The following is a 57,671-nucleotide window of genomic DNA, read 5'->3' as shown; positions in this document are numbered from 1 at the left end:
AAGCTTGTTAACGAAGTTACTTCCTCCGTTAGCTTCTGTTTTATCTACACCTCCTGCAGTAATTGTTTTAAACGAATCCGTTGCTGATCCGCTAACCATAAAGTTACCGTGATTTTCAACAACTCCATTTCCTTTCATTTGTACGCCTCCACCGGAATAAACCAGTGTACCTTTACTTACGTACGTAGAAGCAGTGTCATCTACATGTAATAGAACATTCTGCGCCTGAACAGAACTAACTGCTGCTAATAAACCAATAGCAAATAAACTTTTTCTCATTGTATATAATTATTTGTGTGTTAATACAATCTTCACCTGCAAAGGTAAGATTTTTTTTTCAAGGAAAAAAATATATTTTATTTATTAACAAAAATATTATCTTCGGTTAATACTATTTCTTTCTCCTCTCCTATTGAAAACATGTAGTCTTCAAGTACTTTCTCAGTGGTTCCTCTAAGCCCTCTGGCTCCCAAACCTTTCTCCATAGTTTCTTCTACAATTTTTTCAATTGCACCGTCTGTGAATACTAAATTCGTGCCATCCATTTTAAAAAGCTCCACAAATTGATTCACGATTGAATTTTTGGGCTCTTTCATGATACGAACCATTACTTCTTTCGTGAGTTTGTCGAGATAAGTAATGATTGGAAATCTGCCCAAAAGTTCGGGAATTAATCCGAAAGTACGAAGATCGATTGCATTAATATTTGTTAATACATAATCATCTTCATCCACTTTATTGATCTTTTCTGAGCTGAAACCTATTGCCTGCTTATTCATTCTTCTTTCGATGATCTCCTTGATCCCGTCAAAAGCTCCGCCGGCAATAAATAAAATATTTTGAGTATTTACCTGAATATATTTTTGATCCGGATGTTTTCTTCCTCCCTGGGGTGGAACGTTCACAATACTTCCTTCCAATAATTTCAATAAACCTTGCTGAACACCTTCTCCGGAAACGTCTCTTGTCAAACTCGGGTTATCAGATTTTCTGGCAATTTTATCAATTTCATCAATAAATACGATTCCTTTTTCTGCTTTTTCAACATCATAATCAGCAACCATCAGAAGTCTCGACAAAATACTTTCAACATCTTCTCCTACATATCCGGCCTCTGTTAAAATCGTCGCATCTACGATACAAAACGGAACATTCAACTCTCTGGCAATAGTTTTAGCCAATAACGTTTTTCCTGTACCCGTCTCACCAATCATGATGATATTTGATTTCTCCAACTCCACTTCTCTGTTTTCGTTCTGAGCGTGAAGCAGTCTTTTATAATGATTGTAAACAGCAATAGACAGTTGCTTTTTCGCCTGATCCTGTCCTATCACATACTGATTAAGAAATTCTTTGATTTCTTTAGGCTTTTTCAGCTCGTCAATATTTTCTGCCGGAGACTGTTCTGTTTTAGAACCGCCATCCTTTACAATTAAATGAGCCTGTTCTATACAATTTTCGCAAATAAAACCGTTCTGACCAGAAATAAGCATTTGAACTTCGCTTCTTTTTCTGCCACAGAAAGAACATTGGTTTGAATTCATCTTATACTATTATATATGTTAAAGAAAATCGTAAAAAATTTCTTCTTTACGATCTCCTTATTTTTTTAAGAATTAATAATTGAGTTTTGAATCTCGGTATATTCTTCGTTTGTTAATTTTAATCGCTCATTTTTAAAATTCATTTCCTCCACATTATTTAATGGGATCAAATGAATATGTGCATGAGGAACTTCTAATCCCACAACTGCCACTCCTACTCTTACGCAGGGAATAGCATTTTTGACTTTCTTGGCAACTTCCTGAGCAAAACCCCAAAGATTTTTATACTCTTCGCTGTCAAGATCAAAAATAAGGTCAACTTCTTTTTTAGGAACAACCAAAGTATGTCCCTTCACCAAAGGCATTGCATCTAAGAATGCAATAAAATCTTCATTTTCTGCAATTTTATATGATGGAATCTCGCCATTAATGATTTTTGTGAATATTGTACTCATTCTTATTAGAAATTAGATGTTAGAATTTAGATGTTAGTTTATAAAGTAATTTCCAATACTTCGAAAGACAATTTGTTTCCGTTTGGTAAAACAATTTCGGCAGTATCGCCAATAACTTTACCCAGCAAACCTTTAGCAATCGGAGTATTTACTGAGATCTTTCCGGTTTTTAAGTCACTTTCGTTATCTGGTACCAATTTAAAAGTCTGCTCTAAGTTTGTCGCATTATTTTTAAGTCTCACTGTTGTTAAAATTGAAACTTTTGAAGTATCTAATAGGCTTTCATCTATAATTTTTGAAGAAGAAACAACGTCTTTAAGCTTAGAAATTCTCATTTCCAACATACCTTGTGCTTCTTTAGCAGCATCATATTCTGCATTTTCCGACAAATCTCCTTTGTCTCTGGCTTCTGCAATCTGCTGAGTAATTTTTGGTCTCTCTACAGTTTCTAACTGTTCCAGCTCAGCTTTCATTTTCTCTAAACCCTCCTTTGTTACATAGCTTGCCATAATTTTCAAAATTTAGTTTTAGTATAAAAAAATAATCCGACATTTGCCGGACAATGTTTTGTTGTAATAATCGTTTAAGTTTTACAAATATATAAAAATTTAAATTGAAATGAAAAAAAGTTTCTCAATCTTATCTATTTTCACCTTACTGATATTCAGTAATTTAACTATAAATTCATGCGGTAGCAGGGAAGATACAGTCAGTTGTTTTCCGAACGCTCCCATCAACGTAATATTAAACCTTAACCTTCCTGCTTACTATTCTCTGAACCAAGTTGGAGGCTGGAAATACATTGACGAACAAAGTTCGGGCACCAGAGGGCTGATCGTTGTAAGAGCTTCAAGCACGACATTTAAAATCTATGACAGAAATGCACCTCATATTTGTCCGGATACCAACACTACTCTTGAGGTAAAGGATGACATCAGTGTGGTCTGCCCGAAAGACAATGCAAAATGGATCTTACTGACCGGCCAGCCAACAGCCGTTGCCAATGTTCCACCAAAGACTTATCTGTCTAATTATGACGCAAATAGTAATGTTTTAAATATATATTATTAAAAATGAAAGTCGTAATACAGAGAGTTTCAGAAGCGAACGTAAAAGTCGATGGCAAAATTGTAGGAGAAATCGGAAAAGGGCTGATGCTTTTGGTTGGTATTGATGAGAATGACGAAAAAAATGATGCAGATTGGATGGTTCAGAAAATTTTAAATCTTAGAATTTTCGGGGATGAAGATGATAAACTCAACCTTTCTGTAAAAGATATTTCGGGAGAAATTCTTTGCATCAGTCAGTTTACGTTAATTGCTGATTACAAAAAAGGAAATCGTCCGTCTTTCATCAAAGCGGCAAAACCTGATAAAGCTATTCCTCTTTTTGATTATTTTAAAGATGAAATTGCAAAATCAGGACTGAAAACAGAGAGCGGAATCTTTGGAGCCGATATGAAAGTATCTCTAATCAACGATGGACCTGTGACAATTGTCATGGATTCCATTACAAAAGCTTAAATTTACAACAGATAATAATTTATACAAAAAATGAAAAAAACCTTAGTTACTTTAGTTCTTCTTGCAGGAATTAATTTTTCTTACGCTCAAAAATCTTATACTGACGATCAAAAAGCGTCTTATTACATCGGTCTTGATATTGCTCAAAACCTTAAAAAACAAGGATTTGCTATAGATCCTGACCTTTTGGCTCAGGCAATAAAAGATGAGCTTTCGGATAAGCCAAGATTATTGCCAAAAGAAGAAATGGGCACTTTCTTACAAGGTTTCATGCAGAAGCAAAATGAGAAAAAACAAGCTCAGGACAAATTAAAAGCTGACGAAAATAAAAAGAAAGGAGCAGAATTTCTTGCAAAAAACAAGCTAAACAAAAAGATAACAACTACCGCAAGCGGTTTACAGTATGAAGTTTTGACACCGGGTGACGGAAAAGCAAAACCTACCGCTTCAAGCACTGCCAATGTATTATATACCGGAAAACTAATGGACGGAACCGTTTTCGATTCTACAGATAATCATGGCGGAAAACCTATTGAATTAAATATTTCAGGGGTTATAAAAGGCTGGACAGAAGGTATTCAGCTGATGAGCAAAGGCGCTAAATACAGATTTTATATTCCTTCCGATTTAGCGTATGGAGATAACGGAGCTGGCGGAGTAATTCCTCCAGGAGCAACACTAATCTTCGATGTAGAATTAGTAGATTTTAAATAAGAAATTGATTTTATCTAAAAACGTCTTTCAAAAACTTGAGAGACGTTTTTTTATGCAATAAACTTAAAATCACTATATTTATTCCCTAATTACAGAATTAAACAAAACCTAAAAACCTGAAAAACGCCTATGAAAAACAGAATCTTTATTATATTGATTTTCTGCTTCTTTCTATCTTTCGGACAGAACAGAAAGGGAGAATTTCAATTACAGAAAAACTCAAATTCACACAGTCTTTATATTGCTTTCTCTAAAAATGCAAATGCTGTTGATATTATTAATTATACACAAAGCAAAAATCCTGCATTCAAAGAATTTGTGAAAGCAAACGGAATTTCATTTGTGAACGACCTCGGTTTCAGCGACAGAAAGCTGAACGAAATGATCGAAAGCAGTAAACAGAATAAAAATTCGGGAGAATCAATTGAGAAGCTAAAAAGAATTTTCAAAGTTGAAACCTCATTGAAAAATAATGAAGATATTTTAAAATTAGCAGAAAGTTTTGAAAAATTTTCTGAGATAGAATATGCTTCAATATTAAGTAATGAACCTATTGAACCGCCTGCAACAGCTACTTTTGTTATTACCCCTAATTTAGAGGCTTCTCAAACCTATTTATTTGAAAATCCCGGAATTAATGTAAATTATGCCTGGTCAAGAGGAATCACAGGACAAAATGTAAGAGTTCGTGATGTAGAATATGGTTTTCATAAGACTCATGAGATGTTGGTTGACAGAAATACTGTTCAGTTAGAATCCGGAGTTTCTCCAAATTCATCATTAACAACACCAACAAGTACTTATTATAGCTGGCTTGATCATGGAACTGCCGTAATGAGTATCTTAGGTTCAGCAAAAGATAATATCGGGCTTTCAGGAAGTGCTTACAATGCTACTGAAATGAAAGGTTTTCTGGAATGGACAACCGCTTCATACAACAGGGTTGCGGCTGTAACAAGAGCTATTAATGCTTCTCAGTCCGGCGATATTCTTTTATACGAAATGCAGACCGGAGGTCAAAACTCCAATTATGTTCCGGCAGAATATGACAATCTTATCTGGGACTTAACAAAAGCAGCAACAGAATCCGGAATCATCATTATTGCAGCAGCAGGAAATGGTAATGAAAATCTTGATTCTTCTTTTTATGCAGCTTATAACGCAAGAGGAAACAGCGGTGCTATCATTGTTGGAGCAGGAACCAATACAACTGCTCACTCAAAATTAAGCTTCAGTACATATGGTAACAGAGTGGATGTTCAAGGTTGGGGACAAAATGTTTTGGCCGCTGGTTATGGCGGTTGGGCAACTTATGATGGAGATACCAACAGAACATATACCCTTTTCAGTGGAACAAGCTCTGCAACACCAATTGTATCTTCAGCAGCGATTTTGATCCAGTCTTATTATCGTCAGGCTACCGGGCAGTTTTTAACTCCGGCAGCGATGAAAAGTCTTTTGGTGACAACAGGAATTCCTCAAGGTGGAGTTTTAACCACAAAAATTGGCCCTCTTCCGAACATCAAAGCCGCCATCGAGCAATTGGAAAGCAGTCTTGCCCTTTCTGCAAGAAGCACCAATGTAACTCCATTAAAAATTGAAGTTTATCCTAACCCGGCAACTAATTATGTTTCAGTTAGAAGCCCTGAAAAAAACATTGATTTTGAGATCATTAATATGGCTGGGCAATCTATCTTAAAAGGTTCAACTTCATCTGATGAAAAACTGAATATTTCTCATTTACCAAAAGGCACTTATATTATTAATGCTACAGACGGTCAAAGAAGAGTTGTTGAGAAATTTATTAAGCAATAAATTTAATTTTAATAATAATTTTTAACGCAAAGTTCACGAAGATCTTTTCAATTAGATTAAATTGATAATCATAAACAATAAAATTAAAAACGTCTCTCAAAATTTGAGAGACGTTTTTTAAAATAACCTTTTATAAAAACTATTTCGCAGGTACACTACTGAAATTAAGTGCGATTTTTAAGTTCATATCTGAACTTGTCTGATTTTTCAGTTCGTACACCGTTCTTACGGTAACGCCTGAACTTTTTACTACTTCATCCAAAAATCCTGTGTCATTAAGATCAAGATTCAAACTTGCTCCATCAGTAGAAATACTTGAACGAGATGCTACTAATCTTTCTTTTGTTCCGCTTGAAGAAATGTAAACTTTAACAGATTTGAGAGCGCTCAGATTTCCTCCTGATGGAGAAACTACAGAAATTTTAGCATCTGAGATTCTTACATCTTTAATCTGTGCATTGTTATTCCCTCCAAACCAAGTCTGAACATTGGTAGCTGTTGCCGTTGAAGAAACTTCTTTATCAGCAGGAACTCCCGTAGAAACTAAAACATTGGTTGTATAAGGAAATGTATTCTGGACAAGCGACTGTACCGTTCCGCAACTCACTAAAGCCGCAGAGGCTACCATTGCTGTTAATATCATATTTTTCATAATAGTACTTCTTTTATAGAATGACTTACAGAAATTGTACCAAAATTATTCTACGCTTACTTTAAAATTCCCTTTTGTATTTCCGGAAGCCATATTGCTCTTTCCTATAATTAACCAAACCTCGCCTTTACCGACAACCTCGTGAGCAATCTCTCTCCCAAAAGGTCCGTCATATTCTCCGTTGGGCATTTTTATTTGATTGAATCTGATATTAAAATCTTTTTCCTTTGTTGTAATGGTAGCCTTAATATCAGGTTTTTCGTAGTTTGTAATTTTCAAAACCAATTCCTGATTATCTTTGGTAAACTCTTCCCCAAGCGTAAACGGAAGTTGAGAAGCATCGGCTGTTCTGATGATCTGCCCTTCTTTCATATTTCTCATTACTCCGGTTTTCAAAACCTCTTTTGTGACAGGAGAATTATTGATGATTGAATCTTTCATTCTTATTGCCGCCGAATCTACTTTAGCCGGAGAGTCGGGCATTTCTGTGACCGCCATTGAATCTTTACTCGGAATTTCCGTAATATTGGCTTCTTTTTTACAAGAAATAATAATCAATGGGATCAACAATAAGGATTTTTTCATAATAGTTATTTTTAAATGAAACATTGGAGTTTTAATTTAAGCTTATTAAAAAATTTAACCACAAAAGGTACAAAAGCCATGACTGAACTATTTAATTTTAGCTATTTTGAAAACAAAAGCTCTCAAAAGAATAAAAATCAAAGATTTTTAAAAACTTATGTGTTCTTGTTTGCCGTTCATTATAAACTTAAATAATGTGTTTAATCTTTTGTTTCTTTTGTGGTTAAAATAACTAAGCTTTAAACAAGTTTAACTAATGAATCTATTTAGAAGCTAAAATTGTTCCATAAAGTATATTAAAACCTTAAAAAATACTTAGTTTTTTATTTTTCAGGAATCAAAGTCTTCTTTCCGACTGCTCTCAACATAAAGTACATAAAATTGAGCATGATTCCCATTAATACAGTAACTCCCCACGTTTTTGTATAGTCTAACGGATAAATAAATCTCACGGCAATATCATTAAATAATCCGAACGGATTGTTGAGAACATCCCAACTGTTCCATCTTAAAAATCTTCCAAGATAGACTCCGAAACTGCTTAGAAAAAGAAACAAAACAGCAATAATGCTAATCGTTGATCTTTTAAAATAAGATGAAAGCATTTTCTCAATATCCAGTAAACTTGTAAAGCCACAAATTAATCCTGCCCAAGCGTATGAAAGAATAACGATAAGATCATACCAAATGGGCACAGAATTTCTGGTTTTCAGATGAAAAAGATCAGTCAGAATATAAGGTGAATTAGGAAAAAATAAAATCCAGACCACAATCGCAAAAGCCAGTGCAATTTTACTTTTAATATTAAATATCAATAAAAAACTGCTTATGATAAAAGGAATCCATGCCAGAAATAAATTCCAGTTCAGAAAGAAAAACACTTTTGTATCACTCAAATAGTATCTGAAAATTGAAAGACTGAAACAAAATAATGTCATCAAAATCAACAAGATCGTTATCTCAAGTCTATGGCTGTTTTTTAATTTTTTCATCATTTTAAAACAGATTATTTAATGGTTTGATAATAAAAAACCTTGGAAAGAAAACTTTCATTCCGATAATATTTTACTCTTGCCAAAATTTCTTTCTTGATAACGTCATCATGCTTTTCTTCAGCATATTTTAACAGATATTCTTCATTAAAATTAACCTCAGTTTTATGATAATAATAGTCAAAATTATTTCTGCTTATATTTTGAGAGGTTATAAAACCGCCCCAATTAAAATAACTGCAGACCAAAATAGTTCCGTACATGTACCCAACCATTGTATTAAATAGAAATGCATTTCTTTTTTTCAGTTGAATTTTAATAAAGGTCATGATCAAACCAATTAATGATAAAATCAAAAATCCGCAAACGCCTAATCTTTTGTACGTAAAGCCATAACTGACAATGTATTCATAGTTCTTCATCATTGCAGAGAAAACGAGAATTACATTTAACAAAATCCATATTTTGGCTAAAATTTTCATCAAACCTGCTTTAGGATCAAAATTAAAACTCGATTTAAAATAGAACATAATCACCAAAATTGCCATTACAATAGAAACAATCACGGCATTTACTCTTTCGTGAGTTTCTTCGGAAAGCTGATTGGGTGTTTTTACCGATTCAAAAAACTGTTCGTAGTTGTATGTTGCGATAAAGAATATCAATAAAATATTTAAAGAAAACAAGGAAATAACTCCGCTCATTCTTTCAGCATCCAAATCAAGAAAAGAATACGTTGATTTCTGAATTTTATTTTCTTCCGAGAAATTATCATCCAAAATATGATTCTCTTTGTAGATAGTTTTTTCAACCGAATAATTCCAATAATTAAATGCAAAGAAAAAACCTAAAGCAGTGATTATTAAAAGCTCCCAGAAGTTAATATCTAATTCGATATTTTTAAAAAGATTCGCAAAATGGTCGCTTCCAGCGGAATAAATTCCAAAGAAAATAGCTATCAGCACAAGCGGAATTAGTACAAAAGCCAATGTTTTTTGCCATAATCCGGAGATATTCCTTTTCGGCAGCCATTTATCAAAACTAAAAAATCTACAGATAAATGTGAAACAGTTGACCACAAAAACAGGAACCAGAAAAAGGGTTTTCAATCTTCTATTCTTTGATCTGTAAGACAACAGCAAAAGTGAACTTGCAGTAGCCAAAAAAGATGGAAAATCCCCATACCATGCAAAAGCAATACTGGAAAGAATGCTCGTTACAAAAAGTATGAGAAATGTTCTGGTTCTGTTTTTTTCAGGCGTTTTATATAATGTAAGTACTGAATAAATGATTCCTAGAATTCCTAGGTTCAATCCTACATTTTCATCGTAAAACAAGATGATGAACGCTAAAGTGGTGAGTAATATATAATGATGTGTTTTCATAATGAAGAATTTAGAGTTGTGTTTTGTTTTTAGTGTGTAGTGTTTAGCTTTTGGTTTTTAGTAGTATACCGGAGGTTGTTTTTGTTGGATAAAATCTTTCAGATGATCAAAATTCTGCCATAGAAGGTTTTCAAAATCCCAATGATAAAAAGGTCGCATGTTTTGTCCTTTTTTGTAGGCATTGATGTACATTTTAAAGTATTCAGGGAGAATAATGGTTCCCAAAAAGATCGCTGCCAAAAGATGAGCATTCATTTTTCCGTTTCCGAGAAGGAGATATTGCATGGCTATTTCGTCTTCGAAATTGGTTCCGCAACCCGTGATCAGATGATGAACATCGTGATTTTCCATTTTGGGAATCATTGTAAAACCATGTCGACTGTAAAATTCACCTAATCTTCTTCCTAAAGAATCTTCCTTGAACTCCAGTAACTGTTTTTCATTAAACTGCCATTCTCTTTTCTTCTTTTTAAAATATTTTCTGTAAAGTTTTTGAGTCTTGTCGTACACAAAAAGTAAGAAGCGAACACGTAATTTTTTCATTAGTTTATATTTTTAAATTAAAATCCCATTATATTAAGTCCTATTATGGTATAAATTATTGCTAAAGGGATATTAATGAGAATGATACCTATTGATTTTAGGTAGATGTCAAGTTTATTTTTGTTAATAAGTCCACCAATTAACAGACAGAAGGCAATTATTAAATTTAAAATTGACCCAAAAATAAGAAGCATATATCCTCCTGTCGCAAAGGCATCATTTTTTGTAAACAGATATCCAAAAAGGCAAATATTTCCTAATATAAAAGAGCCCCAAAACATAGATTTTCCTACTAATAAAATTTCATTGTTTTTCATATTTATTTTTTTTAAGTTTATTCAAGCAAAGAACTTTGAATTACAAAGTTTTAAACCAAAAAAATATAGAGTTTATCTTCCTATTAATTTTTCCAACATATTTAAATGTTCTGTAAAAGCTTCTCTCCCGCTTTGGGTGACTCTGTAAGATGTTTTAGGTTTTTTACCTACAAATTCTTTCTTTACTTCTATATAAGCAGCTTTTTCCAAGGCGTTACTGTGGCTGGCTAAGTTACCGTCTGTAATCTCCAACAGGCTCTTCATTTCTGAAAAATCAACCCAGTCGTTGACCATGAGAACAGACATAATGCCCAATCTTACACGGCTTTCGAATTCTTTATTGAGTTGATTTATATTGATCATAATTTCAGGTGATAGGTTGCAGGCCTTCGGAATTAGTCTCCGAGGCGCAAATTTATATTTTATTTATATTTCTTATGCATTATCAATCCGTACACAATATGCAAAATGCCAAAGCCAAACGCCCAAAACAGCAATCCCCATCCCAAGAAAAATATGGAAAGTAAGCCTAAAGCAATCTGACAGTATCCTAAATATTTTACATCTGTTAAAGTATATCTTTCGGCATTTACTAAAGCCAATCCATAAAAAATCAATGTTGCGGGTGCCACCAAAACGAAAAAATGATGGTATAAAAGGGCTAAACAAACCACTCCACCCGTTATTAAAGGAACACAAAATGTGAATAACAGTCGTTTGGTTGTAGCATCCCAAATTTTCAATCCTTTCTTTTTACTTTTATTAGCGGTAAAAAAATATCCGCTGAGAACAGCGACAAACAGGATCAAAGTTCCAATAATAACCAATTCGCGAACTAAGGCCGGACTAAATATATTTCTGTTACCATCAAAATAGTCAATCCCTTCTCTCTGAAAAACAACATACACATAACCGGCACCAATAAGCGCTGCCAAACCAGCAACAACTCCGGATAATCCGCTCAGTGAAATAAATCTGGAAGAACGCTCCATCATAGAACGAATATGCAACAGATCTTCGTGATAGTTTTTTGAATCCATATAAAGAACTTTGAAATACAAAGTTATAATTTATTTTTAATCTGCAAAATATTTTTTGAAAAAAGATAAAACTGAATTGTGAATAGTCAATTGGTTTCACTTGTCAATTTTCTATTAAATCTTAAATTCATAATTGACTTGCGAAGCAAAACTGACCATTATTCTTAGTTAAAATTCATAAAAAAACCGCTGAATAAATCAGCGGCTATATTATTTAAAAGATCAAAACTTATTTCGCTCTCAACCTCTCTTTAATAGATTCAATATTTTTCTTTGCAGAATCTTCAAGGATCAGGCTTGCACTCATGTGGATTCTTGCAGGCATCAATTCATTGAAATGATCTGTTCCTTCCCAAGATACTTTTTTAATTAAAGCCAAAGCATCACTGCTTCTTGTGGCTAACGTTTGCATAAATTTTTCAAGCTTAACATCCATTTCTTCAATATTCTCTGAAACTGAATGATATACATTGTGCTGTTCAGCCCACTCTGCCGATCTGAAATCTGCATCAATCGCCATCGCTGAGAACTGAGATTTCCCAATTTTTCTTTCAACATATGGTCCGATCACGAATGGTCCGATTCCTAAATTGATCTCGGTTAAAGCTAACGCTGAATCTTTCGTTGCAAAACAATAATCTGCTCCACAAGCAAGACCTACTCCACCGCCTGTTGTTTTTCCCTGAACTCTTACGACAACAATTTTACCGCAATTTCTCATCGCATTCAAAACTTTAGCAAAACCTCCAAAAAATTTTGTAGAAGCGTCCAATTCTTCAATAGACAAAAGCTCATCAAAACTTGCTCCTGCACAGAAGGCTTTTTCGCCTTCACTTTTTACAAGAATAGCTTTAACCTCATCTCTAGCACCTTCATCTAAAATGGTCTGAGCCAGTTTTTCTAAAATCGCTCCCGGAAGAGAATTACTTTTTGGAGTACCGAATGTGATCTCGGCAATGTTGTTTTTCAGTTCTGAAACTACGAATTCGTTCATTTTTTAGTTATAATTAGATTCTTACAAAAATACTAAATACGAACCTTTTACCGAGAACAAAAAGCAAATATTCTTTAATAAAATATCATATACCATACGCAGTCAGTAAAAATACGGAGTCCTCAATTTGGTATTTTCTACTCTATTTCTGCTTTTCTATAAATCGTTCCTTTGAACTGTGTTAAACAATCATCATAAACACTGGCGAGATCCGAAAAGCCTTAGAAAAGAGTAGGAACATTTAAAACTGAAAAAAATAATATCATGGAAGAATTAATGGGAGTCATCAAATCATTCTCCGGAAACTTTGCCCCTGTAAACTTTATGTTCTGCGATGGAAGATTATTAAGTATTGCACAAAATTCCGCTCTTTTTTCTCTTTTAGGGACTACCTATGGAGGCGACGGTATTACAACTTTTGCTTTGCCAAACCTTAACGGTCGTTATCCTTTAGGAGTTGGAAGCAATGGAAATCAAACTTATGTATTGGGAGAACAGTCCGGAACTCCACAAACGACAATCATGTCTATGAACTTACCCAGCATTACAAGTCAATTAAAAGTTGCTAAAGCAAATGCAACATCGGCTTCGCCATCGGCAACTTCATCAATTGCAATTCCGGGAACAACTGTTGGTAGAGATTTTACTGCTGTACCGAGTTTCATCGACAATGCAACTCCAGCATCTGTTACAATTCTTAATCCACAATCTGTAATGTTCATGGGACAGAACCTGCCCATCGATAATATGATTCCTTATATGGGAATGAACTACATTATTTGTGTTCAGGGAATTTATCCTTCAAGACCTTAATTCAAAAAAATAAGTATTAATAATAATCAACAATTAAAACGAAAATATCATGGAAGAATATTTAGGAACCATCAAAATGTTTGCAGGAAACTTTATCCCAAGAGGATATTTAGCATGCAACGGAGCTATATTAAGTATTGCACAAAATCAAGCCCTATATTCACTTTTAGGAACGACTTACGGAGGAAACGGTACAACAAACTTTGCTTTACCCAATCTAAACGGCCGTGCCCCAATCGGTTCAGGAATTGCTAATACAGGAAAATCAGTAAATCTTGGTGAGGTAGGAGGAACTCCAACGACAACGTTGCTTAACTCAAACTTACCCACTTTTGTAAGCCAGTTGAAAGTTTCTAAATCTAATGCAACAACAGCTTCTCCATCATCAGCTTCATCCATAGCTGTTTCAGGAACAACTGTTGGCAGAGACTTCACTGCGGTTCCAAGTTTTGTAGATACTGCACCGGATACAGTGATCAATGCAACCTCAGTTACTTTTACAGGAGCAAACGTGCCTATTGAAAATATGCCTCCATATTTAGGAATGAACTACATTATTTGTGTAGAAGGAATTTATCCTTCAAGATCATAAAAAATATTCTTATAAACATCTAAAAAATTAAAATCATGAAAAGCACTACTTTTTTCTTAATCTGTAGCCTGCTCATTTCTACTTTTACCTTTGCGCAGACTAGCACTGAACAATTTGAAACAGAATCTCACGGAAGCTCAAGCTTCACAGATAACGGAGTCATTTTCAACATTCTTTCCCATGTAGGCGGGTTTGATATTCAGGCCAACTACCCAAACACAGGTTGGAATGGTACCGCAAATGACAATAGATATATTGATAATTCCGGAGCAGGAAATATTGCAGTTGGAGCATCATTCAGCATCAAAACAACATCTAACTTGTATAAAGCTAACAGATTTTGGGTATTCTTATCTGATACAAATTTAAATCAAACAGTAACGGGCACGCTTACTATAACAGGTAAGTTAAACGGAGTTACAAAGTATACACAGACAAAAAGTACAGGTTTTGCAACCGGTATAGGCTCTACGAATGGATATACTTTGATCGATTTAACGAATCTTAATGGTCAGAACTATTCGAATATTATTATCGATCAGCTTCAAATTACCGCTGGCGGTCTTTATACCTATATAGGTCTTGACGCTTTCACTTGGGTAAAAGATACAGGTATTGTCTTAGCAACCAGTGAAGCAGCCAATGTGATCAACAAGCAGGCAAGCATTTATCCTAACCCGACAAACGGCCCTCTTACGATAAAGACTGATGAAAATACCAAAGCTGAGGTTTACAATCAGGAAGGAAAACTGGTAAAAAGCCTAGATATTAAAAAAGGCATCAATGAAGCTAATATTTCTGAACTTCCGACCGGAGTTTACATCATGAAAACAGCTTCTGAGTCTTATAAAATTATTAAAAAGTAACTTATTGAGGGTAAAGAACTAATAACCATGAATTTTTTACTATAAGTTTCAACCACGAAGATTCTAATTACATAAGTGAAGAAATCCCCTGATTATTTCAGGGGATTCTTATTTTTTTAAGGCTAAAATATATTTATCAATATACCACTCCTTTTCTTTCAATTTATATTGTTGAATATATCTCGGATGTTCCAAAACAGTCATTCTATCAAAAAGTCTGGCTTCTTTATTGAGCTTAGAAATAAAATCTGCATTTTTCTTTCCTAAAATAAAAACTTCCGAAGTATCGAGATTTAAACTGATGTGTTTCTTTAAAGAATCAATCATAAAATCTTTTACATCTTCGAATAGTTTTTTATCATCATAATAATTAGCATTCAGCCATCCTGTTTTTGCCTTTCTTACAATCGCTAAAGGAAAGGGAGAATTGATATAAAAATCTTTGTAAAATTCTTCTGCACCACCGTATGCTTCGATCATATCATACATAAAAACGGAAGAAATTTCGTGCGTGTACGCAGATTTCATTGTAATTCCGCAAACGTTTTCCAATCGTTTTGTATCGGTGAACGGAACGCCTGTCACTCCTGCTCCATGACGACTCGGATTGATCCCGATGATGAATTTCCTTTTGTTGGAATCGTTATAATATTTTTGATAAAACTTTTGCATGACCTCCATCGTTTCAGGATTATCCAAATATGGATTCAAGACCTGAAAACCATCGGGAAGATCTCCTGAATATTCCAGATTTTTATTGAACTGAACAACTTGATCAGCAAAAGTTTTATTCATATTTAATCTTTAAGGAAAATAAAGTTCTCAGGTTCATTGTCCTCATCTCCGTCTACATCATCCTCGTCTCCTTCTTCACTTAAAGCCAATTCTATATCAATAAACTGAATATACAACCCACAAATATCTCCGCTGGCATCATAAGCAAAGTAAACAGGATAGCTTCCGTCGCCAAAACCACTTGCAAACATTGGAATCTGATAATTTGTATTAGGAACAGTCCAGTTGATCCAATCTCCTGCTTCTCTCTGATTGTCTGGATGATCTTTATAGCTTTGTTCAAAAATTCCGGCAAAATAATCATCGTACACATTGTCTACATCCGTCTCAGCAACAAACTTATCTACAGACGGAAGCACTTCTGCATCAGTTATACATCCTAAACCTGCATCAACTCCGAAACCGAAAAAATCGTCTTCGGTTACGCCTTCCAATTCTTCAATTCCGATTAAGGCTTCACGGTAAACAACAGGTTTTTCTTTGGTAAATTCAACCTTTACAACAGCATATCTGTCGCCCCAATCTTCAGATTTTACCACCGCAATCGTCACAGGGAAATTTCCTTTCGGAGCCTGAATGAAATAAGGTTTTTCATTAGAACTCAGATAAACAAGCGGATCTCTCACCACCACTTTTCCGGACGGAAGAGAAACATTTCCGATGGCCATCGTTTCCATTTTCTGTCCCAGAATCTCATTCGAAGTAAAATAGGTTTCAAGGTCTGTAGGACAAACCATGATATCCTTTACTTCTTCCCATTTTTGCATCCAGTTTTCGTTCATTTTCTTACTATTTTAAATTTGGTTCAATTAAGCATTAAAAATACAGCTTATTTAGTCTACATCAAACTCTTCTTCGTCTTTTAATCCTTTAATAAATGTTTCATTTTCATTCTTAATAAGGATTAATAACTAAAAAAATCCCTTTCAGTAAAAACCAAAAGGGATTGTAAATTTATATTTTATTTTGAATTAAATCAATCCAAACTGTTCAAAATGATGGGTGAAATGTTTTTTATGCATCAGTTCCCACATTTCTTTGTTTAATTTTCCGAATACAAAATTCATGTGCTCAGCTTGTGGGTTTTCTTTATAATACACTGAGAATTTTTTCAGATTATCTAAGAAAGACTGTTTTGCAAAGTCCAGATTTTTATGTCTTAATTCTAACAACTTTTCATCTTCAGCTAAGAATGGCGCAGAGAAATCTTTTGGCATCTTTCTGTGATTGTAAAGAGAATCCTGCCATTTTTCCAACTGTTCTTCTGGAGTGAAACATTTATCAGCTTCCGGTTCGCCTAAGCTTACCAAAATGCCATGCTCCAAATGCTCGATCATTTGCTGAGGTGACATTTTGCCCCAAATTGGCTGCGTATTTTCAGTTAAGCCATTTACAATTTTCTGAACATTTTTAAGATCGATAAAAGGAGAATGTTTTGCCACCAATGTTAAAATTGTTGCTACACAAACTACTTCCTCCCTTTGATTCACCACTTCAACCAGCCACTTCACCACACCGGAAGGAATATTTCTTCCTTTTACTCCTCTGTTGATCTTTTCTTTCGCCGTTAAATAAACCGTAATCGTATCTCCTGCATAAACAGGCTTGAAGAAGGAACAGTTTTCTAATCCATAATTCGCAATAACCGGTCCTTTTTTCCCTGAAACGAACAATCCAGCCGCTGCGGAAAGGATGAAATATCCGTGAGCAACTGTTTTATCGAAAATAGTTCCCGTTAAGCTCGTTGCATCTGTGTGTGCGTAGAAATGATCCCACGAAACGTTTGAGAAATTAACGATATCTGCATCAGTAACCGTTCTTCCTGCTGTTTCCAAAGAATCTCCGACCTCAACATCTTCAAAATATTTCTGGAAAGGATGTTTGTCTGCATACTTTTTCTCTGCTCCTTGCTGATATACTTTTGTGATCGCCGTCAAAATATCCGGAGAACCTTGAATTGCTGTTTTTTGAAGAAAGAAATGAAGACCGTTCAATCCACCCATTTCCTCGCCGCCGCCTGCTCTACCGGGACCTCCGTGCATTAACGTAGGAAGTGGAGAACCATGACCTGTACTTTCTTTCGCATTATCTCTGTTTAACACAAAAATTCTACCGTGCTGAGAAGCCATTTTCCAAGAAGTTTCTGCAACGAATTTCTCATCGTGAGAAACAATTGAACCTACCAAACTTCCTTTTCCTCTTTTTGCCAAGGCCGCAGCTTCTTCTGCATCTTTGTAAGGCATCAACGTAGAAACCGGACCAAAAGCTTCGACATCGTGAGAGATATTTTTAGTGAAAGGAGAATCATTTAAGAACAATTTCGGACTCATAAATGCTCCATTTTCATAGTCTGCATCTACAAGTTCGTGTTTTCCGTCATATACAAGTTCATTTTCGGTTTTTAAGATATTTACTTTTCTTAAAACCTCATCGTATTGCTGCTTTCCAACCAAAGAACCCATTCTTGTATCTCTGCTTAATGGGTTTCCTATTTTAGTCTGATCTAAAGCTTTAGACAAGGCATTTTGAACATCACCAATTAAGTTTTCAGGAACAATAATTCTTCTGATCGCTGTACATTTCTGTCCGGCTTTCGTTGTCATTTCTGTACGAACTTCTTTGATGAACAAATCAAATTCAGGAGTTCCAGGCTTTGCGTCTAATCCAAGAATTGAACAGTTCAAAGAATCTGCTTCCATATTGAAACGAACAGCATTTCCTGAAACGGAAGGTAAAGATTTTAATTTTCTACCCGTCGTTGCAGAACCTGTGAACAATACAGAGTCTCCATCCTTAACATAATCCAGAATATTTCCCGGCTCACCACAAACCAATTGAAGTGCCCCTTCAGGAAGAACTCCACTTTCGATCATATCCTGAAAAACTGCGTTGGTTAAATAAGAACCAAAAGGAGACGGTTTTACAATCGAAGGAACACCCGCTAACAATGAAGTCGATAATTTCTCCAACATTCCCCAAACAGGAAAGTTATAAGCGTTGATCTGTACAGAAACACCTTCACTTGGCGTTAAAATATGAGTTCCCAAGAAAGTTCCGTTAGCAGAAATTTTCTGAGTTTCCCCGTCTACCCAAAATGGAGTGTTTGGAAGCATTCTCTTTGCCAATCCTGAGTAAGTGAAAAAAGTACCAAAACCTCCTTCAATATCTACCCAAGAATCTGCGTGAGTTGCCCCTGTTTTATATGATAATTCGTAATATTTTTTCTTTCTTTCTAAAAGGTAAAGCGCCACTTTTTTCAACATTTCTCCGCGATCGTAGAACGTCATTGAAGAAAGATTTTTGTAACCCACTGTTCGACCATAATCAAGAGCCTGCTCAAAATTCAGCCCTTCCGTATCAGAAACAGCAACCTGCTCTCCTGTCACGGCATTGTACAAAGGAATTCCGTTTCCGGTACCTTCTACCCATTCTCCGAGGATATAGTTTTTTAATTTTTCCATATAGTTTTTTACTTTTTATTTACATTTAATTTTATGTTCCTAATAATCAAATAAGGAACATAAAGGATTACCGAGATATCTAATAATAAGATAAAAATAAAAGACATCTCATATTTAAATTTGCTCCTTTCAAAATCTCGAATCATTTCATCTGACTCCGCATGTTCTATCAAATCTAAAAAGTCCGGTGAATTTTTAATTAAATAAAACCCTGAAAAATTGATTGCAATTATTATAATCAAAATTAAAAACCAATATTTCTTTAGGAAATTTATCATTTCGACATTGATTTACTTTGGTTCTTGATAAGGAAACAATTTCACCAACCCTTCATACAAACTTCTGTGAAGAATCGTTGCGTGATTATCTCCTTCCATCATTTTATATTCTACCGTCCAGTTTTTTTTATTTGATTTTTTAAGAATATCGTAGAGATCTTCTGCATCTTTTATCATTACCGGATGTTCCCCTTTTCCAACAGAAACATAAACGAATTTTTTAGTATCCGGAATTTTAGTTAACAATTGATTTGCTTGTTTTAAAAGACTTTCATCATCCCACCACAAACTCGGGCTGATGATAAAATAATTATTGAACATTGCAGGTTTTTTCAACAAAATTTCTGTTGCTAAAAGTCCGCCAAGAGACTGACCGAAGATGTAGGTATCTGTTGTTTTAAACTGACTTTCGATATAAGGTTTTAATTCTTTTTCCAGGAAATTAATAAACTTATCAGAATGTCCCGTCGTAGGATAATCTTTTTGTAAATCTTTTAAATCGGTGTGAAATGTGAAATCTCTTTTTCTATCAATATTGGCAATTCCGACCACTATTGTTTCAGGCATTGCATACATTTGATTAAAAAATTGAACCAATCCTGTTACATGAATAAAATCTTCATTCATACTTCCATCCAAAAGATAGATAATCGGATAAGATTTTGCTTTATCAAAGCCTTGGGGAAGATAGATATTTAACGTTCTTTCTTCATTTAAGATCTTAGACTTAAATGTTCTGATTTCTCCAATAGTTAATGGTTTTACATTTCCGTTTTGTGCTAAAATCACATTGTGAAATGCAAACAAAATACTAGAGAAAATGAGAAGTCTTTTAAACATGTTTATTTCTTTTTATCTTTTCCAAACCTCATAGGTTTTGAAAACCTATGAGGTTTAAATAGGTGCAATTATTTTACATCATCCCAAATACTGTAATCAACAACTTTGGTAGGAATCTGCTGAACAAATTCAGTAAATGGTTCGCAAGGCAAAATCGCATCTTTTCCTTCTCTTGCCAACTCCTGATATAATCTTGTTCCCTCTGTTTTCCATTTAATCATTTCATCAGAAACATCACGAATAATTTTTGCAGGACTTCCAACTATTAATTTTCTTGCTTCACATCTGAAATTTGCAGGGACAAAAGCCAATGCTCCGATAATACATTCATCACCGATAACTGCTTTATCCATAACGACAGCATTCATTCCAACCAGACAGTTTTTTCCGATATGTCCGGAATGAATAATCGCACCGTGACCGATGTGCGCAGACTCTTCCAAAATAGTTTCAATACCCGGGAAAACGTGGAGTGTACAGTTTTCCTGGACATTGGCTCCGTCTTTGATGATAATTTTACCCCAGTCACCACGAATTACCGCATTTGGACCGATGTAAACTTCTTCACCAATTTCCACATTTCCTATAATCACCGCTTGTGGATGAATGTAAGCGGATGGCTTTATGATGGGGCGAATGCCGTGATATGAGTAGATATTCATAGTTTTTAAATTTAACAATGTATCAATCTAACAGTTTACCAATGAGATGCTTCGACAAGCTCAGCATGACAGAGTGTAAAATTGTTACATTAATACATTGTTATACTGTTACATTATTAATTTGTTACATTATTGAAAAAGTTACACTTTTTCAATTACCATTGCATAACCTTGTCCGACACCGATACAAAGGGTACACAACGCATACTTTTTATCTTGCTTTTGAAGTTCTATGGCTGCAGAACCGATGATTCTTGCTCCGGAAACTCCAAGTGGATGACCAATTGCAATTGCTCCTCCGTTTGGATTTACTCTTGAATCATCATCTTGTAAACCTAAACTTCTTGTTACCGCTAAAGATTGAGCGGCAAACGCTTCGTTCAATTCAATAATATCCATATCTTCTAATGAAAGATTTAATCTTTTCAATAGTTTTTGAGTTGCTTCTACCGGCCCGATTCCCATAATTCTTGGTTCAACACCTGCAACGGAAGATCCTAAAATTTTAGCTTTTGGCTTTAAACCATATTTTTTTACGGCTTCTTCACTTGCTAAAATAAGAGCAGCAGCTCCGTCGTTCATTCCTGAAGCATTTCCGGCAGTTACCGTTCCTTCTTTTCTGAAAGCCGGACGAAGTTTTCCTAAACCTTCCATTGAAGATGTAGGTTTGATGAATTCATCTTGATCGAAAATTTTTGGATCTCCTTTTTTCTGTGGAATTTCAACTTTTACAATTTCTTCCGCAAGCCTTCCACTTTCCTGAGCTTTAGTCGCTTTTTGTTGTGACCAAAGGGCAAATTTATCCTGATCTTCACGGCTGATATTATGCATATCCGCTAAGTTTTCAGCAGTGTCTCCCATTCCGTCAACTCCGTATAATTCTTTCATTTTTGGATTGATAAACCTCCATCCGAAAGTCGTATCAAACATCTGGCTGTCTCTACCGAAAGCAGCACTTGGTTTTGACATTACATAAGGCGAACGCGTCATGTGCTCAACTCCACCAGCAATATAAATTTCACCTTCCCCAGAAGCGATTGAACGGAAAGCATTTGCCACCGCCGACATTCCTGAAGCACAAAGCCTATTTACCGTTTCTCCTCCGATTTTGTAAGGAAGTCCAGCCAATAAAAGACCCATTCTTGCTACGTTTCTGTTATCTTCTCCTGCCTGATTGGCGCATCCGAAAATAACATCTTCAATTTCCTCAACAGGAACTTGGGGGTTTCTTGCAACAATTTCTTTAAGGACAACTGCCGCCAAATCGTCAGCTCTCACTTCCGATAATCCTCCCTGTAATTTTGAAATAGGAGTTCTGATGTAATCTATGATATATACGTTGTTCATAATTAAATTAATTTAACAATGTAGCAATGTAACAGTATAACAATGTTAAATGCCTTGGTTTTTATTTAGACTTGTACTTAATATTTTATAAATAATTTTTCCTAATTCTACAATTTGATGTTCAAGTTTTTCATCAAATGGATAATTTTTGGAATGCTTACACAGATAAAGCCAATATTTGGTTTCTTCCAATTCTTTAGCTGAAATTTTTATCTTATTGATAAAATCATTTTTGCTGTGAGGATTTTGTGCTTCAAATGCATTTGCACCAATGCTTGTTCCGGAGCGTAACAATTGTTTTGCAACAACAAATTTTCTTTTTTCTTCTAACAATTCACAAAATCCAATAATATCCAACGAAAATTGAACTGTTTTCTGAATCAATGGATTATTTTCAAAATTTATCATTATTAAATTGTTAGATCGGTAAATTATTACATTGCTACATTGAGTTTACAGCTCTGTTACTTTTTTTCCGATTTTATAGACTGTTCCGACGAATTTTGCAATCAAGTCGTTGTTTTGATTGGTAATTTTAATATCGTAAACAGCGGTTTTTCTTGTGTCGTTTACTAATATACTTTCTGCTCTGAAAACATCGCCTTCTTTTCCTGCTTTGGTAAAATTGATAATACAGTTCAGGGCAACAGCTGCATCTCCGGAATTGTTGGACGAAAATGCCAGTGCAGAATCCGCAAAAGCAAACGTAACGCCTCCGTGAACCGTCTTAAGCCCGTTGATCATGTCTTTTTTGATGGGCATTTCCAGTAAACAATAATTTTCTTTGACTTCGATCATTTTGATATTCATCCATTGGGAAAAATAATCCTGATCGAACATATAATCTGCAACTTGTCTTGGATTCATTTTTAATTTACACTTGTTATTTTATCATATAATTCATCAACCAATTTGTCGTAAATACTCATGGTTTTACCAAAAATTATTTGTTCGTATGAAAGATTTTCTGAATTTGACGGATTAGATTCATTTTGATAAGGAGCATTTAAGTCAATACCATTTTCATTAGCTAATCTTTTGATCAGCTCTTTATATTTTTCATTAAATATTCCCAACATTCCAAGTCTTTCCTGATCATCATTCATCGAAGAAAGTTCTTGAATGATGTATTCTTTTTCATTTAAAAGCCTTGTTTCTAATTCGGCTCTGAATTCATATATATTCATGAAAAAAATATTAATTATTTCATCAAATCTTTTCTATCAGGATCTTTTAAATATCTTTTACCATCTTTATCAAAACCCCAAACATTTGATATTTCTCTTATTTGAAATAAATCATAATCCCCTTTATGAATTTTGATTCTGTTCAATCTTCTTAATTTTCGATTTGCTTCTAATTTATTTTTCTTTTCCGTCACTGCAGTCGTAATTCCTGTTATGGGAGTTTTCTTTCTTGACCTACTCATCAATAAATTAGTTACTGTTAATCACAATTTTCTTAATAAAGGACTTTGTCTATATCTTTCTTCCTGATATTCTTCATAAAGATTTTGCAGGGTTTCGGAGATTTTTGCATATCCTATTCCTTTTCCCCAAGCCAATAAACCTTTAGGATAATTTACTCCTTTCTGCATTGCTAATTCTATATCTTCATCGTTGGCAATGCCTAATCTTTTGGCTTCAACTGCCTCATTGATCAACATTGAAATAATTCTTAAAAATATTTGTTGATACAACGCATCATTTTTTTCTGCAACCGGATTTTGAGCATTTTCTGAATAATCGTAGAAACCTTTTCCGGTTTTTCTGCCATGAAGTTTTGCTTCAGACATTCTTTGTTGAAGAAGAGATGGTTTGTATTTTGGGTCGTAGAAATATTCGTTGTAAACCGTTTTGGTTACCGAGAAATTTACATCAACACCAATTAAATCCATTAATTCAAAAGGTCCCATTTTGAAGTTTCCGATTGTTTTCATGGCTTCATCAACCTGTTCTATAGTGGCAATGTTTTCTTCAACAATTCTCAATCCTTCGCCGTAGTAAGGACGTGCGATTCTGTTTACGATAAAACCAGGAATATCTTTAGCAATCACAGGCGTTTTCCCCCAATCTTTCATGAGATTGTAGATTTTTTCCGCTAACGTTTTTTCTGTAAGTAAAGACGGGATAACCTCAACTAAAGGCATCAAAGGAGCCGGATTGAAGAAGTGAATTCCGATGAAACGCTCCGGTTTTTGTAATTCTGCACCGAGAGAGGTAATGGAAATGGATGATGTATTGGAACCAATGATACAGCTTTCTGAAACATAGGTCTCTAATTCTGTGAAAACTTTGGTTTTGATTTCTTTGTTTTCGATAATCGCTTCGATCACTAAATCAGAATCTTTTAAATCCTGTAAAGTTTCACCTTTAACGATATTATTTCTGATTTCTTCCGCTTTTTCCTGAGAAATTTTAGCTTTTTCAACTAATTTATTTAATGTTTTCTCTAAGCCTGAAAGAGCTTTATCAATTTGCGGAGTATTTGCGTCGAATAAAACGACTTTGCAACCCGCTGTTGCAGCTACCTGAGCGATTCCTACGCCCATAGTTCCTGCACCAATAATTCCTATATTTTTCATTAATTTATAGATGTTAGAATCTAGAAGTTAGAAGTTAGATTTTTCACTTGCTAATTTCTAACCTCTAATTTCTAATTTCTATAATATTATTTTCCTTTATAATTAGGTTTTCTTTTTTGTAAAAAGGCACTTACTCCTTCTTTGAAATCTTCTGTCTCAGCTGCTTCTTGCTGTAAATCTCCTTCTAATTCAAGCTGTTCTCTCAATGTATTGTGGTACGATTGAGCAAAAGCTTTCTTAGTCAATTTAATTGCTGCAGTCGGCATATTTGACATTTTTTCAAGGATTTCCATTGATTTTGGAGTGAATTCTTCTTCATTGAAAATTTCAGCAACCAAACCGTAAGATTTTGCTTCATCAGCAGATAATCTTTTTCCTGTGAATGCTAAATAATTTGCCAATTGCCTTCCTAATAATTTTGGCAAGAAATACGTTCCTCCAGTATCAGGAATTAAACCAATATTTGAAAATGCCTGAGCAAAATATGATTTATCAACCGCTAAAACGAAGTCACAGATCAACGCTAACATTGCGCCAGCTCCTACTGCAGGACCGTTTACCAATGCAACAACAGGTTTTTTACATTTTGTAATCTCGGTCACCAAAGGGTTATAATAATCTACGACAATCTTTCTGATGATATCGTGGTCATGATGTTCGTTACCTTGTACGAACGCATCATCCAAATTCTGGCCGGAGCAAAAAGCTTTTCCTCTTCCTGAAATTGCCACACATCTTACTGTATCATCATCGCTGCATTCTTTAATAAAATCTTTTAGATCTGATAAAGAAGGCTTTGTAAGGGCGTTCATTGTGTCTGGTTGATTGAGGTAAGCAATTTTAAGTTTTCCGTCAAAATGCGTTTCAATATCAAGTTGTGTATACATGGTTTTAAATTTAATGATTAAAGAATTAAAAAATTACACTGCTCTAATTTAACAATATTAAATAACGTAGCAATGTATCATTTTAATGACATTTAAAATAATCAAAAGGCTCTAAACAGTCTAAACACTGATACGAAGCCTTGCATAATGTAGACCCGAATCTGCTGATCTGTTTTGAATTCATAGAACCACAACGCGGACATTTTTTCGGTTTTCCGATGTGATGTTCGTCTGCTCCTTTTTCGGGAGGTGAAATTCCGTAGACACGAAGTTTTTCTCTCGCTTCATCTGTCAACCAGTCTGTTGTCCAGATCGGAAACATTTTGGTGACTACTTTCGCATCCCAACCGTTTTCTTTCATGATTTTCATGATGTCTTCCTCAATGGTAAACATAGCGGGACAGGCAGAATATGTCGGTGTAATTATTACTTCACAAGAATTCTCGCTGGTAATTTTCACTTCTCTTACAATACCTAATTCCACGATATTGATTACCGGAATTTCCGGATCGGGGACTAATTCTAATATTTCTAAAGGATTTTTCAATCTTCTTTTATCTGATTTTTTTAACGCAAAGTGCGCAAAGTTTTTTGACTACTAAATGTTTTTAAGTTCGCAAATGCGTTTCACTTAGCAAAGTCAACAAAGAATAAAATTTTCAATGATAGTTTAACATTTCACTTTAAAATTGTTATATTGATAAACTGATACATTGTTACATTCAAAAACCTACCAAGTACACCCCGGATACGCTCTCTGCATATACTGCAATTCACAAAGCATAAATCCGAAATATTCTGTATGATAACCCGTTCTGGATTTTGGTTGCATAAAAGGATTAGCCGGATATTCTAAACCGAAGTCCTGAAAATCTTTTTGTGTAATAGAAAGGAAATCTTCATACAACGCATCAACATTTGGAGCGATATTTAAAGTAATTAAATCATCTTCTCCTTCCACTTTTGCGAATAAACCTTTTGAATATTCCCAGATATTTTCGATTGCTCTTTCCAAACGCATTTTACTTTCTTCTGTTCCCTGTCCGAAAATTTTCATCCAGGAAGAAGCGTGAGTATAGTGATATCTTACTTCTTTCAAAGATTTTTGAGCAAGAGCAGAAAGTTCTTCATCGGCAGAGTTTGACAATGCTTCATACATCAATTTCTGATAAACAGAGAAAACATAGACTTTAAGAATCGTCTGCGCATAATCTTCATTCGGAAGTTCAACCCAATGAGCGTTTACATATTCGTGTTCGTATCTCAAAAATGCTAAATCATCTTCACTTTTACCGTTATCAGCCACTCTTGAAGCATAAACATAAAAATTGTTTGCTTGTCCAAGCTCGTCCAATGCGATGTTTGTCAATGCAATATCTTCCTCCAAATAAGGACCTTCACCACACCACGCTGACAATCTTTGTCCCATGATGAAACTGTCGTCCGCTAGTTTTAATAAATAATTATATAATGGATTCATTTTTTATAGAATTTAGAAATTAGAGGTTAGAAATTAGACTAAATTCTAGAATCTAACTTCTAACTTCTTTATTACATATTTTTTACATCGTTAGGAATATCGTAGAACGTCGGGTGACGGTACAATTTATCATCAGCCGGATCAAAGAAAGCTTCTTTATCAATTCCTTCTGAAGTCACAATATATTTACTTGGAACCACCCAAACAGAAGTTCCTTCTTTTCTTCTTGTATAAACGTCTCTTGCGTTCTGCAAAGCCATTTCTGCTGTTGGTGCCTGTACTATTCCAACGTGTTTGTGAGATAATCCCGGTTTAGTCTGAATAAACACTTCCCACATATCCAAATTTGCCATAAATAAAATTAAATTTAACAATGTATCAATGTACCAGTTTACCAATGAGATGCTTCGACAAGCTCAGCATGACAATGATTGTTACATTTTTACATTGGTATATTGTTATATTGAAATTTTTTCTTGTTTCTCTGCAAAAGCTATCGCCGCTTCTTTTACCCAAAGGTTTTCCTGCTGTGCTTTTACTTTTGTCTGTAATCTTTTCTTATTACAAGGTCCGTTTCCTTTTAAGATTTCCATGAATTCACCCCAAGGAAGTTCTCCGAAATCGTAATGCTGTCTTTCTTCATTCCATTTTAAATCTTTATCCGGAATGGTTAATCCTAAGAATTCAGCCTGAGAAACCGTAACGTCAATAAATCTCTGACGAAGACTGTCGTTACTTTCTCTTTTTACCCTGTAATTCATAGAGATTTTAGAGTTTGGTGAGCTGTCGTCATTTGGACCAAACATCATCAAAGCCGGCCACCAGAAACGGTTTAACGAAGCCTGAGCCATTTCTTTCTGCTGTTTTGTACCACGGCAAAGTGCCATCAAAATCTCGTAACCCTGTCTTTGGTGAAAAGATTCCTCTTTACAGATTTTAACCATTGCTCTTGAATAAGGACCATAAGAGTTCCCCATCAGCATTACCTGATTCATAATCGCTGCACCGTCAACCAACCAGCCGATGGCACCGATATCTGCCCAGCTCAACGTCGGATAGTTGAAAATACTTGAATATTTTGCCTTTCCTTCCAACATATCATCATAAGTTGCATCTCTGTCAGCTCTGATGGTTCCGTTTCCTAATGTTTCGGTTGCTGAATACAGGTATAAACCGTGCCCTGCTTCATCCTGAACTTTAGCCAAAAGAGCCATTTTTCTTCTTAATGAAGGTGCTCTGGAAATCCAGTTCGCTTCCGGCAACATTCCAACAATCTCAGAATGCGCGTGCTGTGAAATCTGACGAACCAATAATTTTCTGTAATCATCGGGCATTACATCTTTTGGTTCTACTTTATTTTCGTCGTGTACATATTGTACAAATTTTTCTAAATCCATAATTAAAATTTTTTAAAAATTTTAAAATATAACAATGAATCAATCTAACAGTCTAGCAATAATTGGTACATTGATATACTGGTAAATTGCTACATTAATTAAACATCATAATTAAGCATCACCACATTCGTTGTCGGGTGACATTGACACGTCAGAACGTAACCTCTGGCTACTTCATCTTCGGTAAGCGCGAAATTTTTCTCCATGAAAACTTCTCCTTCCAAAACCTGCGCTTTACACGTACAACAAACTCCTCCTTTGCATGCAAATGGCACAGGAAGATTGTCTTTCAATGCTTTATCTAAGATACTCTCTTTTTTAGAATTAAGGTGAAACGAATATTCATCATCATCGATAATGACCGTTACCATACTTTCTAAATTGGCAATTGCCTTGAATTCATCGCTCATTTCCTCAGAATTTTCTTCGTCAGGAGCAGTGAAATATTCAAATAAAACCTGGATTGCAGGCACTTTTTTCTCTTTCTTTAAATAATCAGCGATTCCTTTAATCATCTCTGAAGGTCCGCAAATGAAGAATGTAGATTCTTTAACATCAATATCTGTATATCTTTCAAACAGCTGATCTAATTTTTCGGGAGAAATTCTTCCTTCAAAAATAGGATCTTCGTGCTGCTCACGGCTTACTAAATAAACAACTTTCAGTCTTCCGTTAAAAGTTTCAACCAATTTATCGATCTCGGCCTTTTTCATCACATGATTCATGCTTCTGTTGCTGTAGAACAAATAAGCGTTTGAATTCGGCTCCTGGTAAAGACTCTCTTTAATATTTGATAAAACCGGAGAAATTCCGCTTCCTGCCGCCAAACCAACGTAAGTTTTTACGTTTGTCGGGTGATAAGACGTGTTAAAACCGCCCATCGGAGGCATCACTTCAAGAACTTCATCCATGTGAAGATGCTCGTTGAAATAACCGGAAACTTTTCCGTTTTCCAACAACTTCACCAATACTTCCAGCGTGTTGCTTTTTTCACTCGGCGCATTGCAGATAGAGTAAGAACGTCTCTCTTCGTTTCCGTCGATCATCATTCGGAAGTTAAGATACTGCCCCTGCTTGAATCTGAATTTATCTTTCAGTTCCTCAGGAATTTCAACGGCTACATTCACAGCATCGTTGGTATCTTTCTGAACTCTTACCGTTTTTAATTTATAAAATGAATTCATTTTGTTTTAAGTATTCTATTAATTTTTCCACCTTCGCACTTAGGCAAACTGTCCTGAGCATGAATTTTCACTTTCGTGGTGATTCCTACTCGCTTTTTTATTTCGTTTTCTATACTTTTTGCAAAGTTTCCGACAAAAATAGCATAATCATCGGTATTTATTTCAATTTGTTGTCCTTTCACAAATTCATCATCAATTTCCAGATCGATATCCAATGCTACACACATCTGTTCTTTCTCAATCGGCGTTAAATAATAATTCGGAACCACGCCTTCCACATGAGAAAACGCCTCTTCAATCTGACTCGGATATACATTTACGCCTCTTACGATCAGCATATCATCGGCTCTTCCAAGAATTGGTCTCATTTTAACCATTGTTCTTTTTGAGTTTTCTTCGTAATAAAGACTTGTAATATCGTTCGTCCAATAACGTAAAAGCGGCATTGCTTTTTTCGTTAAAGTCGTAATCACCAAAACTCCTTCTTCCCCGAAAGTAACCGGTTGTTTGGTAATCGGATCTAAAATTTCAGGATAAAAATGATCTTCCCAAATGTAAGAACCTCCTTTCTCCTCAAAATCTTCCATCGAAACTCCTGGTCCGATAATTTCGCTTAAACCATAAATATTGGTAGCATGAACTCCCAATTTTTCTTCAATATGATGTCTTATAATCTCCGTCCAAGGTTCTGAACCCAAAACGGCATATTTTAAACTGATTTCTTCTGCCGAGATTCCTCTTTTAGCAAATTCATCAGCGATTGTTAAAGCATAAGATGGCGAACAACAGATAACTTCCGGTTTAAAGTCTATAATTAAATCGACCTGTCTTGTTGTCATTCCTCCCGAAATCGGAAGAACACTCATTCCTAATTTTTCAGCTCCGTAATGAAGACCAAGTCCGCCAGTGAAAATTCCATATCCATAGGCGTTGTGTAACTGCATTCCCGGTTTTGCTCCGGCTGCATTCAACGATCTTGCTACTACTTCACTGAATAAATCAACGTCTTCTTTTGTATATCCTACCACCGTTGGTTTTCCCGTTGTTCCGCTTGAACAGTGAATTCTTTGTAATTCATTTTTCGGAACCGTAAATAATCCGAACGGATAATTGTCTCTTAAATCCTGTTTGTACGTGATCGGGAGCTTTGAAATATCTTCAATTGTCCTTATTTCCTGTGGAGATATTCCTAATTCATCAAATTTTCCTTTATAAAAATCCGACTTCTCCTCAAGATAACCCACCAAATTCACCAGTCTTTCAGACTGGAGCTGTCTCAATTGGTCGAGCTGTAAGTATTCAACTGAAAAATCCACATTCATGACTAACTAACATTTGTTAGGTGTAAATTTAAAAAGAATTTGGGAGGTGACAAAATTTTTATGACTTTCGTCATATTTTGAATGATTCTAAATAATTTTTAAGTTGAGATTTAGTGAAATTTTTACTTCGAATTGTCATTCTTAAAGGAGCGCAGCATAGTGAAGAACCTCTAATACTAAGTTTAGATTCTTCCTTCGTCAGAATGACAAAGACTCCGATAAAAATTTTGGAAAATTTTAGACTTAAAAAAAACTAGTATTTCTGATTTCCCAAAAGTCCAAAAAGAATCTTATCCCTTATTTCATCAGTAATTTCGGTAGTGGATTCAATGTTTCTTTTGAACCAAAAATAGGAATTATTAAGGGTATGAAGAATAAATCTTGTTGTAAAAGTTGGCGATTTGAGTTCCCAGTTTTCAGCTTGATAAATTTCAGAAATCAGTTCTTCAACTTCCTGTTGATACTTTTTTCTTAATTCTACAAATTCAGGAAGTCTTTCCTCCAAATGTTTCCATTCATTAGAATAAATATGCGTGACATCGCGATTTCTGAGAACTATTGATAAATGTTTATCGATGAATAAATTTAATTTATCTTTTGGATTGATGTCTGTATTTTTTACGGTTTGAAGTTCAGTAAAGAAATCATTGGCTATTCCGAAGCAGATCCATTCCAGAATTTCTTCTTTAGAACGGATGTGCGCATATAAAGAAGCAGCCTTAATATTAAGCTTCGTCGCCAAGTCCCTCACAGAGCTGCCCATATACCCTTTCTCTTTGAAAAGTTCTACAGCAACATCTAGTATTTTCCTTTGTTTTTCTTTAAGTTCCATCAATGAAGGCAAAAGTAACTATTTTGATTTTAATATTTGATTTTGAAGGGATAATTTTTAACGCAATGGTCACAAAGTTTTTATTTGAAGTATTGTGTATATTTTCGTTCGCTAAGGCGTTCCACTAAGCTAGGAGAGAGTTATCAATAGGAACGGGCTTTAGCCGAAACTTATAGCTTTCATTTTTAAAACACCCGTCAAAAATTCTTTTAATTTTCGTCACCCCACAAAGGAGAGGAATTTTCTCTGCGCTATTTTTACGATTTATAATATGACGACTTTTCCATCATTTTAAATAAAATTTTTAATTATCGGAAATTTTGTCAAGTTACCATTACGTTAAAAATGCAATATTCGGAAATTTTGTCTCAAATATTTAAAAATTTAATAATAGAATGCTTTTTGCGATAAACTAATCGAATTAAATGATAAATAATTGATAGCGTTAAGAAACTGAGCCTTAAAATTTGGTTTCTTGATGTTTTTAGAAAAATTAATACGAACTTAACCATTACAAAAAATATAAAAATATGAACTTAAATCAATATACAGTAAAATCACAGGAAGCCATCCAGGCGGCACAGCAAGTTGCTATGGAATTCGGCAATCAAAGTATTGAACCTCAACATTTATTGGAGGGAATTTTCCAGATAGATGAAAATATATCGCCTTTCTTATTAAAAAAATCTGAAGCAGATGCCAATTTGGTAAGAGAGCGAAACCGTGAAAATTTAGAAAAGCTTCCAAAAGTACAGGGAGGAAATATTTATCTTTCACAATCTGCAAATAAAGTTTTGCTGGATGCTCCAAACATCGCTAAAAAAATGGGTGATGAATTTGTGACCATCGAACATTTATGGTTATCACTTTTAGAAACCAGTTCAGAAGTTTCGAAGATGCTGAAAGATATGGGCGTAACCAAAAGTCTATTGGAAGGCGGAATTAAAGAATTAAGAAAAGGCAGCACCGCGACATCTGCAAGCTCGGAAGAAACGTATCAGTCCTTAAAAAAATACGCTAAGAACTTCAACGAACTTGCTGCCGAGGGAAAATTAGATCCTGTTATCGGTCGTGATGAAGAAATCAGGAGAGTGTTGCAAATTCTTTCAAGAAGAACAAAGAACAATCCAATATTAATTGGTGAGCCTGGTGTTGGTAAAACCGCAATCGCAGAAGGAATTGCACACAGAATTATCAGCGGAGATATTCCTGAAAATTTAATGGATAAAACTTTGTATTCATTGGATATGGGAGCTTTGATCGCCGGTGCAAAATATAAAGGTGAATTTGAAGAAAGGTTAAAATCAGTTATCAATGAAGTTACAAAATCCGACGGACAAATTATTCTTTTCATCGATGAGATCCACACTTTGGTGGGAGCCGGAGGTGGTGAAGGTGCGATGGATGCAGCAAATATCCTGAAACCTGCTTTGGCAAGAGGAGAATTAAGAGCGATCGGTGCAACGACTTTAAATGAATATCAAAAATATTTTGAAAAAGATAAAGCTTTAGAAAGACGCTTCCAGAAAGTGATGGTGGAAGAACCGGATACTGAATCTGCAATTTCTATTCTTCGTGGAATTAAAGATAAATATGAGGCTCACCACAAAGTAAGAATCAAAGACGAAGCGATTATTGCGGCCGTGGAAATGTCTCAACGATATATTTCAGACCGATTTTTACCGGATAAAGCGATTGACCTGATTGACGAAGCTTCGGCTAAGTTGAGAATGGAAATCAATTCAAAACCTGAAGAACTGGATGTTTTAGACAGAAAACTGATGCAGCTGGAAATTGAATTGGCAGCCATTTCAAGAGAAGGCAATCAGACAAAAATTGACCATTTAAAAGAAGATATTTCTAAAATTTCTGAGGAGAGAAACGAAATTAATGCTAAATGGCTTAAAGAAAAACAAAAATCTGAGGATTTAACCCAGATTAAAAAAGATATTGAATCTCTGAAATTAGAAGCAGAAAGAGCCTCAAGAGCAGGAGATTACGCAAAAGTTGCTGAAATTCAGTACGGAAAAATAAAAGAGAAGGAAGATGCTTTGCAAAAACTAGAATTGGAGATGCAAAACCATCAAAATGAATTGATTAAAGAGGAAGTCACCGCAGACAACATCTCCGAAGTTATCGGAAAATGGACAGGCATTCCTGTTACCAAGTTGCTTCAATCTGAAAGAGAAAAATTATTGCATCTTGAAACTGAGCTTCATCACAGAGTTGTAGGTCAGGAAGAAGCAATTGCAGCGGTTGCAGATGCGATCAGAAGAAACAGAGCCGGATTGAGCGACGAGAAAAAACCAATCGGATCATTCCTTTTCTTAGGAACGACCGGTGTCGGTAAAACTGAGCTTGCAAAAGCATTGGCGGAATTTTTATTCGACGATGAAAACAATATGACAAGAATTGATATGAGTGAATATCAGGAAAGACACAGCGTGTCTAGGCTTGTTGGTGCGCCTCCGGGATATGTGGGATATGATGAAGGCGGTCAGTTGACGGAAGCAGTGAGAAGAAGACCTTATTCAGTTGTGCTTTTAGATGAAATTGAAAAAGCGCATCCTGATGTTTTCAACACGTTGTTACAGGTTTTGGATGACGGTCGTTTGACGGATAATAAAGGTAGAGTGGTGAACTTTAAAAACTCGATTATCATCATGACTTCGAATTTAGGTTCGCACATCATTCAGGAAAATTTTGAGAATATTACCGAAGAGAATCAGGACGAAATTGTTGAGAAAACTAAAATTGAGGTTTTCGACTTATTGAAACAGACTTTACGTCCGGAATTCCTGAACAGAATTGATGAGACGGTATTATTCCAGCCTCTAAGAAAAAAAGAAATCGGAAAAATCGTTCAGTATCAGTTGAGAGGTTATAATGATCTGTTGGCAAAACGAAATATCATTATGACTGCCACTCAGGATGCTGTAGATTATTTAATGAACAAAGGTTATGATCCAGCTTTTGGGGCAAGACCGTTGAAAAGAGTTATTCAACAGGAAGTTTTAAATAAATTATCAAGAGAGATTCTTGCAGGAACGGTGAATGAAGGCGACAGAATCACTTTAGATTATTTCGAAGAAACAGGTTTGGTGTTCAGACCTGCAGAAAAATAAGTAGTTTTTTTCATATATATTATTTTTGTAATAAGTGCCGCAGACCCAATCTGCGGCACTTATTTGTTTATACAAACTCTATTAAACTCTTTATACTTTAAATGAAACAGAACAATCCGTAAAATCACGGAGAATTAATAGGAAAAAAACGTATCATTTAACATAAAAAATTTACGAAATTTGCAATACTAACTAACATTCTACTATAAAAGCTAACATTATGAAAACAAAACCTATCTTTAACGGAGGCACCATCGAGTCAACCGGTACTCCCAACACGATGTCTTCATCATTTGTTCAAAAATTAATTGATAACTACCGTAATAATCAATTAACTGCAATTAATACTAAGTTCGGGATTGAAGACGCTCATTCTATCCGTTTCGATTTAGCAACCTTGAAAAAATTCATTTCAGACATTGAGAATGAAGCGAAAAAAGTAGACTCAGGAATTACTGAAAATGATCTGGGCGTTAGATTTTATTATGCAGCATATCCACAGGCAGACAACTGGGATATCATGGAAAACACTCCGATCGGAACAAACTACGCAGGAAAACATACTTTAGTGATGGTTCCTACACTGAAAATGGGGAATGCTGAAGGAGAAATTTTAAGTTATGACTTCAACCCTTTAGACGCCAATACGTACAATCAAGAAAACAATAATGAAGGGCAGGGAGAAATAATGGCGATGAATAAATCTTTAACAGCTATTTTGTCTCAAAATCACGGAAATCTTATTCCGCCTGATAATACTGTAACAGAATCATTCTAATTTTTTTTATATTTAATCCAATATTAAACTAACACAATGACGGACTTCCAAAAAGTGATATATGAATCTTTGTTCTGGAGTGAGGGTATCGCTGCGCTTATCTCAATTTTATATTATAACCGTATAAAAAATCAGTCTTGGAAGTACTTTGTTTTTTATTTAATATTTATTTTTCTGTGTGAAGCAATTGGAAAATGGGGTTCACTTTTTATTGATTATAATAAACAGGCATTCTACAACTACTTTGTAATTCCCGTTCAATTTATCTTTTTCTTTTGGCTTTATGCCGCGAAATCGTTTGAAAAACAGAAAACATTTTTAATATTATCCGGTATTTATTTACTTTCATTTATACCAAGTGAATTCATTTTGGATACCGATAATGTAATGTTTTCGATCAATTATACATTTGGATGCCTAATTTTGATGATACTCGTTGTAATGGAATATTATAAGCAGATTAATTCATCAAATATTCTTAATTTCAGTAAGAATCCAATGTTTTATATCAATTTAGGAGTAACATTATTTTATATCGGAACTTTACCTTTCTGGACATTTTTCCCTCTTATCAGGACATATAGAGAAATCTACAATATTTATTTTGCTTACTTCCTTATTTCCGGGATCGTTATGTACTTATTATTCTCAATTTCATTTATATGGGGAAAACAGAACTCTTAATAACATTAATCCTATTCAACATATTTTTTGTGTTGTTTGTCGCCGCTATTATGGTTTACATCAGAAAATATAAGCAGCGCAAAAAGGAATATTTAAATGAGATTGAAATAAAAAACGAGATTCATCAGAAAGAACTTCTCGCAACACAGCTGGAAATTCAGCAGGCAACCATGCAGCAGATCGGGCGTGAACTTCATGATAATATCGGGCAAAAATTAACACTTGTAAGCCTTTACACCCAGCAACTTTTATACGAAAATAAAGTTCCCGAGGTCAGCGAAAGAATAGAACAGGTTTCACAGATCATCAACCAATCTTTACAGGATCTGAGGAGTCTTTCAAAAACATTGACAGATGACAACATAAGTCAAAAGGAAATCGTAACTTTAATACAGGAAGAAGTAGACAATACCAACAGCTTTAAAAAGTGTAAAGTAAATTTTCAGCATAATTTCGAAAACCTTGATTTAGACTTTGTTCAGAAAAATATGCTTTTAAGAATTACTCAGGAATTCATTCAGAACAGTATAAAGCATGCAAAATGTAAAAATATTTTCATTAATCTCAACACTTCTGATGAGTCTCTTTGGGAATTAAACATTAAGGATGACGGCTTAGGATTCGACCGCTCGAAGATTACTTCAAACGGAATCGGTTTAACCAACATGAAAAACAGAGCCGAAATCATCGGGGCAGATTTCAGCCTTGAAAGCCAGAAAAACCTTGGAACTACACTCAATATTATTTTAAAAAAACAGCCATGAAAAAAACTATAGTTATTGTTGATGATCACGTACTTATCGCAAAAGCTTTAGAAGGAATTATTGATAATTTTAAAGATTTTGAGGTAATTTATGTTGCTGAAAACGGGAAAGATCTTATACAGAAATTTGAAAATAACAGCAAAATTCCGGATATCATCCTTTTAGATATCAGTATGCCGATTATGGATGGTTTCGAAACCGTATTCTGGCTGAAAGAGAATCATCCGAACATCAAAGTAATGGCGCTGAGCATGCAGGGCGACGATAAAAGTGTCATTAAAATGATCAAAAACGGAGCAAAAGGTTATTTACTGAAAAACACTCACCCAAAGGAACTTGAGAACGCTCTTATTAAATTAAATTCAGACGGTTTTTTCTATCCGGAATGGGCTTCAAAGATCATTTTCTCCAACATGAATAATGATAAAGGTACCGAAAATGGTGTAAGAATTTCTGACCGCGAAAAAGAGTTTCTACGATACACTGTAACCGAGCTCAGTTATAAAGAAATCGCCGATAAAATGTGCTGCAGTCCGAGAACAGTTGAAAGTTACAGAGATCAGCTTTGCGATAAATTAGACTTAAAAACGCGTGTCGGTTTGGCAGTTTTTGCTATTAAAAATGGTTTTGCAGAATCATAATTTAAATATTTTTCAAATACACATTTAAACATAAAAAAAATCCTTTTCGGTCTGAAAAGGATTTTTTCTTTATTTAATTTTTTCTATAAATTCTTAAAATTATCTGCCTGCGTGTAATCCATAAAAAGACCACCGTCTAAATTCACAGATTTCACTTTCTTTTTAATAGGAATCGTTAAAACAGCCTGCTTTTGGTCTTTTTCCCAAAGTGATGGTGAAAAATGAAGTTTTTCCACAGTTCCGTCTTCATAGGTTAATATCGCTTCAAAAGGAATGGCAAAACCGCCTACATTATCAATATTAACGGTTAAAAGATCATTCAGCTGAGAAACGTTGGCAATTTTTAAATCAATATAATTATTGGTGTAAAACCAGTTATTAAAGAACCAATTCAGGTTTTTTCCTGAACCTGCATTCATAGAATAAAAATAATCCCACGGAATTGGGTGTTTTCCATTCCAGTTGTCCATATAGTGATGCAATGCTTTTTTGAAAACTTCATCACCAAGATAATCTTTCAACGCTAAATAAGACAGAGATGCTTTTACATAAGAATTGTTTCCATAACCAGCTCCACTTACCTGCGTACTCATGGAAATAATCGGCTGATCTTGTTCTGCAGAAGGATCGCTGATCCATTTTTTCACCCTGAAATTTTGATAAAATTCTTTGGCTGCAGCTTCCCCATTTTCATCAATTCCGATTAAATATTCCAAAGTCGTTGCCCAGCCTTCATCCATAAAAGCATAACGCGTTTCGTTGATGCCCATGTAGAAAGGGAAATAAGTGTGTGCAATTTCGTGATCTGCCGTTAATCTCGCATCCTGAAAATTATCCGGAACGGTTGAATCATTGATCATCATTGGATATTCCATATCAGCATATCCCTGAATTGCTGTCATAACATTATAAGGATATTCCACACCCGGCCAATTTTTTGAGAACCAATCCAGGTTGTAACGCATCCATTCCACATAATGCTCAAAATCTTTTGCTCCGGCCTTATAACCTGCCTGAACGCTGGCTCTTTTCGTTTTTAACTGAACACTGGCCGCATCCCAAACATAATGATTACTTAATGCAAAGCAGAAATCGGTAATATTATTGGCTTTAAATTTCCAGATATTCCATTTATTTTGCTTGGTTACTTTTCCTGATTTCATTTCCTGTTCGGTAGCAACGTGTAGTACTTTGTCACTTTTTAAGGAAGATTTATATCTTTTTAAATATTCCGGTTGAAGAACAGCATCAGGATTTAAGAAATCTCCAGTTGACCAAACCACATAATTTTTCGGAGCTGTAATTGCAAAATTATAATCATTAAAATCGTTGTAAAACTCCTGTCTGTCGGAGTGCGGAAGCATATCCCAACCGTTGTAATCATCATACACAGAAATTCTTGGAAAAGAATAGGCAACATAGAAAGTTTCGGGATCAATTTGACCTTCTCTTCCACTTTGCACGGATAACGGATATTCCCATTCAATTCTAACCTCAGCTTTCGATTTTGATTTTAAAACTGAATTTAATTTTACTTTTTCAACCGTTCCCCAATCTTCACTATTGACTACGTATTTTTCACCATTTACGATAAAAGATTTGATATGCAGACCTGACGAAAGAAAATCTTTTGAAGTAAATCCCGATCTCGGAGCCTGTGGTTTATGTAAATTATTTACGAATCTTATCGCTAATTCATTCAGATCATTCGGGCTGTTGTTGGTATAAACAATTGTTTCTTTCCCCGAGACGATTTTTGTGTTGGCATCAACCTTTACCTCAACATTATAAATCCCTTTGTTTTGCCAGTAATTTTTCCCGGGAGCCCCGGAAATATCTCTTGTCCCGTTTTCATAAGCCTTCTTAATATTTCTCGGCATATATAATTCCTGCGCAGAAATCTGACAAGAAACTGCAAAAGCAAACGCTAAAATTATCCCTCTCATTTCAATTATTTTACAATAAGTATTCAATTTAACATAAAAGTAACAAAAATGGCAATATCTAGGGATGCTTTGCATTAAAAAGTTTTTCAGTTTCTTTAATTTAACCATTCTTCCAATTTAAAATACAAGCACGACATTAGAATAATATTAACAAATTTCATTATAAAAAGAAACTTTATATTTATTATCTTCAAACAGTAAAAGAGTATTTTACAACTTAGATAATAGTGTTCTAATTGATTGATTGATTAAAAAAATAAAATGATGATCGATTTAAAAAAAGCAATTCATTCAAAACCTATTAGATTGCCAAGGAAGCCCGATAACAATGCATGACCTAGAAATCAGAAAAAAATAAGCTTCATTCAATTGAATAAAGCTTATTATATAGGTTTAATTTAAATTTTCCATTAAAACTGTAAATCAACCAAGACCGGAAAATGATCGGAAGGATACAATAAATTTTCTCTTCTGTCATTGATGTGTCTGTGAGATATTATTTTAAAGCCTTTTACAAAAATATAGTCGATTCTGTCTTTCGGAACTTCATTAACATTGAAAGCTGTAAAAGTGCCCACCGGACCATAATGTTTGGCTTCTGAATGAGAAAAACTGTCTTTCATATTTTGAGAAAGAATTTTAATCGGTTCTGTATCATCAGTTAAATTAAAATCTCCACTCAATGTTACAGGTAAATTTTTAGGATTGATTTCCTTGATTTTCTTTAAAATTAAATCTGCAGATTTCACTCTTGCCACATTTCCGATATGATCAAAGTGAAGGTTCATGGCTAAAAATTCTTTCTTTGATTTTTTATCTTTAAAAACAGCATACGTACAAACTCTGTTGTAAGCGGCATCCCAACCTTTTGATGGTTTTTCAGGCGTTTCGGAAAGCCAAAATGTTCCTGAATTTAAGACTTGAAGACTGTTTGTATCATAGAATATAGCGGAAAATTCTCCTTTTTCTTTTCCATCATCTCTTCCAACGCCAACATAATCGTAGTTTTTCAATCCGCTTTTGATGTCTTTCATCTGTTCGGGAAGCGCTTCCTGAACTCCGAAATAATCTGGATGATAATAATTCAATAAATCTACTGCATCTTGTTTTCTCTCTGTCCATGCATTTTCCTTATCCGATTCTACCTGAAGCCTGATGTTGAAACTCATCACTTTAAGATCCTGCGAAAATCCCAATGCAAAAAGCATCAGAAATATTATTGAAAATCTGAAATTCATATTCATCTGTTTTAAATTAATAAGCCACAAAAATAAAACTTCTCCGCGAGAGAGAAGTTTTAGATGTATAATTATTATGTTAATTCTTGCAATAAGCAAAATTAACTCACCCCTTATCATTCAAAACCTATAACTTTTATCAGTTTGATTTTTTTGCTTTAATCATTGCTTCCAGCGCATCCCACATTTCCTGCGGAATATCTTCCAGCATATTAAATTCTCCTGCACCCTGCAACCACTCACCACCATCGATTGTTACAACTTCACCATTCACAAAAGATGAAAAATCAGAAACCAGATAAGCGGCAAGATTGGCCAATTCCTGATGTTCTCCTACTCTTTTAAGAGGATTTTTCTTCGCTAAATCAAACTGATCTTTCATATCTCCCGGAAGTAATCTGTCCCACGCTCCTTTTGTAGGAAAAGGTCCCGGCGCAATTGCATTGAATCGAATATTATATTTCCCCCACTCCACGGCAAGAGATCTTGTCATTGCCAGCACCCCTGCTTTTGCACAGGCGGATGGAACAACATAGGCAGAACCTGTCCAAGCGTAAGTTGTTACGATATTTAAAACGGTTCCCGGAGTTTTTGAATCGATCCAGTGTTTTCCAACTGAAAGTGTGCAGTTTTTTGTTCCTTTCAGCACAATATCTAAAATAGAATCAAAAGCAGAATGCGTCAATCTTTCTGTTGGAGAGATAAAATTTCCGGCTGCGTTATTTAATAGAATATCAATTCTGCCGAATTCTTTTAGAGTAGCTTCTTTCATCGCTTCTACCTCATCCCAATTTCTTACATCACATGCTACGCAAAGAACTTTTCCACCAGTTTCTTCTTCCAATTCTTTTGCAGTTCCCTGTAATTTCTCCAAATTTCTGGAAGTGATTACCACTTTTGCTCCCAATTGAAGAAAATATTTGGTCATTGCTTTTCCAAGACCGCTTCCACCGCCTGTAACGATGGCTACTTTATCTTTCAGTGCATCTTCACGCAACATCGGTTGTGTATATAGATTCATATCGTTTTAATTTTTTCCTAAAAATAACAAATATTAAAATGCAAAGTTTTAAAATATGTTTATAAATAATGCCATAAATAGTTATTCTCCCTGTTCTACGCGAAAAAGCAGTGTTTCGTAAATAAAAAACAGCCCAATAATTACTTATCAGGCTGTAAAATTTGTTAAAAAAACTAATTATGCAGTAACTGTTCCCTTAAACGAAAGTGTTTTAGGAGTTTTACTTTCGCTTGTTGTAACATTAACCGTTTTCATGAATGGGCCTGCAGCTGCAGCATTAAAACTTGCTTCTACAAATCCTTTTTTACCTGGAAGAATAGGCGTTTTAGTATAATCTGCAGTAGTGCATCCACAAGATGGCGCTACATTTTCTATAACAATAGGCTTTTTAGATGTATTCGTAAATTCGAATCTGATTAACTTCGGTTTTCCCTGAGGAATATTTCCAACGTCAATAGATTCTGATTTCCATGTAATATCGGCTGCAATTGTTCTTACAACAGGAGTTCCTTCAGCAGGAAATACATTTGCGTAAAATGGAGAGCATGCTAACACTGCTAAAAGAGCTGTAATTTTTAAATTTTTCATGTGTATAAATTTTATTAATAGTTAAATATAAAACAATTATTATTTTTTGATATAGCAAATGTAAAGCTGATTGCTAGTTCAACATGTTAACCGCTATCAAACATTTGTTAATAAGTTGTTAATGATAAAAGATTAATAGATATTTTTGGATAATATTGCTTCATTAAATGGAAATAAAGAAACTCAATATTATTATTACCCTCGGCTTTGTTGCTATTATCGGAATTTTGATAGCCCAACTTCTATGGACCAGACAAGCCTATAATATTGAGGATAAAAAGTTTAATCAAACCGTAAATATCGCTTTACTCGAAGTCGTGGAAAAATTATCAGGAGGAAAAACTTCTTTTAGTGAAAGTCCGGTACAGAATATTTCCAACGACTATTATGTGGTTAATATTAATAATGAATTTCATCCCGCCGTGCTGGAACATTATTTGAGAACGGAATTTACACGTTTACAGATAAATACAGATTACGTTTACGCATTATACAATTGTCATAGCGACCAGATGATGTATGGAAAATATATCTCGTCCCATCAGGAAAGTCCTAACACGAAGATGATTAAATTTCCAAAACATAAAAATTTAGTCTATTATTTCTCCATCCGTTTTCCGGATAAAACTACGTATCTTATCAGTTCATTACGTTTTTGGTATATACTCACCTTTGCCCTTATTATTATTCTTTTAGTATATGTTTATTCTATATATACCATTATTCAGCAAAAAAAATTCTCAGAACTGCAGCGTGATTTTATCAATAACATGACCCACGAGTTTAAAACTCCTCTTTCTTCCATACTTTTGGCTTCAGAAGCACTCACAAAGCAGCAGCTTATAAAGGAAAATCCTAAACTACAAACCTACACCTCCATCATTACCGATCAAGGCTATAAGCTTAATAATCATATCGAAAAAATATTGAATATTGCTAAAAATGATGCTTCCGGACTGCTATTAAAACCTCAGAAAATACTTCTATTGCCATTTATTCAGGAAATTGTCGACACGATAAAGCAAAAGAATGAAAATCTTTCTATCCAAATAGAAATTGATGGTAATACGTCAATCATTGCTGATGAATTTCACTTTACAAATATCATTTATAATATTTTAGACAACTCCATTAAATACTGTGAAACGATACCCAATATTATAATTTCTTCCTTTAAAGATTCAAAAGGATTATATTTAAAATTTAAAGATAACGGGATGGGAATTCCGCCTAAAAATATTCCTCATATTTTTGATAAATTTTACAGAGTAAATACAAAAAAGAGTGATGAGGTAAACGGTTTTGGATTAGGTTTATTTTATGTAAAAAAAATCGTTCAGCAACATAACTGGAAAATTTCAGTTGAAAATAATAAGGATGAAGGGATTACGATAACTCTATTTTTACCGTCTTAAAAACATCAGTGCAAACCATGGAAAAATCTAAAATTTTATATGCAGAAGATGATAACACGATAGCCTTCCTGATTCAGGATAGCCTGGAAAGTTATTATGAAATAGACTGTTATCCTGACGGAAAATCAGCACTTGAAGCATTCAATAGCAAAACTTTTGACATTTGCCTTTTAGATATTATGATGCCCGAAATGAACGGGTTTGAACTGGCACAATGCATCCGCGATAAAAACTCTGAGATCCCCATTATTTTTATTTCAGCAAAAGCTTTAAAAGAAGACAGGATTAAAGGTTTGAAAATTGGCGCAGATGATTATCTGGTAAAACCTTTCAGTATTGAAGAACTTATTCTGAAAATTGAAGTTTTCCTGAAACGCTCAAAGAAAACAAACTCTTCTCCATCAAAATACAAAGTCGGGAAATATGACTTTGATCCTAAAAACTATACTTTACAAGATACATTAAGCACAATTACCCTTACCCAAAGAGAATCTGAACTGTTATTATATTTTATCAACCATAAGAACAGCGTTGTAAAAAGACAAGACATCCTTAAAGCTATTTGGGGAGATGATGATTACTTTATGGGACGAAGTCTTGACGTATTTATTTCGAGATTGCGAAAATTATTGGCTGATGAGCAAAATGTAATCATTGAAAATCTACATGGAATAGGTTTCCGGTTTTCTGAAAAATGATAAACAGATCTGTTGGAAAATCGCAAAGACGCAAGTTTTAATTAAAAATACCGTTTATAAGGCGCAAGGATTTTATCTTCGATAAAATTTAGGATCGGAAAATTATTGCAGAGTTAATATAACATAACACTTGCTGAAAATCTTTGATTTTATTGCGTCTTAAAATGCATAAATATCATAAACCTTTGCGCCTTTGCGATTTTCCAACAAAAATATTTTGCCGTGATTTTAGCCTGAATTTAAAACGATAAATAATTATCCTTTGATTTTGATTACTTTTATCATTAGAAAATTTACTTATCCATGAAAAATTCGGGAACTTCTGTTTTTCTACTATTTTTATTATTTAGTTTAAATCTTAAAGCTCAGCAATTCGAAAAGCTCTATCAATATGTAAATCCATTGATCGGAACTGAAAAAATGGGACACACCTATCCTGGAGCAACCGCACCTTTCGGAGCCGTACAATTAAGCCCTGAAACAGATACTATTTCCTATGAACTCAACGGAAGATACAACGGTGAAGTCTATAAATATTGCGCAGGGTATCGTTACGAAGACAAAACGATTGTAGGATTCAGTTCTACCCATTTTAGCGGAACAGGACATTCTGATTTGGGAGATTTTTTGATCATGCCAACAGTTGGAAAATTACAATTGAATCCCGGAACTTCTTCAAATCCCGAAACTGGCTACAGAAGTAAATTCTCTCATCAAAACGAAAAAGCAGAAGCAGGATATTATAAAGTAAAGCTTGACGATCATAATATTTTGGCTGAATTAACCGCCACAACCAGAGTCGGAGTTCATCGATATACTTTCCCGAAATCTGACCAAGCTCATATTATTTTGGATCTGATGGCCGGAATTTACAATTATGATGGTAAAAATGTTTGGACGTATGTTCGCGTAGAAAACGGAAATACCATCACAGGCTACCGACAAACCAATGGTTGGGCAAGAACGAGAACGGTTTATTTTGCCATGAAATTTTCAAAGCCATTTAAATCTTATGGTCAGAAAAATTACGACGGAAAGCAAGTTTACAATGGTTTTTGGCGAAAATTTGACCAAACCAAAAATTTTCCGGAGATCGCTGGAAAGAACGTAAAAATGTATTTCGATTTTGATACCAATGAAAATGAAACCATTGAAGTTAAATTAGCCATTTCACCCGTAAGTCAAGCGAATGCTTTGGAAAATTTAGAAAAAGAAGCCGGAAATTTATCTTTTGATCAAGTCAAAGCACAAACGCAGGAAAATTGGAATCAAGAATTAAATAAAATTGTCATTAAAGGCTCTGAAACTGAAAAGACAAATTTTTATACTGCGATGTATCATACGTTTATCAATCCGACCACATACACAGATGTTAACGGAGAGTACAAAGGTTTAGATCAAAACATTCACAAAGCAGAAGGTTTTACCAATTATACAACCTTCTCGATTTGGGATACTTATCGTGCGCTTCATCCATTTTTTAATATTATTCAACCGAAACGAAATAATGATATGGTAAAATCGATGATGGCTCATTACGATCAATTTTCAATGAAAATGTTGCCGATCTGGTCGCATTATGCGAATGACAATTGGTGCATGAGCGGTTATCACAGTGTGAGCGTAGTTGCCGATGCCATTATTAAAGGAAATTATAAGGGTGACGCAAAAGCTGCGTTAATGGCTTGCGTTGAAACAGCCAGCAAAAGAGATTATGAAGGCATCGGGCAATATATTGATTTGGGATATATTCCTGCAGAAAAAAGTGGAACTTCAGTTTCCAATACCTTAGAATATGCTTATGACGACTGGGCAATTGCTCAATTGGCGAAACATTTGGGAGAAACAGAAATTTACAACAAATTCATCAAACTTTCTGAAAACTGGAAAAACAATTTTGATAAAACGATCGGATTTATGCGTCCTCGTTTAGCAGATGGAAGTTTCAAAAAAGATTTTAATGCTTTGAGTACACACGGACAAAGCTTCATTGAAGGAAATTCTTGGAATTACAGTTTCTTCGTTCCTCAAAATCCGGATGAATTAATAAAAATGATGGGCGGAAAGAAAAAATTCGCTTCAAAATTAGATGAATTGTTTACGATGCATTTACCTGACGAGTTTTTCGCAGATACAGAAGACATTACAAGAGAAGGAATCATCGGCGGATATGTTCACGGAAACGAACCGGCCCATCACGTTGCTTATTTCTACAATTGGGCAGGACAACCGTGGAAAACTCAGGCACAGATCAGACGTATTCTAGAAATGCAATACAAAGCCACTCCCGATGGATTGGGCGGAAATGACGATACCGGACAAATGAGCGCTTGGTATATTTTGAGTTCGCTTGGTTTTTATCCGGTTGCTCCGGGTTCGGAAGATTACGCGATTGGAAGTCCGGCAATTGATCATGCGATTTTGAATTTAGAAAACGGAAAAACTTTTGAAGTTGAAGCGATCAATCAAAGTCCGAAGAATGTATATGTTGAAAAAATTCTTCTCAACGGAAAAGAAATAAAAAACTTTACATTGAAACATTCTGATATTATGGATGGCGGAAAATTGAGTTTCTATATGAGTGCTAAACCTAAAAAATAATTTGTTTAAACACAAATTACACTAATGTTTTGCACTAATTTTCACAAATAATTAAGTGTAAGTTTGTCATTCTGATCGTAGCGATAGCGGAGTGAAGAATCTCTTTTTAACGCAAGGTTCGCAAGTTTTATTTAAAATGATTATGAATATTTTTCGTTCGCAAAGGCGTTTCACTCAGCTATGGTCAATGATTTAAAAATATTTAGTTAAAAAAACACAATCCGTAATTTGAATACGACAATCATCGTTTTGCATACATCAGATTCTTAATTTCTGTTGAATTTTGTATCAATAAAATTTAACAATATGAAATTGAATCAAGTAAAATTAGGAAGTCAGGGTTTAATCATCCCGAATATCGGTTTGGGATGCATGGGAATGACAGGTTTTGGCGATATGGATACTTATGGAAAAGCTGACGAAAACGAAGCTATCGCAACTATTCATCGCTCTTTGGAATTGGGTGGAAATTTTCTGGACACTGCCGATTTGTACGGCCCTTTCAAAAATGAACAATTGATAGCAAAAGCTATTGAAGGAAGCCGTGACCAATATATTATCGCAACAAAATTCGGTTGGGAAATTGATGACAACGAACAAATCACTTGGAAAATCAACGGAAGCAAAGATTATGTAAAAAAATCGATTGAACGTTCTCTTAAAAATCTGAAAACCGATTACATCGACCTTTATTATATGCATCGCCTGGATAAAAACGTTCCTGTTGAAGAGACTGTTGGAGCGATGAGTGATTTGGTTAAAGAAGGAAAAATCGGTTATATCGGTTTGTCCGAAGTTTCTTCTGAGACTGTGAAAAGAGCACACGCAATTCATCCAATCTCGGCAGTTCAGAGTGAATTTTCTCTGTTTGAAAGAACGGCAGAAGAAAAAGGCGTCATCAAAACGTTAAATGAATTGGGAGTTGGTTTTGTAGCATATTCACCTTTGGGAAGAGGATTTTTATCCGGACAGATCCGTTCTATTGATGATTTACCTGAGAATGATTTCCGAAGAGGAATTCCTCGTTTTCAGGAGGAGCATTTTCATAAAAATATTGAACTGGTGACAGCGATTGAAAATCTGGCAAAGGAAAAAGACATCACTTCTTCTCAACTGGCTTTGGCATGGATCATCAGCAAAGGTATTATTCCAATTCCGGGAACGAAACGCAGAAAATATGTTGAACAAAATATTGAAGCAAGTAAAATTATCTTAAGCGAATCTGACATTCAGAAGCTGGAAAGTATCGTACCTTTGGGTACAGACACAGGAGCAACGTATGACGAATTCGGGATGGGACTGTTGGATTATTAATTTGTAACTTTAATTGTTGAAAATAACTCAAACCTCATAGGTTTTTGAAACCTATGAGGTTTATCTTAAAACGCAATACAATCGCGCCCCGGCTTGAACGGAGCTCTTTTTGCGAAGCAAAAAAGTGGGAGTGGAAGACGGAAAAAGGCGCCCAAAAATTATTATTAAAGCTTAAAAATTATGAACACCATAAAATCTATTTCTGCATTTCACAAACTGCTTTCTCTTCCCGAACCGAAGCATCCGATGGTAAGTGTTATCAACCTTCATGAAAGTGTTTTTATTGAAGATGATGTCTGGAAAGGTTTTGTAAGCAGATATTATTGCGTTGCCCTGAAACGGAATGCGAAAGGAAAAATAAAATACGGACAGCAACATTATGATTACGATAAAGGAGTATTGAGCTTTACAGCGCCAAATCAGGTTCAGTATCTGGATTTGCAGACGATGGATTGTGAAAACACCGGCTATTTACTGATTTTTCATGAAGATTTTTTACTGAAACATTCTTTAGCAAAAACAATTTCTTCTTACGGATTTTTCTCTTATGCTGTGAATGAAGCCCTGCATTTATCTGAAGATGAAGAGAATAACTTGCTCGAAATTCTATATAAAATTGATAAAGAATGCCAACATATCGACCATCACACTCAGGAAATTATTTTGTCGCAAATCGAATTATTGTTAAATTATTCCAAACGGTTTTATGAGAGACAGTTTATCACCCGAAAAAGTGGAAGTCATCAGCTTTTAACGAAATTAGAATCTTATTTAAATGATTATTTTAATACAGAATCTTTTGAAAAAGGTCTTTTAACGGTTCATCAAATTGCTGAAGCGATGAATCTTTCGGCAAATTACTTAAGTGATTTTCTGAGAGTTCATACCGGACAAAATACGCAACAGCATATCCACGAAAAATTGATCAGTAAGGCAAAAGAAAAGCTTTCAACAACGGAACTTTCGGTAAGTGAAATTGCTTATGAACTGGGATTTGAGCATTCACAGTCTTTCAGTACACTTTTCAAGAAGAAAACTAATGTTTCGCCTTTGGAATTTAGGCAGTCTTTTAATTAAATCTTCCACAGATTTCTCAGATTTTAACAGATGATTGCGTTTAAGTTTCTGCGCTATCTGCAAAATCTGCGAGTGAGAAAATTATGTTTTGGCTAAAGCCAATTTTGATAATGTAAATGAAAAAGCGGGCTAAAGCCCGCTCCTATCGATATAATTATCATGCTATATTTCAATCCTGAACTTCAAAAAGCAAACGCTCTCCGAATTTTTGTTCATTAATTTTTCCGTTATCGTAAACCAAGTTTCCATTGACAAAAGTGTGGGTCACTTTAGAATGGAAATTCATTCCTTCTAATGGACTCCATCCGCATTTGTACAGGATATTTTCTTTAGCAACCGTCCAGTTTTCATTAAGATCAACCAAAACCAAATCTGCCTTATAACCTTCTCTCACGAAACCTCTTTTTTCTACTCTAAAAAGAATCGCAGGATTATGAGACATTTTTTCAACGATCTTTTCTAAAGAGATTTTTCCGTTGATATAATTTTCCAACATCACAACCAAAGAATGTTGAACCAAAGGCGCTCCGGAAGGACATTTTGTGTAGACATTTTGTTTTTCTTCCCAAGTGTGAGGCGCGTGGTCTGTGGCGATCACATCAATTCGGTCATCCAACAGTGCTTCCCAAAGTGCATCTTTATCTTTTTGCGTTTTTACGGCAGGATTCCATTTGATTAATCCACCTTTTGTATCGTAATCATCATTGGTGAAAGTCAAATGATGAACGCAAACTTCTGCAGTAATTTTTTTATCTTTTAAAGGAATGTCATTTCTGAAAAGTTCCATTTCTTTCGCAGTCGAAAGATGGAAAACATGAAGTCTTGCTCCTGTTTTTTTTGCCAATTCAATTGCTTTTGAAGAAGATTTATAACAAGCTTCTTCACTTCTGATTAAATGGTGAAATTTCACAGGAATATCCTCACCGTATTCATCCAGATATTGTTGAGTATTAGCTTTAATTGTCGCTTCATCTTCACAATGAACTGCGATCAGCATTTTTGTATTGCTGAAAATATTTTCTAACGTTTCAGGATTGTCGACCAACATATTTCCTGTTGAAGAACCTAAAAACAGCTTAATTCCGGGAACATTTCTTGGATTTGTTTTTAAGACTTCTTCCAGATTATCATTGGTTCCGCCCATCATGAAGCCATAATTCGCATAGGCTTTCTGAGAACCTATCTCATATTTATCAGCCAATAATTCCTGTGTCACAGCATTCGGAACCGTATTTGGCTGGTCGATAAAACTTGTAATTCCACCTGCGATCGCAGCACGAGATTCGGTTTCAATATCGCCTTTATGAGTCAGTCCCGGATCACGGAAATGTACCTGATCATCAATCACTCCCGGCAAAAGATATTTTCCTTCACCCTCAATAATTTGATCTGCTTCTTCCGAGATATTGGAACCTATTTTAGAAATTAAATCATTTTCAATTAAAATATCACCTTCAACGATCTTTCCTTCGTTGACGATTTTTACGTTTTTGATTAAGGTCTTCATTTTTACTTAGAAATTAGATGTTAGATAGTAGAAGTTAGAAAATTTTTTGAGCTATAAATTATGAGTAAAATATCAATTACCGATTTCTAATATCTAGCTTCTACATAAAAGCAAAATTAAGGTTTATGAATGAATTTTGAGATCGTTCATAAAAATCTATTTCTAAATATTTACATTTGCAGAAAAGTATCACATTTTGAAAAAACTTCTCAACGAGACAATTATATATGGAATTGGAGCGATAATGCCGAGGATAATTGTCGTACTGCTTAATTATTTGTTTATTAAAAATATCAACAACAGTGATTTTGCGATCTTTACCAATCTTTATGCATTGATTTCATTCATCAATATTGTTCTTTCTTTTGGTTTTGAAACAGCATATTTCAGATTTTCCTCTGATAAAGACAATGAACAGAAAGTTTTCAATACGTCATTTTGGTTTTTAACAGGTTTATCAACTGTTTTTTTAGTATTGGTATTATTATTTAATCAGCCGATTGCAAATGTCTTTGGGTATGAAAAAACTCCGGAATTTATCAGATGGTTTGCTTGGATTGCATTTTTTGACAACCTTCTTGTTATTCCTTTAGCTTGGTTCAGATTTCACAACAAACCGATAAAATATACTGCAATCAGAGTAATACAAGCTGTTTTTCAGAGCATTTTTGCAATTGCTCTATTCCTTTATATTCCACAGGAATTTTCACTTAAATTAGGCTTGAAAGAAAAAGTCGCCTACCCTTTTTACAGTAATTTAGCTGCAAGTTGTTTAGGATTTTTATTGGTCTTACCAATTATTTTAAAGGTAAAATTTCAGTTTTCAAAAGATCTTTTCCTGCAAATGATCAAATATTCATGGCCGATAATGATCGCTGGTTTGGCATTTATGGTTAATGAAAACTTTGATAAATTCATTCAGAAATTTATTATTGATGACAGTGATGCAGGAGCTTATGGAGGTTGCTATAAAATGGCGGTTTTAATGACACTTTTCGTTACAGCCTACAGAATGGGAATTGAACCGTTTTTCTTTAAACAAATGCAAAATGAGAACGCTAAACTCACTTATGCAAAAGTAACGGAATATTTTTCGTTCTTTGCATCAATCGTTGCTCTAGGAATTATTGCGAATGTATCTTGGATAAAACTTTTATTAGTTCCAAACAGTTCTTATTGGGTTGCTATTAATATCATTCCAATCATTGTAATTGCCAATTTATTCTTTGGAATCTATTACAACCTTTCAACTTGGTATAAAGTAACTGACAGAACAAGAGTCGGAACTTATATTTCTTGGACGGGAGCCATTGTTACGATTGCTTTAAACCTTTTACTTTTAAGAGAATATGGCTTTATGGTTTCCGCTTGGGTAACTTTAGCAGCATATTTCATTATGATGGTACTTTCCTATTTTTTAGGTCAAAAATATTATCCAATTCCTTACAGAATGAAAAAAATATCGTTTTTTATTGTTCTTTTAGCTGTATTCAGTTACGTGATTGTAGGATTATTCGATTATAACTTCTGGGTGGGAAATCTTTTATTCTTCATTTACGCAGGAATTTTAATCTATTCCGAAAAAGACATGATTCTCTCCCGAATCAAAAAAAGCTAAAAATTGGTCTCTATTTTGATAGTAACCAATTCTGTTTTTAAAAATTAAACAAACTCACTAAAGCTGATAAATATTACTAATAACAATAGTTTTAATTATTATCTTTAGCCGACAAATAAAAAAGACTTAAATAATAAAACACTTAGAATTATATAAATGAAAATTATAGTACCTATGGCTGGACGCGGTTCAAGATTACGTCCACATACATTGACTGTTCCAAAACCTCTTATTCCGATTGCCGGAAAACCTATTGTTCAAAGATTGGTAGAAGATATTGCTAAAGTTGCCGGAGAAGAAATTGAAGAAGTTGCTTTTATCATCGGAGATTTTGGCCCTGAAATCGAGAAATCATTAATCCAAATTGCTGAAAAATTAGGCGCAAAAGGAAGCATTTATTATCAAAACGATCCTCTGGGAACAGCTCATGCCATCAAATGTGCTGAAGCCTCTATGCAGGGAGATGTTGTGATCGCTTTTGCCGACACTCTTTTCCGTGCAGATTTTGTTTTAGATAAAAATTCTGACGGAGTTATTTGGGTAAAAAGTGTTGAAGATCCTTCTGCTTTTGGTGTTGTGAAATTAGACAATTACGGTTTCATTACCGATTTTGTTGAAAAACCAACTACTTTCGTTTCAGACTTAGCAATTATTGGGATTTATTACTTTAACAGCGCTGAAAAATTGATGAGCGAGATCAATTATATCATGGATAATGATATTAAAAATGGTGGTGAATACCAGTTAACAACAGCTTTAGAAAACTTAAGAGCAAAAGGCGCAAAATTCTCTCTAGGAAAGGTAAACGACTGGATGGATTGCGGAAACAAAAACGCAACCGTAGAAACAAACAGTAAAATTCTTGCCTACGAGATTGAGGAAATGTCTAACTATCCGGCTTCTGCAGTTATCGAAAATTCATTGATTATTCAGCCTTGTTTTATAGGTGAAAATGTGAAAATTTCAAACTCAAAAATAGGTCCTGGAGTTTCTTTGGGAAATAATACAATCATTGTGAATTCAAATATTGAGAACTCGTTGATCCAGGAAAATACAAGAATCAATCACGGAAACCTTTCTAATTCAATGATCGGAAACTCTGCGCAGTATTTTGGAGTTTCAAGAGAAATTTCTTTAGGAGATTATTCTGTTTTAGATTTTTTATCTAGATAAGATCAGAATTTATTATATTTAAATAACATATCTTCAAACCACACAAAATGTTTTGTGTGGTTTGGCGTTAATATTGCAAAGTATTCTTTTAATTGAAAAGATAAAATACATGAAAAACTGGATACCATTAATTTTACTGCTTCTCGTTTTGTCCTCCTGTAAGACAAGAAATGCCGCTAAAAAGAACAATAGCAACATACAAGACAGCACTATCGTAGTAAAAGACGATGGAAATCCTAAAGACGCCAATGAACCTGTAAGAGACAAAATTACTTTCTTTGAGCATGTACTTATTCCGCCAAAATTCGAACAGATAAAGATCAGCAGCAAAGTAAATGTAGAAACCGGAAGTTTTATTCCGACGCTTGATGCTACCATTTATATCGAAAATAATCAGAAGGTTTGGATGAATCTTCAGGCATTTTTGTTCACCGTTGCCCGAGGAGTTGCAACACCAGACGGCGTAAAAGGTCAGGATAAAACCAGCAAAACTTATATTGATTCAGATTTCGATTATCTAAATAACTTACTGAATGTTAATTTCATTGATTACAAATCTTTGGAAAAAATATTAATGGGAAGAACGTTTGTAAAAATCAGTGACTCTCAGTTTACCCTTACCAAAAATGCTCAGGGATTTAAAATGACATCCAATGGAAATCAAAAAATCGTTACTGATGAAAAAACAAGAGAATATAAAATTACCTTGCAGTATGATACGAATTATGATTTATTGAATGTAAATTTAAAAGATGTTTTATCTCCCGACGAATTAGAAATATCTTACAGCAATTGGGATGAATATAGCGGAATCCGTTTACCTAAAAATGTTAAAATAATTATAAAAGGGTCAAAAAGCAGTCAGATTTTACTAGAAAATACGAAATTTGACTTTTCGAGGATGGAAACACCCTACTCTGTTCCATCCAGTTATAAGAAAATTGAAATTAAATGATTAAAAAATTTAGCTTTTTAATAGGTATTTTGCTGTTCTCATTTCAATATGGGCAAAAAAAAGAGCAATTACAGAAACAAAATGCCGATCTTAAAAAACAAATTGCACAAATAAATTCAGATTTAGCTAAGACCAGAAGCGAATCTAAACTCTCTATATCTTACCTTACCAATGTTAATAAAAAATTAGCTTTAAGAGAAAAGGTGTACACCAATACTCAAAAAGAGAAAAGATTTATTGAGGATGACATCTATCTTCGTCAGTTGGAAATCAACCGTCAGAACAAAGAATTAGCAGTTCTAAGAAAGAATTATGCTGAAGTTTTGGTGAACGCTTATAAAAATAAAGGCGTACAAAATAAGGTAACTTTTATTCTTTCTGCCAAAAATATGGGTGAAGCAATAAGAAGAGTTCAATATTTAAAGGAATACTCAGATTATCAGGACAAAAAAGCTGCTGAAATCTCAAATGCTGCAGCCAAAATAAAGAACACCATCACTCAAAGACAAAAATCTATTAAAGATAAAGAGCAACTTTTAGTTAATCAACAAAAAGATTTAACGACAATCAACGCTGAAAGAGCTCAAAAAGAACAGCTTGTTGCAGAATTTAAGAAAAATGAATCTCAGTTAACGGTTGAGCTTAAACAAAAACAAACTCAGTCTAAAGCACTTGAAGGACAAATAAGATCTATCATTGCTGAAGAAATCAGAATCGCAAAAGCTGAAGAAGAAGCAAGAAGAAAAGCAGACGCCGAAAAAATACGTTTAGCTAAAATCGCTGCCGAAAGAGAAAAAGCAAGAATTGAAGCTGAAAACAGAGCCAGAGCTGAAGCATTGGAAAAAGAAAGGTTATTAGCCGAGGCTGAATCTAAAAGAGCTACAGAATTAGCTGCAAAACGAGCTGCTGAGGAAAAGAAACGTACGGAAGAAGCTGCAAGAGCAGAAGCCAGTGCAAAAGATGAAGCAAGAAAAGTCGCTGCAACAAAAGCATCAGAGGAAGCCAATGCAAAAGCAAGAGAAGCATCAAACAAATTGATTGCTGCAAGAGCTGCAGAAGCCGCATTAACAAAGAAAAAAGACGACGAGAAAAAAGCTGCAGAAACCAAAGTAATGACCAACTTTGGGGTAAATTCTACAGTTGCAGGAAATAACTTCGCAGAAAACAAAGGAAGATTAGGATTCCCGGTAGATAAAGGACAAATTACCCACCGATTCGGAAGACAGCCTCACCCGGTTTTCAAGAATATTGTTGAAGAAAATAATGGAATTAAGATCTCCGTACCTTCAGGTACACGTGCGAAGTCTGTATTCCCGGGAACAGTTTCTTCGATCTTAGCGAATAGTGACGGCACAAAAACCGTTATGATCAAACACGGAAGCTACTTTACAATCTATTCTAACCTAGGTGCAGTAAATGTTTCTAAAGGGCAGCAGGTATCAGCAGGCACTCCGGTAGGGGTTGTAGGTCAGGATTTTGACGGATCTTACACCCTTGATTTCCAGGTATGGAGCGGAACTACACCAGTTGATCCATTAGGTTGGGTTTCCTATTAAAAAAATAGATTAACTTTGTAAAAAATTAAGCAATGCAAACACTAACAATACTAGCCTTATCTTGGCAACATATCCTTATCGTAGCTGTACTTCTTGTGTTACTTTTTGGAGGTAAAAAAATTCCGGAATTAATGAGAGGTGTTGGTTCGGGTATCAAAGAATTTAAAGATGCGGTAAAAGAAGAAGACAAACCAGGTCCTGAAAAGAAATCTTCTACTGATAATAACCCTGCCAGCAACTAAAATTCTACAGAATTAATGAACTTTACAGAGATTGCATGGCAAGTCTTTAATACTTCTATTGAAGATTATCACGTGCTTGATGACGTTAATACTCTAATTAATAACCCGTTCGAAAAAGACAGTTTGGAACGAATTTTGTATGCAAAGAACTGGATTGATACCGTTCAATGGCATTTGGAAGATATTATTAGAGATGAGAATATAGATCCCACTGAAGCTCTTCAATTAAAGAGAACAATAGATGCCTCTAATCAGAAAAGAACTGATTTAGTGGAATTTATAGACAGTTGGTTTCTTACAAAGTATGAAAATATAACTCCAAAATCTGATGCAAAGATCAATACTGAAACTCCGGCTTGGGCTGTAGACAGATTATCTATCCTTGCATTAAAGGTTTATCACATGTCATTAGAAGCCAACAGAGAATCCGCTTCTGAAGAGCACCGCCAGAATTGCCAGGCAAAACTAGATGTGCTTCTTGATCAGAAAAAAGATCTGTTTACTTCTATTAATCAGTTGCTTACTGATATTGAGAACGGTAACGTTAAGATGAAAGTGTACAAACAAATGAAAATGTACAATGATGATAGTCTTAACCCAATCCTTTATCAAAAGGGGCAAAAATGAAACGACTATTTTTTTTCGGAGTACTAATAATTCTAACAACTTCCTGCGCAACGGAAAAATTAAATTTTTCTCCGCTGTCTAATAATTTTTATAGCGAAGCCAAAGGTTCAGATTCTGATAGAGGAGTAAAGAAAAGCATTGACATCAACATCAAAGAAAATGTAAATGCATCTGAGATCTCTAACCTAATTTCAACTTTTCCTA

61 protein-coding genes (2 of these 61 running past the window's edge) are annotated in these 57,671 nt (G+C 34.6%); 24 read left to right on the top strand and 37 right to left on the bottom strand.

The features are described from left to right. The 4 genes from BT156_RS04630 to greA all read right to left on the bottom strand — a co-directional run. A protein-coding gene (locus tag BT156_RS04630) for a T9SS type A sorting domain-containing protein (RefSeq protein ID WP_083582283.1) crosses the window boundary here: on the bottom strand, positions 1-279 show its beginning. It extends 1,692 nt beyond the left edge of the window; only the first 279 of its 1,971 coding nucleotides appear in the window; the start codon lies at positions 277-279; the stop codon falls past the left edge of the window. Positions 280-356: 77 nt separating this feature from the next. Next, positions 357-1,544 carry an ATP-dependent Clp protease ATP-binding subunit ClpX gene (gene clpX, locus BT156_RS04625; RefSeq protein ID WP_072407632.1) on the bottom strand — a complete coding sequence of 396 codons (1,188 nt, stop codon included), beginning with the start codon at positions 1,542-1,544 and terminating at the stop codon, positions 357-359. A gap of 65 nt (positions 1,545-1,609) precedes the next feature. Beyond that, entirely contained in the window at positions 1,610-1,999 is a 390-nt protein-coding gene (locus BT156_RS04620) for an HIT family protein (RefSeq protein ID WP_072407630.1), read from the bottom strand. A 38-nt stretch (positions 2,000-2,037) separates the two neighbouring features. Further along, complete coding sequence (gene greA, locus BT156_RS04615; protein WP_072407628.1) at positions 2,038-2,508, bottom strand: transcription elongation factor GreA; 471 nt, start codon at positions 2,506-2,508, stop codon at positions 2,038-2,040. A gap of 109 nt (positions 2,509-2,617) precedes the next feature. Between greA and BT156_RS04610 the strand changes: the two genes are divergently transcribed. The 4 genes from BT156_RS04610 to BT156_RS04595 all read left to right on the top strand — a co-directional run bounded on the left by BT156_RS04610 (position 2,618) and on the right by BT156_RS04595 (position 6,051). Further along, positions 2,618-3,070, top strand: a complete 453-nt coding sequence (locus BT156_RS04610) for a hypothetical protein (protein ID WP_072407626.1) — start codon at positions 2,618-2,620, stop codon at positions 3,068-3,070. A gap of 2 nt (positions 3,071-3,072) precedes the next feature. Then, positions 3,073-3,522 carry a D-aminoacyl-tRNA deacylase gene (gene dtd, locus BT156_RS04605; RefSeq protein WP_072407624.1) on the top strand — a complete coding sequence of 150 codons (450 nt, stop codon included), beginning with the start codon at positions 3,073-3,075 and terminating at the stop codon, positions 3,520-3,522. Positions 3,523-3,552: 30 nt separating this feature from the next. Beyond that, a complete protein-coding gene (locus BT156_RS04600; protein ID WP_072407622.1) occupies positions 3,553-4,236 on the top strand; it encodes an FKBP-type peptidyl-prolyl cis-trans isomerase in 684 nt (227 codons plus the stop codon). A 129-nt stretch (positions 4,237-4,365) separates the two neighbouring features. Then, positions 4,366-6,051 (top strand): S8 family peptidase, encoded by a 1,686-nt coding sequence (locus BT156_RS04595; RefSeq protein WP_072407620.1) that lies wholly within the window; start codon positions 4,366-4,368, stop codon positions 6,049-6,051. Positions 6,052-6,190: 139 nt separating this feature from the next. Here BT156_RS04595 and BT156_RS04590 read toward each other — a convergent pair whose 3' ends face one another. The 9 genes from BT156_RS04590 to BT156_RS04545 form a co-directional block, all read right to left on the bottom strand. Continuing rightward, entirely contained in the window at positions 6,191-6,703 is a 513-nt protein-coding gene (locus BT156_RS04590; protein WP_072407618.1) for a hypothetical protein, read from the bottom strand. A 45-nt stretch (positions 6,704-6,748) separates the two neighbouring features. Then, positions 6,749-7,288 (bottom strand): hypothetical protein, encoded by a 540-nt coding sequence (locus BT156_RS04585; RefSeq protein WP_072407762.1) that lies wholly within the window; start codon positions 7,286-7,288, stop codon positions 6,749-6,751. A 323-nt stretch (positions 7,289-7,611) separates the two neighbouring features. Continuing rightward, positions 7,612-8,283 carry a DUF1361 domain-containing protein gene (locus BT156_RS04575; protein ID WP_072407613.1) on the bottom strand — a complete coding sequence of 224 codons (672 nt, stop codon included), beginning with the start codon at positions 8,281-8,283 and terminating at the stop codon, positions 7,612-7,614. A gap of 11 nt (positions 8,284-8,294) precedes the next feature. Further along, entirely contained in the window at positions 8,295-9,665 is a 1,371-nt protein-coding gene (locus BT156_RS04570; RefSeq protein ID WP_072407611.1) for a DUF4153 domain-containing protein, read from the bottom strand. A 57-nt stretch (positions 9,666-9,722) separates the two neighbouring features. Beyond that, positions 9,723-10,208, bottom strand: a complete 486-nt coding sequence (locus BT156_RS04565) for a Coq4 family protein (protein ID WP_072407609.1) — start codon at positions 10,206-10,208, stop codon at positions 9,723-9,725. Positions 10,209-10,225: 17 nt separating this feature from the next. After that, positions 10,226-10,525, bottom strand: a complete 300-nt coding sequence (locus BT156_RS04560; protein ID WP_072407607.1) for a hypothetical protein — start codon at positions 10,523-10,525, stop codon at positions 10,226-10,228. 72 nt (positions 10,526-10,597) lie between these two features. Beyond that, positions 10,598-10,888, bottom strand: a complete 291-nt coding sequence (locus tag BT156_RS04555; RefSeq protein ID WP_054511899.1) for a winged helix-turn-helix domain-containing protein — start codon at positions 10,886-10,888, stop codon at positions 10,598-10,600. Positions 10,889-10,947: 59 nt separating this feature from the next. Continuing rightward, positions 10,948-11,565 (bottom strand): hypothetical protein, encoded by a 618-nt coding sequence (locus BT156_RS04550; RefSeq protein ID WP_072407605.1) that lies wholly within the window; start codon positions 11,563-11,565, stop codon positions 10,948-10,950. Positions 11,566-11,794: 229 nt separating this feature from the next. Next, positions 11,795-12,559 carry an enoyl-CoA hydratase/isomerase family protein gene (locus BT156_RS04545; protein ID WP_072407603.1) on the bottom strand — a complete coding sequence of 255 codons (765 nt, stop codon included), beginning with the start codon at positions 12,557-12,559 and terminating at the stop codon, positions 11,795-11,797. A gap of 264 nt (positions 12,560-12,823) precedes the next feature. On the opposite strand from BT156_RS04545, the gene BT156_RS04540 reads away from it, so the two are divergent. From BT156_RS04540 to BT156_RS04530, 3 genes are read left to right on the top strand one after another with little or no spacing between them, the layout of a single operon-like run. Next, the gene (locus BT156_RS04540; protein WP_072407601.1) at positions 12,824-13,372 is read left to right on the top strand and encodes a phage tail protein; all 549 of its coding nucleotides are present in this window, start codon (positions 12,824-12,826) and stop codon (positions 13,370-13,372) included. Positions 13,373-13,421: 49 nt separating this feature from the next. Further along, entirely contained in the window at positions 13,422-13,964 is a 543-nt protein-coding gene (locus BT156_RS04535) for a phage tail protein (protein WP_072407599.1), read from the top strand. A gap of 35 nt (positions 13,965-13,999) precedes the next feature. Next, a complete protein-coding gene (locus BT156_RS04530) occupies positions 14,000-14,830 on the top strand; it encodes a T9SS type A sorting domain-containing protein (RefSeq protein WP_072407597.1) in 831 nt (276 codons plus the stop codon). A gap of 108 nt (positions 14,831-14,938) precedes the next feature. Here BT156_RS04530 and BT156_RS04525 read toward each other — a convergent pair whose 3' ends face one another. The 19 genes from BT156_RS04525 to BT156_RS04435 form a co-directional block, all read right to left on the bottom strand. Next, positions 14,939-15,625 (bottom strand): SMUG2 DNA glycosylase family protein, encoded by a 687-nt coding sequence (locus tag BT156_RS04525; protein ID WP_072407595.1) that lies wholly within the window; start codon positions 15,623-15,625, stop codon positions 14,939-14,941. A 2-nt stretch (positions 15,626-15,627) separates the two neighbouring features. Then, positions 15,628-16,407 (bottom strand): DUF4241 domain-containing protein, encoded by a 780-nt coding sequence (locus BT156_RS04520; protein ID WP_072407593.1) that lies wholly within the window; start codon positions 16,405-16,407, stop codon positions 15,628-15,630. Between the two features lie 189 nt (positions 16,408-16,596). Beyond that, positions 16,597-19,086 carry a phenylacetic acid degradation bifunctional protein PaaZ gene (gene paaZ / locus BT156_RS04515; RefSeq protein WP_072407591.1) on the bottom strand — a complete coding sequence of 830 codons (2,490 nt, stop codon included), beginning with the start codon at positions 19,084-19,086 and terminating at the stop codon, positions 16,597-16,599. Positions 19,087-19,376: 290 nt separating this feature from the next. Further along, positions 19,377-20,204, bottom strand: a complete 828-nt coding sequence (locus BT156_RS04510) for an alpha/beta hydrolase (protein WP_072407589.1) — start codon at positions 20,202-20,204, stop codon at positions 19,377-19,379. Positions 20,205-20,272: 68 nt separating this feature from the next. Then, the gene (locus tag BT156_RS04505) at positions 20,273-20,866 is read right to left on the bottom strand and encodes an acyltransferase (RefSeq protein WP_072407587.1); all 594 of its coding nucleotides are present in this window, start codon (positions 20,864-20,866) and stop codon (positions 20,273-20,275) included. A gap of 141 nt (positions 20,867-21,007) precedes the next feature. Beyond that, positions 21,008-22,213 (bottom strand): 3-oxoadipyl-CoA thiolase, encoded by a 1,206-nt coding sequence (gene pcaF, locus BT156_RS04500; RefSeq protein WP_072407585.1) that lies wholly within the window; start codon positions 22,211-22,213, stop codon positions 21,008-21,010. Positions 22,214-22,258: 45 nt separating this feature from the next. Next, positions 22,259-22,621, bottom strand: coding sequence for a four helix bundle protein (locus BT156_RS04495; RefSeq protein WP_072407583.1), 363 nt, complete (start codon positions 22,619-22,621; stop codon positions 22,259-22,261). A 45-nt stretch (positions 22,622-22,666) separates the two neighbouring features. Beyond that, positions 22,667-23,080 carry a PaaI family thioesterase gene (locus BT156_RS04490; RefSeq protein ID WP_072407581.1) on the bottom strand — a complete coding sequence of 138 codons (414 nt, stop codon included), beginning with the start codon at positions 23,078-23,080 and terminating at the stop codon, positions 22,667-22,669. A 2-nt stretch (positions 23,081-23,082) separates the two neighbouring features. Beyond that, a complete protein-coding gene (locus BT156_RS04485; protein ID WP_072407579.1) occupies positions 23,083-23,400 on the bottom strand; it encodes a hypothetical protein in 318 nt (105 codons plus the stop codon). A gap of 14 nt (positions 23,401-23,414) precedes the next feature. Continuing rightward, entirely contained in the window at positions 23,415-23,642 is a 228-nt protein-coding gene (locus BT156_RS04480) for a hypothetical protein (protein ID WP_072407577.1), read from the bottom strand. A 21-nt stretch (positions 23,643-23,663) separates the two neighbouring features. Continuing rightward, entirely contained in the window at positions 23,664-24,797 is a 1,134-nt protein-coding gene (locus tag BT156_RS04475; protein ID WP_072407575.1) for a 3-hydroxyacyl-CoA dehydrogenase NAD-binding domain-containing protein, read from the bottom strand. Positions 24,798-24,883: 86 nt separating this feature from the next. After that, positions 24,884-25,684 (bottom strand): enoyl-CoA hydratase/isomerase family protein, encoded by an 801-nt coding sequence (locus BT156_RS04470; protein ID WP_072407573.1) that lies wholly within the window; start codon positions 25,682-25,684, stop codon positions 24,884-24,886. 82 nt (positions 25,685-25,766) lie between these two features. Beyond that, positions 25,767-26,231, bottom strand: coding sequence for a 1,2-phenylacetyl-CoA epoxidase subunit PaaD (paaD, locus tag BT156_RS04465; RefSeq protein ID WP_072407571.1), 465 nt, complete (start codon positions 26,229-26,231; stop codon positions 25,767-25,769). 183 nt (positions 26,232-26,414) lie between these two features. Beyond that, the gene (paaC, locus tag BT156_RS04460) at positions 26,415-27,164 is read right to left on the bottom strand and encodes a 1,2-phenylacetyl-CoA epoxidase subunit PaaC (protein WP_072407569.1); all 750 of its coding nucleotides are present in this window, start codon (positions 27,162-27,164) and stop codon (positions 26,415-26,417) included. A 71-nt stretch (positions 27,165-27,235) separates the two neighbouring features. Beyond that, positions 27,236-27,517: a 1,2-phenylacetyl-CoA epoxidase subunit PaaB gene (paaB, locus tag BT156_RS04455; RefSeq protein WP_034679196.1), complete on the bottom strand. Its 282-nt coding sequence runs from the start codon at positions 27,515-27,517 to the stop codon at positions 27,236-27,238. A 105-nt stretch (positions 27,518-27,622) separates the two neighbouring features. Beyond that, a complete protein-coding gene (gene paaA / locus BT156_RS04450; RefSeq protein WP_072407567.1) occupies positions 27,623-28,561 on the bottom strand; it encodes a 1,2-phenylacetyl-CoA epoxidase subunit PaaA in 939 nt (312 codons plus the stop codon). 98 nt (positions 28,562-28,659) lie between these two features. Then, positions 28,660-29,745: a 2Fe-2S iron-sulfur cluster-binding protein gene (locus BT156_RS04445; RefSeq protein WP_072407565.1), complete on the bottom strand. Its 1,086-nt coding sequence runs from the start codon at positions 29,743-29,745 to the stop codon at positions 28,660-28,662. Beyond that, the gene (locus tag BT156_RS04440) at positions 29,742-31,061 is read right to left on the bottom strand and encodes a phenylacetate--CoA ligase family protein (protein WP_083582292.1); all 1,320 of its coding nucleotides are present in this window, start codon (positions 31,059-31,061) and stop codon (positions 29,742-29,744) included. The genes BT156_RS04445 and BT156_RS04440 overlap by 4 nt, the downstream gene beginning before the upstream one ends. Positions 31,062-31,320: 259 nt before the next feature. Next, positions 31,321-31,899, bottom strand: a complete 579-nt coding sequence (locus BT156_RS04435) for a TetR/AcrR family transcriptional regulator (protein ID WP_072407561.1) — start codon at positions 31,897-31,899, stop codon at positions 31,321-31,323. Between the two features lie 530 nt (positions 31,900-32,429). Here BT156_RS04435 and clpB point away from each other — a divergent pair. The 5 genes from clpB (at position 32,430) to BT156_RS04410 (ending at position 37,891) form a co-directional block, all read left to right on the top strand. After that, positions 32,430-35,024, top strand: coding sequence for an ATP-dependent chaperone ClpB (clpB, locus tag BT156_RS04430; RefSeq protein ID WP_072407559.1), 2,595 nt, complete (start codon positions 32,430-32,432; stop codon positions 35,022-35,024). A 220-nt stretch (positions 35,025-35,244) separates the two neighbouring features. Continuing rightward, on the top strand, positions 35,245-35,802 hold the full coding sequence (locus BT156_RS04425) for a hypothetical protein (protein ID WP_072407557.1): 558 nt from the start codon (positions 35,245-35,247) through the stop codon (positions 35,800-35,802). A 36-nt stretch (positions 35,803-35,838) separates the two neighbouring features. Beyond that, on the top strand, positions 35,839-36,486 hold the full coding sequence (locus BT156_RS04420) for a hypothetical protein (protein WP_072407555.1): 648 nt from the start codon (positions 35,839-35,841) through the stop codon (positions 36,484-36,486). Next, complete coding sequence (locus tag BT156_RS04415; RefSeq protein ID WP_072407553.1) at positions 36,465-37,250, top strand: sensor histidine kinase; 786 nt, start codon at positions 36,465-36,467, stop codon at positions 37,248-37,250. The genes BT156_RS04420 and BT156_RS04415 overlap by 22 nt, the downstream gene beginning before the upstream one ends. Beyond that, a complete protein-coding gene (locus BT156_RS04410) occupies positions 37,247-37,891 on the top strand; it encodes a response regulator transcription factor (protein WP_072407552.1) in 645 nt (214 codons plus the stop codon). Before BT156_RS04415 ends, BT156_RS04410 begins: the two co-directional genes overlap by 4 nt. 83 nt (positions 37,892-37,974) lie before the next feature. Here the strand turns inward: BT156_RS04410 and BT156_RS04405 are convergent, their stop codons facing one another. From BT156_RS04405 to BT156_RS04390, 4 genes are all read right to left on the bottom strand, one after another. Next, positions 37,975-39,837 carry a M1 family metallopeptidase gene (locus BT156_RS04405; RefSeq protein ID WP_072407550.1) on the bottom strand — a complete coding sequence of 621 codons (1,863 nt, stop codon included), beginning with the start codon at positions 39,835-39,837 and terminating at the stop codon, positions 37,975-37,977. 410 nt (positions 39,838-40,247) lie between these two features. Continuing rightward, positions 40,248-41,075, bottom strand: coding sequence for an endonuclease/exonuclease/phosphatase family protein (locus BT156_RS04400; protein WP_072407548.1), 828 nt, complete (start codon positions 41,073-41,075; stop codon positions 40,248-40,250). Between the two features lie 139 nt (positions 41,076-41,214). Continuing rightward, positions 41,215-42,096: an SDR family oxidoreductase gene (locus BT156_RS04395; protein WP_072407546.1), complete on the bottom strand. Its 882-nt coding sequence runs from the start codon at positions 42,094-42,096 to the stop codon at positions 41,215-41,217. A gap of 177 nt (positions 42,097-42,273) precedes the next feature. Beyond that, the gene (locus tag BT156_RS04390; protein WP_054511942.1) at positions 42,274-42,684 is read right to left on the bottom strand and encodes a DUF1573 domain-containing protein; all 411 of its coding nucleotides are present in this window, start codon (positions 42,682-42,684) and stop codon (positions 42,274-42,276) included. A gap of 167 nt (positions 42,685-42,851) precedes the next feature. Here BT156_RS04390 and BT156_RS04385 point away from each other — a divergent pair, with 167 nt between their 5' ends. The 5 genes from BT156_RS04385 (at position 42,852) to BT156_RS04365 (ending at position 49,789) form a co-directional block, all read left to right on the top strand. Continuing rightward, positions 42,852-44,099 (top strand): sensor histidine kinase, encoded by a 1,248-nt coding sequence (locus tag BT156_RS04385; RefSeq protein WP_072407544.1) that lies wholly within the window; start codon positions 42,852-42,854, stop codon positions 44,097-44,099. A gap of 17 nt (positions 44,100-44,116) precedes the next feature. Further along, positions 44,117-44,797, top strand: coding sequence for a response regulator transcription factor (locus tag BT156_RS04380; protein ID WP_072407542.1), 681 nt, complete (start codon positions 44,117-44,119; stop codon positions 44,795-44,797). A gap of 303 nt (positions 44,798-45,100) precedes the next feature. Continuing rightward, the gene (locus BT156_RS04375; protein WP_072407540.1) at positions 45,101-47,398 is read left to right on the top strand and encodes a GH92 family glycosyl hydrolase; all 2,298 of its coding nucleotides are present in this window, start codon (positions 45,101-45,103) and stop codon (positions 47,396-47,398) included. Positions 47,399-47,704: 306 nt separating this feature from the next. Then, the gene (locus BT156_RS04370; RefSeq protein ID WP_072407538.1) at positions 47,705-48,712 is read left to right on the top strand and encodes an aldo/keto reductase; all 1,008 of its coding nucleotides are present in this window, start codon (positions 47,705-47,707) and stop codon (positions 48,710-48,712) included. Positions 48,713-48,892: 180 nt separating this feature from the next. Beyond that, positions 48,893-49,789: a helix-turn-helix domain-containing protein gene (locus tag BT156_RS04365; protein WP_072407536.1), complete on the top strand. Its 897-nt coding sequence runs from the start codon at positions 48,893-48,895 to the stop codon at positions 49,787-49,789. A gap of 169 nt (positions 49,790-49,958) precedes the next feature. Here the strand turns inward: BT156_RS04365 and BT156_RS04360 are convergent, their stop codons facing one another. Further along, a complete protein-coding gene (locus BT156_RS04360; RefSeq protein WP_072407534.1) occupies positions 49,959-51,296 on the bottom strand; it encodes a dihydroorotase in 1,338 nt (445 codons plus the stop codon). A gap of 196 nt (positions 51,297-51,492) precedes the next feature. On the opposite strand from BT156_RS04360, the gene BT156_RS04355 reads away from it, so the two are divergent. The 7 genes from BT156_RS04355 to BT156_RS04325 all read left to right on the top strand — a co-directional run. After that, positions 51,493-52,914, top strand: coding sequence for a lipopolysaccharide biosynthesis protein (locus BT156_RS04355; RefSeq protein ID WP_072407532.1), 1,422 nt, complete (start codon positions 51,493-51,495; stop codon positions 52,912-52,914). Between the two features lie 156 nt (positions 52,915-53,070). Then, positions 53,071-54,087 (top strand): sugar phosphate nucleotidyltransferase, encoded by a 1,017-nt coding sequence (locus tag BT156_RS04350; RefSeq protein ID WP_072407530.1) that lies wholly within the window; start codon positions 53,071-53,073, stop codon positions 54,085-54,087. 109 nt (positions 54,088-54,196) lie between these two features. After that, positions 54,197-55,042 (top strand): lipoprotein insertase outer membrane protein LolB1, encoded by an 846-nt coding sequence (locus BT156_RS04345; protein ID WP_072407528.1) that lies wholly within the window; start codon positions 54,197-54,199, stop codon positions 55,040-55,042. Then, a complete protein-coding gene (locus BT156_RS04340; RefSeq protein ID WP_072407526.1) occupies positions 55,039-56,598 on the top strand; it encodes a peptidoglycan DD-metalloendopeptidase family protein in 1,560 nt (519 codons plus the stop codon). The genes BT156_RS04345 and BT156_RS04340 overlap by 4 nt, the downstream gene beginning before the upstream one ends. A 32-nt stretch (positions 56,599-56,630) precedes the next feature. Further along, positions 56,631-56,840: a twin-arginine translocase TatA/TatE family subunit gene (locus BT156_RS04335; RefSeq protein WP_072407524.1), complete on the top strand. Its 210-nt coding sequence runs from the start codon at positions 56,631-56,633 to the stop codon at positions 56,838-56,840. A 15-nt stretch (positions 56,841-56,855) separates the two neighbouring features. Beyond that, positions 56,856-57,467 (top strand): DUF4254 domain-containing protein, encoded by a 612-nt coding sequence (locus BT156_RS04330; RefSeq protein ID WP_072407522.1) that lies wholly within the window; start codon positions 56,856-56,858, stop codon positions 57,465-57,467. Then, positions 57,464-57,671 carry the 5' portion of a hypothetical protein gene (locus BT156_RS04325; protein ID WP_072407520.1) on the top strand. The gene runs 251 nt beyond the window's last position, so the window shows 208 of its 459 coding nt (coding positions 1-208); its start codon is at positions 57,464-57,466; the stop codon falls past the right edge of the window. Before BT156_RS04330 ends, BT156_RS04325 begins: the two co-directional genes overlap by 4 nt.

It is taken from the genome of Chryseobacterium limigenitum (assembly GCF_900114875.1).
In the GTDB taxonomy this organism is placed as follows: domain Bacteria; phylum Bacteroidota; class Bacteroidia; order Flavobacteriales; family Weeksellaceae; genus Chryseobacterium; species Chryseobacterium limigenitum.
This window is presented reverse-complemented; position numbering and strand designations above follow the sequence as displayed.

What these genes read in the sequence shown, in the direction of transcription:
- BT156_RS04370 (WP_072407538.1), top strand. Translation starts at nt 47,705, where the DNA reads ATGAAATTGAATCAAGTAAAATTAGGAAGTCAGGGTTTAATCATCCCG.
- BT156_RS04380 (WP_072407542.1), top strand. Translation starts at nt 44,117, where the DNA reads ATGGAAAAATCTAAAATTTTATATGCAGAAGATGATAACACGATAGCC.
- BT156_RS04420 (WP_072407555.1), top strand. Translation starts at nt 35,839, where the DNA reads ATGACGGACTTCCAAAAAGTGATATATGAATCTTTGTTCTGGAGTGAG.
- BT156_RS04550 (WP_072407605.1), bottom strand. Translation starts at nt 11,565, where the DNA reads ATGGATTCAAAAAACTATCACGAAGATCTGTTGCATATTCGTTCTATG.
- BT156_RS04490 (WP_072407581.1), bottom strand. Translation starts at nt 23,080, where the DNA reads ATGAATCCAAGACAAGTTGCAGATTATATGTTCGATCAGGATTATTTT.
- BT156_RS04525 (WP_072407595.1), bottom strand. Translation starts at nt 15,625, where the DNA reads ATGAATAAAACTTTTGCTGATCAAGTTGTTCAGTTCAATAAAAATCTG.
- BT156_RS04555 (WP_054511899.1), bottom strand. Translation starts at nt 10,888, where the DNA reads ATGATCAATATAAATCAACTCAATAAAGAATTCGAAAGCCGTGTAAGA.
- BT156_RS04620 (WP_072407630.1), bottom strand. Translation starts at nt 1,999, where the DNA reads ATGAGTACAATATTCACAAAAATCATTAATGGCGAGATTCCATCATAT.
- BT156_RS04595 (WP_072407620.1), top strand. Translation starts at nt 4,366, where the DNA reads ATGAAAAACAGAATCTTTATTATATTGATTTTCTGCTTCTTTCTATCT.
- BT156_RS04480 (WP_072407577.1), bottom strand. Translation starts at nt 23,642, where the DNA reads ATGAGTAGGTCAAGAAAGAAAACTCCCATAACAGGAATTACGACTGCA.
- BT156_RS04435 (WP_072407561.1), bottom strand. Translation starts at nt 31,899, where the DNA reads ATGGAACTTAAAGAAAAACAAAGGAAAATACTAGATGTTGCTGTAGAA.
- BT156_RS04330 (WP_072407522.1), top strand. Translation starts at nt 56,856, where the DNA reads ATGAACTTTACAGAGATTGCATGGCAAGTCTTTAATACTTCTATTGAA.
- BT156_RS04360 (WP_072407534.1), bottom strand. Translation starts at nt 51,296, where the DNA reads ATGAAGACCTTAATCAAAAACGTAAAAATCGTCAACGAAGGAAAGATC.
- BT156_RS04485 (WP_072407579.1), bottom strand. Translation starts at nt 23,400, where the DNA reads ATGAATATATATGAATTCAGAGCCGAATTAGAAACAAGGCTTTTAAAT.
- BT156_RS04570 (WP_072407611.1), bottom strand. Translation starts at nt 9,665, where the DNA reads ATGAAAACACATCATTATATATTACTCACCACTTTAGCGTTCATCATC.
- BT156_RS04400 (WP_072407548.1), bottom strand. Translation starts at nt 41,075, where the DNA reads ATGAATTTCAGATTTTCAATAATATTTCTGATGCTTTTTGCATTGGGA.
- BT156_RS04505 (WP_072407587.1), bottom strand. Translation starts at nt 20,866, where the DNA reads ATGAATATCTACTCATATCACGGCATTCGCCCCATCATAAAGCCATCC.
- BT156_RS04530 (WP_072407597.1), top strand. Translation starts at nt 14,000, where the DNA reads ATGAAAAGCACTACTTTTTTCTTAATCTGTAGCCTGCTCATTTCTACT.
- BT156_RS04545 (WP_072407603.1), bottom strand. Translation starts at nt 12,559, where the DNA reads ATGAACGAATTCGTAGTTTCAGAACTGAAAAACAACATTGCCGAGATC.
- BT156_RS04425 (WP_072407557.1), top strand. Translation starts at nt 35,245, where the DNA reads ATGAAAACAAAACCTATCTTTAACGGAGGCACCATCGAGTCAACCGGT.
- BT156_RS04340 (WP_072407526.1), top strand. Translation starts at nt 55,039, where the DNA reads ATGATTAAAAAATTTAGCTTTTTAATAGGTATTTTGCTGTTCTCATTT.
- paaZ (WP_072407591.1), bottom strand. Translation starts at nt 19,086, where the DNA reads ATGGAAAAATTAAAAAACTATATCCTCGGAGAATGGGTAGAAGGTACC.
- BT156_RS04385 (WP_072407544.1), top strand. Translation starts at nt 42,852, where the DNA reads ATGGAAATAAAGAAACTCAATATTATTATTACCCTCGGCTTTGTTGCT.
- paaA (WP_072407567.1), bottom strand. Translation starts at nt 28,561, where the DNA reads ATGGATTTAGAAAAATTTGTACAATATGTACACGACGAAAATAAAGTA.
- BT156_RS04585 (WP_072407762.1), bottom strand. Translation starts at nt 7,288, where the DNA reads ATGAAAAAATCCTTATTGTTGATCCCATTGATTATTATTTCTTGTAAA.
- paaB (WP_034679196.1), bottom strand. Translation starts at nt 27,517, where the DNA reads ATGGCAAATTTGGATATGTGGGAAGTGTTTATTCAGACTAAACCGGGA.
- BT156_RS04535 (WP_072407599.1), top strand. Translation starts at nt 13,422, where the DNA reads ATGGAAGAATATTTAGGAACCATCAAAATGTTTGCAGGAAACTTTATC.
- BT156_RS04575 (WP_072407613.1), bottom strand. Translation starts at nt 8,283, where the DNA reads ATGATGAAAAAATTAAAAAACAGCCATAGACTTGAGATAACGATCTTG.
- BT156_RS04520 (WP_072407593.1), bottom strand. Translation starts at nt 16,407, where the DNA reads ATGAACGAAAACTGGATGCAAAAATGGGAAGAAGTAAAGGATATCATG.
- BT156_RS04335 (WP_072407524.1), top strand. Translation starts at nt 56,631, where the DNA reads ATGCAAACACTAACAATACTAGCCTTATCTTGGCAACATATCCTTATC.
- BT156_RS04610 (WP_072407626.1), top strand. Translation starts at nt 2,618, where the DNA reads ATGAAAAAAAGTTTCTCAATCTTATCTATTTTCACCTTACTGATATTC.
- BT156_RS04495 (WP_072407583.1), bottom strand. Translation starts at nt 22,621, where the DNA reads ATGATAAATTTTGAAAATAATCCATTGATTCAGAAAACAGTTCAATTT.
- greA (WP_072407628.1), bottom strand. Translation starts at nt 2,508, where the DNA reads ATGGCAAGCTATGTAACAAAGGAGGGTTTAGAGAAAATGAAAGCTGAG.
- clpB (WP_072407559.1), top strand. Translation starts at nt 32,430, where the DNA reads ATGAACTTAAATCAATATACAGTAAAATCACAGGAAGCCATCCAGGCG.
- BT156_RS04345 (WP_072407528.1), top strand. Translation starts at nt 54,197, where the DNA reads ATGAAAAACTGGATACCATTAATTTTACTGCTTCTCGTTTTGTCCTCC.
- BT156_RS04405 (WP_072407550.1), bottom strand. Translation starts at nt 39,837, where the DNA reads ATGAGAGGGATAATTTTAGCGTTTGCTTTTGCAGTTTCTTGTCAGATT.
- clpX (WP_072407632.1), bottom strand. Translation starts at nt 1,544, where the DNA reads ATGAATTCAAACCAATGTTCTTTCTGTGGCAGAAAAAGAAGCGAAGTT.
- BT156_RS04475 (WP_072407575.1), bottom strand. Translation starts at nt 24,797, where the DNA reads ATGAAAAATATAGGAATTATTGGTGCAGGAACTATGGGCGTAGGAATC.
- BT156_RS04375 (WP_072407540.1), top strand. Translation starts at nt 45,101, where the DNA reads ATGAAAAATTCGGGAACTTCTGTTTTTCTACTATTTTTATTATTTAGT.
- BT156_RS04470 (WP_072407573.1), bottom strand. Translation starts at nt 25,684, where the DNA reads ATGTATACACAACTTGATATTGAAACGCATTTTGACGGAAAACTTAAA.
- BT156_RS04410 (WP_072407552.1), top strand. Translation starts at nt 37,247, where the DNA reads ATGAAAAAAACTATAGTTATTGTTGATGATCACGTACTTATCGCAAAA.
- BT156_RS04565 (WP_072407609.1), bottom strand. Translation starts at nt 10,208, where the DNA reads ATGAAAAAATTACGTGTTCGCTTCTTACTTTTTGTGTACGACAAGACT.
- BT156_RS04390 (WP_054511942.1), bottom strand. Translation starts at nt 42,684, where the DNA reads ATGAAAAATTTAAAAATTACAGCTCTTTTAGCAGTGTTAGCATGCTCT.
- BT156_RS04560 (WP_072407607.1), bottom strand. Translation starts at nt 10,525, where the DNA reads ATGAAAAACAATGAAATTTTATTAGTAGGAAAATCTATGTTTTGGGGC.
- BT156_RS04350 (WP_072407530.1), top strand. Translation starts at nt 53,071, where the DNA reads ATGAAAATTATAGTACCTATGGCTGGACGCGGTTCAAGATTACGTCCA.
- BT156_RS04590 (WP_072407618.1), bottom strand. Translation starts at nt 6,703, where the DNA reads ATGAAAAATATGATATTAACAGCAATGGTAGCCTCTGCGGCTTTAGTG.
- BT156_RS04395 (WP_072407546.1), bottom strand. Translation starts at nt 42,096, where the DNA reads ATGAATCTATATACACAACCGATGTTGCGTGAAGATGCACTGAAAGAT.
- BT156_RS04415 (WP_072407553.1), top strand. Translation starts at nt 36,465, where the DNA reads ATGGGGAAAACAGAACTCTTAATAACATTAATCCTATTCAACATATTT.
- paaC (WP_072407569.1), bottom strand. Translation starts at nt 27,164, where the DNA reads ATGAATCCATTATATAATTATTTATTAAAACTAGCGGACGACAGTTTC.
- BT156_RS04510 (WP_072407589.1), bottom strand. Translation starts at nt 20,204, where the DNA reads ATGTTTAAAAGACTTCTCATTTTCTCTAGTATTTTGTTTGCATTTCAC.
- BT156_RS04600 (WP_072407622.1), top strand. Translation starts at nt 3,553, where the DNA reads ATGAAAAAAACCTTAGTTACTTTAGTTCTTCTTGCAGGAATTAATTTT.
- BT156_RS04365 (WP_072407536.1), top strand. Translation starts at nt 48,893, where the DNA reads ATGAACACCATAAAATCTATTTCTGCATTTCACAAACTGCTTTCTCTT.
- pcaF (WP_072407585.1), bottom strand. Translation starts at nt 22,213, where the DNA reads ATGAACAACGTATATATCATAGATTACATCAGAACTCCTATTTCAAAA.
- BT156_RS04540 (WP_072407601.1), top strand. Translation starts at nt 12,824, where the DNA reads ATGGAAGAATTAATGGGAGTCATCAAATCATTCTCCGGAAACTTTGCC.
- BT156_RS04445 (WP_072407565.1), bottom strand. Translation starts at nt 29,745, where the DNA reads ATGAATTCATTTTATAAATTAAAAACGGTAAGAGTTCAGAAAGATACC.
- dtd (WP_072407624.1), top strand. Translation starts at nt 3,073, where the DNA reads ATGAAAGTCGTAATACAGAGAGTTTCAGAAGCGAACGTAAAAGTCGAT.